The 57,671-nt window shown below is 67.9% G+C and carries 42 protein-coding genes and 7 pseudogenes (1 of these 49 running past the window's edge); 27 read left to right on the plus strand and 22 right to left on the minus strand.

The window, feature by feature from the left end; translation table 11 throughout:
- Positions 1-48 precede the first annotated feature (48 nt).
- On the minus strand, positions 49-555 hold the full coding sequence (locus VT50_RS07150; protein WP_046085599.1) for a hypothetical protein: 507 nt from the start codon (positions 553-555) through the stop codon (positions 49-51).
- A gap of 199 nt (positions 556-754) precedes the next feature.
- Positions 755-1,036: a hypothetical protein gene (locus tag VT50_RS07155; protein WP_046085600.1), complete on the minus strand. Its 282-nt coding sequence runs from the start codon at positions 1,034-1,036 to the stop codon at positions 755-757.
- Positions 1,037-1,234: 198 nt separating this feature from the next.
- Here VT50_RS07155 and VT50_RS07160 point away from each other — a divergent pair, with 198 nt between their 5' ends.
- The 4 genes from VT50_RS07160 (at position 1,235) to VT50_RS41155 (ending at position 12,480) form a co-directional block, all read left to right on the plus strand.
- Positions 1,235-7,516 (plus strand): hypothetical protein, encoded by a 6,282-nt coding sequence (locus tag VT50_RS07160; protein WP_143645187.1) that lies wholly within the window; start codon positions 1,235-1,237, stop codon positions 7,514-7,516.
- Positions 7,488-8,198, plus strand: coding sequence for a hypothetical protein (locus tag VT50_RS07165; RefSeq protein WP_053048514.1), 711 nt, complete (start codon positions 7,488-7,490; stop codon positions 8,196-8,198). The genes VT50_RS07160 and VT50_RS07165 overlap by 29 nt, the downstream gene beginning before the upstream one ends.
- Before the next feature lie 395 nt (positions 8,199-8,593).
- The gene (locus tag VT50_RS07175) at positions 8,594-8,914 is read left to right on the plus strand and encodes a CU044_2847 family protein (RefSeq protein WP_053048518.1); all 321 of its coding nucleotides are present in this window, start codon (positions 8,594-8,596) and stop codon (positions 8,912-8,914) included.
- A gap of 5 nt (positions 8,915-8,919) precedes the next feature.
- Positions 8,920-12,480, plus strand: coding sequence for an nSTAND1 domain-containing NTPase (locus tag VT50_RS41155; protein ID WP_078840657.1), 3,561 nt, complete (start codon positions 8,920-8,922; stop codon positions 12,478-12,480).
- A 36-nt stretch (positions 12,481-12,516) separates the two neighbouring features.
- Here the strand turns inward: VT50_RS41155 and VT50_RS07185 are convergent, their stop codons facing one another.
- Together VT50_RS07185 and VT50_RS07190 are read right to left on the minus strand one after the other, a co-directional pair.
- Positions 12,517-12,774, minus strand: coding sequence for a phage minor capsid protein (locus VT50_RS07185; RefSeq protein WP_046085602.1), 258 nt, complete (start codon positions 12,772-12,774; stop codon positions 12,517-12,519).
- Positions 12,762-13,805 carry a hypothetical protein gene (locus tag VT50_RS07190; RefSeq protein ID WP_053048515.1) on the minus strand — a complete coding sequence of 348 codons (1,044 nt, stop codon included), beginning with the start codon at positions 13,803-13,805 and terminating at the stop codon, positions 12,762-12,764. The genes VT50_RS07185 and VT50_RS07190 overlap by 13 nt, the downstream gene beginning before the upstream one ends.
- A 229-nt stretch (positions 13,806-14,034) precedes the next feature.
- On the opposite strand from VT50_RS07190, the gene VT50_RS07195 reads away from it, so the two are divergent.
- From VT50_RS07195 to VT50_RS07220, 5 genes and pseudogenes are all read left to right on the plus strand, one after another.
- The gene (locus VT50_RS07195; RefSeq protein ID WP_143645189.1) at positions 14,035-14,520 is read left to right on the plus strand and encodes a hypothetical protein; all 486 of its coding nucleotides are present in this window, start codon (positions 14,035-14,037) and stop codon (positions 14,518-14,520) included.
- Positions 14,521-14,963: 443 nt separating this feature from the next.
- The gene (locus VT50_RS41285; protein WP_046085604.1) at positions 14,964-15,257 is read left to right on the plus strand and encodes a transposase; all 294 of its coding nucleotides are present in this window, start codon (positions 14,964-14,966) and stop codon (positions 15,255-15,257) included.
- 260 nt (positions 15,258-15,517) lie between these two features.
- Positions 15,518-15,916, plus strand: a pseudogene (locus VT50_RS41550) (transposase); the annotation flags it as partial.
- Between the two features lie 79 nt (positions 15,917-15,995).
- Positions 15,996-17,345, plus strand: a pseudogene (locus VT50_RS07215) (IS30 family transposase).
- A 4-nt stretch (positions 17,346-17,349) separates the two neighbouring features.
- Positions 17,350-17,643 (plus strand): annotated as a pseudogene (locus VT50_RS07220) (IS3 family transposase); the annotation flags it as partial.
- Between the two features lie 38 nt (positions 17,644-17,681).
- Here VT50_RS07220 and VT50_RS07225 read toward each other — a convergent pair.
- Entirely contained in the window at positions 17,682-18,422 is a 741-nt protein-coding gene (locus VT50_RS07225; RefSeq protein ID WP_338058312.1) for a terminase large subunit domain-containing protein, read from the minus strand.
- 60 nt (positions 18,423-18,482) lie between these two features.
- On the opposite strand from VT50_RS07225, the gene VT50_RS39530 reads away from it, so the two are divergent.
- Positions 18,483-18,911: a hypothetical protein gene (locus VT50_RS39530; protein ID WP_167396585.1), complete on the plus strand. Its 429-nt coding sequence runs from the start codon at positions 18,483-18,485 to the stop codon at positions 18,909-18,911.
- Between the two features lie 2,035 nt (positions 18,912-20,946).
- Here VT50_RS39530 and VT50_RS07235 read toward each other — a convergent pair.
- The 4 genes from VT50_RS07235 to VT50_RS07255 all read right to left on the minus strand — a co-directional run bounded on the left by VT50_RS07235 (position 20,947) and on the right by VT50_RS07255 (position 24,194).
- A complete protein-coding gene (locus VT50_RS07235; RefSeq protein ID WP_107424743.1) occupies positions 20,947-21,900 on the minus strand; it encodes an HNH endonuclease in 954 nt (317 codons plus the stop codon).
- 426 nt (positions 21,901-22,326) lie between these two features.
- Positions 22,327-23,394 carry an integrase core domain-containing protein gene (locus VT50_RS07245; RefSeq protein WP_046085605.1) on the minus strand — a complete coding sequence of 356 codons (1,068 nt, stop codon included), beginning with the start codon at positions 23,392-23,394 and terminating at the stop codon, positions 22,327-22,329.
- Positions 23,395-23,565: 171 nt separating this feature from the next.
- On the minus strand, positions 23,566-23,985 hold the full coding sequence (locus VT50_RS07250) for a PIN domain nuclease (RefSeq protein WP_046085606.1): 420 nt from the start codon (positions 23,983-23,985) through the stop codon (positions 23,566-23,568).
- The gene (locus VT50_RS07255) at positions 23,982-24,194 is read right to left on the minus strand and encodes a type II toxin-antitoxin system VapB family antitoxin (protein ID WP_046085607.1); all 213 of its coding nucleotides are present in this window, start codon (positions 24,192-24,194) and stop codon (positions 23,982-23,984) included. The genes VT50_RS07250 and VT50_RS07255 overlap by 4 nt, the downstream gene beginning before the upstream one ends.
- A 739-nt stretch (positions 24,195-24,933) precedes the next feature.
- Between VT50_RS07255 and VT50_RS39930 the strand changes: the two genes are divergently transcribed.
- Positions 24,934-25,074, plus strand: coding sequence for a hypothetical protein (locus tag VT50_RS39930; protein WP_206269360.1), 141 nt, complete (start codon positions 24,934-24,936; stop codon positions 25,072-25,074).
- A 395-nt stretch (positions 25,075-25,469) separates the two neighbouring features.
- Here VT50_RS39930 and VT50_RS40290 read toward each other — a convergent pair.
- Positions 25,470-25,553, minus strand: a pseudogene (locus tag VT50_RS40290) (hypothetical protein); the annotation flags it as partial.
- A gap of 8 nt (positions 25,554-25,561) precedes the next feature.
- Between VT50_RS40290 and VT50_RS07270 the strand changes: the two are divergent.
- Positions 25,562-25,843: pseudogene (locus VT50_RS07270) on the plus strand (short-chain fatty acyl-CoA regulator family protein); the annotation flags it as partial.
- A gap of 173 nt (positions 25,844-26,016) precedes the next feature.
- Here VT50_RS07270 and VT50_RS07275 read toward each other — a convergent pair.
- Complete coding sequence (locus VT50_RS07275; RefSeq protein WP_046085609.1) at positions 26,017-26,649, minus strand: TetR/AcrR family transcriptional regulator; 633 nt, start codon at positions 26,647-26,649, stop codon at positions 26,017-26,019.
- Between the two features lie 158 nt (positions 26,650-26,807).
- Between VT50_RS07275 and VT50_RS07280 the strand changes: the two genes are divergently transcribed.
- Genes VT50_RS07280 through VT50_RS07290 form a run of 3 tightly spaced genes read left to right on the plus strand, consistent with a single transcriptional unit; the run spans position 26,808 to position 30,371 of the window.
- On the plus strand, positions 26,808-27,602 hold the full coding sequence (locus VT50_RS07280) for an SDR family NAD(P)-dependent oxidoreductase (protein WP_046085610.1): 795 nt from the start codon (positions 26,808-26,810) through the stop codon (positions 27,600-27,602).
- A gap of 31 nt (positions 27,603-27,633) precedes the next feature.
- The gene (locus VT50_RS07285) at positions 27,634-28,764 is read left to right on the plus strand and encodes a DUF5938 domain-containing protein (RefSeq protein WP_046085611.1); all 1,131 of its coding nucleotides are present in this window, start codon (positions 27,634-27,636) and stop codon (positions 28,762-28,764) included.
- Complete coding sequence (locus tag VT50_RS07290; RefSeq protein WP_078840658.1) at positions 28,764-30,371, plus strand: AMP-binding protein; 1,608 nt, start codon at positions 28,764-28,766, stop codon at positions 30,369-30,371. The genes VT50_RS07285 and VT50_RS07290 overlap by 1 nt, the downstream gene beginning before the upstream one ends.
- A 212-nt stretch (positions 30,372-30,583) precedes the next feature.
- On the opposite strand, the gene VT50_RS07295 is transcribed toward VT50_RS07290, so the two are convergent.
- From VT50_RS07295 to VT50_RS07310, 4 genes are all read right to left on the minus strand, one after another.
- The gene (locus VT50_RS07295) at positions 30,584-31,549 is read right to left on the minus strand and encodes an SDR family oxidoreductase (RefSeq protein WP_078840659.1); all 966 of its coding nucleotides are present in this window, start codon (positions 31,547-31,549) and stop codon (positions 30,584-30,586) included.
- A 105-nt stretch (positions 31,550-31,654) separates the two neighbouring features.
- Positions 31,655-33,232 carry an FAD-dependent oxidoreductase gene (locus tag VT50_RS07300; protein WP_206269361.1) on the minus strand — a complete coding sequence of 526 codons (1,578 nt, stop codon included), beginning with the start codon at positions 33,230-33,232 and terminating at the stop codon, positions 31,655-31,657.
- Positions 33,229-33,957 (minus strand): class I SAM-dependent methyltransferase, encoded by a 729-nt coding sequence (locus VT50_RS07305; protein WP_046085612.1) that lies wholly within the window; start codon positions 33,955-33,957, stop codon positions 33,229-33,231. Before VT50_RS07305 ends, VT50_RS07300 begins: the two co-directional genes overlap by 4 nt.
- The gene (locus VT50_RS07310; protein WP_078840660.1) at positions 33,954-35,237 is read right to left on the minus strand and encodes a lycopene cyclase family protein; all 1,284 of its coding nucleotides are present in this window, start codon (positions 35,235-35,237) and stop codon (positions 33,954-33,956) included. Before VT50_RS07310 ends, VT50_RS07305 begins: the two co-directional genes overlap by 4 nt.
- Positions 35,238-35,562: 325 nt before the next feature.
- On the opposite strand from VT50_RS07310, the gene VT50_RS07315 reads away from it, so the two are divergent.
- From VT50_RS07315 to VT50_RS07330, 4 genes are read left to right on the plus strand one after another with little or no spacing between them, the layout of a single operon-like run.
- Entirely contained in the window at positions 35,563-36,900 is a 1,338-nt protein-coding gene (locus VT50_RS07315) for a polyprenyl synthetase family protein (protein ID WP_046085613.1), read from the plus strand.
- A complete protein-coding gene (locus tag VT50_RS07320) occupies positions 36,897-38,660 on the plus strand; it encodes a phytoene desaturase (protein ID WP_046085614.1) in 1,764 nt (587 codons plus the stop codon). The genes VT50_RS07315 and VT50_RS07320 overlap by 4 nt, the downstream gene beginning before the upstream one ends.
- Positions 38,657-39,688 (plus strand): phytoene/squalene synthase family protein, encoded by a 1,032-nt coding sequence (locus VT50_RS07325; protein ID WP_079343781.1) that lies wholly within the window; start codon positions 38,657-38,659, stop codon positions 39,686-39,688. Before VT50_RS07320 ends, VT50_RS07325 begins: the two co-directional genes overlap by 4 nt.
- Complete coding sequence (locus VT50_RS07330; protein ID WP_046090543.1) at positions 39,685-40,692, plus strand: Rieske (2Fe-2S) protein; 1,008 nt, start codon at positions 39,685-39,687, stop codon at positions 40,690-40,692. The genes VT50_RS07325 and VT50_RS07330 overlap by 4 nt, the downstream gene beginning before the upstream one ends.
- A 571-nt stretch (positions 40,693-41,263) precedes the next feature.
- Here the strand turns inward: VT50_RS07330 and VT50_RS07340 are convergent.
- Positions 41,264-41,848 carry a DUF5825 family protein gene (locus VT50_RS07340; RefSeq protein ID WP_240529074.1) on the minus strand — a complete coding sequence of 195 codons (585 nt, stop codon included), beginning with the start codon at positions 41,846-41,848 and terminating at the stop codon, positions 41,264-41,266.
- Between the two features lie 197 nt (positions 41,849-42,045).
- Positions 42,046-44,016: a RiPP maturation radical SAM C-methyltransferase gene (locus tag VT50_RS07345; RefSeq protein ID WP_078841015.1), complete on the minus strand. Its 1,971-nt coding sequence runs from the start codon at positions 44,014-44,016 to the stop codon at positions 42,046-42,048.
- A 725-nt stretch (positions 44,017-44,741) separates the two neighbouring features.
- Between VT50_RS07345 and VT50_RS38975 the strand changes: the two genes are divergently transcribed.
- The gene (locus VT50_RS38975) at positions 44,742-44,966 is read left to right on the plus strand and encodes a hypothetical protein (RefSeq protein WP_143645190.1); all 225 of its coding nucleotides are present in this window, start codon (positions 44,742-44,744) and stop codon (positions 44,964-44,966) included.
- Between the two features lie 25 nt (positions 44,967-44,991).
- Here VT50_RS38975 and VT50_RS07350 read toward each other — a convergent pair whose 3' ends face one another.
- Positions 44,992-45,180 (minus strand): hypothetical protein, encoded by a 189-nt coding sequence (locus VT50_RS07350; RefSeq protein ID WP_046090545.1) that lies wholly within the window; start codon positions 45,178-45,180, stop codon positions 44,992-44,994.
- Positions 45,181-45,620: 440 nt separating this feature from the next.
- Between VT50_RS07350 and VT50_RS07355 the strand changes: the two genes are divergently transcribed.
- Entirely contained in the window at positions 45,621-46,964 is a 1,344-nt protein-coding gene (locus tag VT50_RS07355; RefSeq protein WP_046090546.1) for an endonuclease domain-containing protein, read from the plus strand.
- A 374-nt stretch (positions 46,965-47,338) separates the two neighbouring features.
- Here VT50_RS07355 and VT50_RS07360 read toward each other — a convergent pair whose 3' ends face one another.
- Positions 47,339-47,545: a hypothetical protein gene (locus VT50_RS07360; protein WP_075200576.1), complete on the minus strand. Its 207-nt coding sequence runs from the start codon at positions 47,543-47,545 to the stop codon at positions 47,339-47,341.
- A 100-nt stretch (positions 47,546-47,645) separates the two neighbouring features.
- Positions 47,646-51,062 carry a WD40 repeat domain-containing serine/threonine protein kinase gene (locus VT50_RS07365; protein WP_046090547.1) on the minus strand — a complete coding sequence of 1,139 codons (3,417 nt, stop codon included), beginning with the start codon at positions 51,060-51,062 and terminating at the stop codon, positions 47,646-47,648.
- 109 nt (positions 51,063-51,171) lie between these two features.
- Between VT50_RS07365 and VT50_RS07370 the strand changes: the two are divergent.
- Together VT50_RS07370 and VT50_RS07380 are read left to right on the plus strand one after the other, a co-directional pair.
- Positions 51,172-51,402, plus strand: a pseudogene (locus VT50_RS07370) (helix-turn-helix domain-containing protein); the annotation flags it as partial.
- 318 nt (positions 51,403-51,720) lie between these two features.
- Positions 51,721-52,263, plus strand: coding sequence for a class I SAM-dependent DNA methyltransferase (locus VT50_RS07380; protein WP_046090548.1), 543 nt, complete (start codon positions 51,721-51,723; stop codon positions 52,261-52,263).
- A 698-nt stretch (positions 52,264-52,961) separates the two neighbouring features.
- On the opposite strand, the gene VT50_RS07390 is transcribed toward VT50_RS07380, so the two are convergent.
- Positions 52,962-53,663 carry a TetR/AcrR family transcriptional regulator gene (locus VT50_RS07390; RefSeq protein ID WP_053048848.1) on the minus strand — a complete coding sequence of 234 codons (702 nt, stop codon included), beginning with the start codon at positions 53,661-53,663 and terminating at the stop codon, positions 52,962-52,964.
- Between the two features lie 86 nt (positions 53,664-53,749).
- Between VT50_RS07390 and VT50_RS07395 the strand changes: the two genes are divergently transcribed.
- Both VT50_RS07395 and VT50_RS38325 read left to right on the plus strand, forming a co-directional pair.
- Entirely contained in the window at positions 53,750-54,619 is an 870-nt protein-coding gene (locus tag VT50_RS07395; protein ID WP_046090550.1) for an aldo/keto reductase, read from the plus strand.
- A gap of 112 nt (positions 54,620-54,731) precedes the next feature.
- Positions 54,732-54,832, plus strand: a pseudogene (locus VT50_RS38325) (transposase); the annotation flags it as partial.
- Between the two features lie 331 nt (positions 54,833-55,163).
- Here VT50_RS38325 and VT50_RS07405 read toward each other — a convergent pair.
- Complete coding sequence (locus VT50_RS07405) at positions 55,164-56,471, minus strand: amidohydrolase family protein (protein ID WP_338058311.1); 1,308 nt, start codon at positions 56,469-56,471, stop codon at positions 55,164-55,166.
- Between VT50_RS07405 and VT50_RS07410 the strand changes: the two genes are divergently transcribed.
- Positions 56,444-57,202, plus strand: a complete 759-nt coding sequence (locus VT50_RS07410; protein WP_046090552.1) for an NUDIX hydrolase — start codon at positions 56,444-56,446, stop codon at positions 57,200-57,202. The genes VT50_RS07405 and VT50_RS07410 overlap by 28 nt on opposite strands.
- A 6-nt stretch (positions 57,203-57,208) precedes the next feature.
- On the plus strand, positions 57,209-57,671 hold the beginning of the coding sequence (locus VT50_RS07415; protein ID WP_046090553.1) for a 5'-methylthioadenosine/S-adenosylhomocysteine nucleosidase family protein. It continues 731 nt past the right edge of the window; the window shows 463 of its 1,194 coding nt (coding positions 1-463); it begins with the start codon at positions 57,209-57,211; its stop codon lies off the right edge, out of view.

A 57,671-nucleotide genomic window follows, 5' to 3' on the forward strand; every position in this document is an offset into this window, starting at 1 on the left:
ACCACTGAGGACATCAGACTCACTCATCTAGGGCGAGCGCACCCTTGATCAGGCGCGGAGACTCTTCCGCCGCACTCGCAGGGAATAGGACGTGCCTTCCGGGCCGCTGCTACTGCCCCAGCCGACGCTGGTCGCCACGCTCCAACCTTGCTGCTCCCGCATCTGCTTGGCGAAGGTGTCCAAGTTTCGGATCTCGCACCCGCACTTCATCGTGAGGCGGATGCTGATGTACGGGCTGCGAGGGTTGGTGTTGTAGGCCACCTCCTCGGTCCACTCCACATCGTGGACGTGCTCGCTGAGCCCGGTGCGATCCTGGTCGTGCTTGATCCCATGTGCCTTGGCGTACTCGTCGAGGTCGTCGATCAGGAAGAGGTCGCTCGACCACTGGCCAGGCCATACGGCGAACAGCCGGGACTTGCCCGCAACGGCCCGTTCGTATCCGGCCCGTGAGTCTCCGTGAGTGACTCTGCCGTCCTCATGGACTTCGATGTAGCAGGTCGTCCCCGCCGTATAGGGAAAGTCTCTCCCCGCAGCGGCTGCGCTTCTCGGCTCCACTTGCCCCCCGGTCAATGATCGCCCCCTGCGGCGGGTGCGCCCGTTGGCAACCACGATTCCCGGGCTGTGCACGCGCCGACGTAAGGCACACATTAGCCTTAGGCTGGCTCAATATCTGGACTTCACCGCACGAGGCGCTGGGCCGGCCGCTGTTCGGGCTGGTGGCCGCTGATCAGCGGCGCGGAAGTCCGTCTGCGGGTCAGCTGATCCAGATGCCCTTGGACGAGAGCCGGCGTGCGAGGCGCCGGCCGGGGGAACTAATCGGGGCCGACCAGGACACATCGGCAACGTGGCCTCCGAAGTCGTCCACGATTGCCTGCACGAGCGCGGCGCCGACTCCCCGGTGGCGATAGATGTCCGCCACCCAGATCAGGATGATGCGCGGGCGCAGGGTGTCGCCTTGGTCGCCGGGCGAGGCCACCTCGATCAGATTCCAGCGGCGGTGCCGGCTGGCGTCGCCCGTGCTGAGGGCGATCAGCACGGTCTGGAGGACGGGGGCCGGGGTGTCCGTCCCCGGCTTATACCGCCTGCCGGAGCCGAAGGCAGGAGGCGTCAGTGGATGCGTTGCCCGACTCCGGGAGGTGTGGGTAATGTGTGTGCGCTTATACCGTCTTGGTCTGCTGTGATGTGAGGAAACCCTTGCCTCGTTTCGTCGCTGTGAGGGATGCCGGGAGTGGGCATGCCTGACACCGATCTTTTGCGTGCCAGCCGGGACGGTGATCAGTTCCATTACCACTGGGCGGCTCGTCAGGCGCTGAAACTGCTGCTTCCCGACTCCGATCTGACCGCGATCGCTGTCGAGGGCGTGTCGCCCGACGACACCCACGGCGAGGACGGCGAGGATGTAATCGACATCGCCGAGTACTACGGTGCGACCGGCCTTCACGAGGCCAAGCGTGTGGTGTACCGACAGCTGAAGCACTCGACCGTACGGGCCACGGAGGAGTGGTCTGTGTCGGGTCTCTCGAAGACGGTCAAAGGGTTCGCGGAGAAGTTCAGGCAGATCCGCCAGGAGTCGCCGGGGCTCGAAGAGAAGGTGACCTTCGAGTTCCTTTCCAATCGGCCGGTCCGTGAGTCGGTGCTTCGAGCGATCGGCACCTTGGCAGTCGGCGGAGAGGCCCATGAGTATGCGCACGATGTCAAGTACCTGAGGCAGTACGCGAACTTCCCTGCTGACGCAGCCGGTGAGGCCGCGTTCTTCAGCCGCCTGGAGGTGGATGCCACGGCTCCGGGCCTGTTGCGGCTTGAAGGGCTGTTCCGCCTGGACTTGACGGGCCTTCTTCCCGGTGCTCCCGATGTGCAACCCCTTCTGCTGAAGGAGATGATCACCAGACGCGCGACCTCGCTCGAAGCGAACCACGTCGTCGAACGCTCCACCGTGCTTACTGCTCTCGGAGTCCCACCGGAACACGTGCTGCCTGCTCCCAACCTCATCGACGAGCCTGGGCACGTCATCGTGACTGAGCAGACTCGCGCGATCGTCGACGACATCGTCGGACTCGCCGGGCGGCCCGTCGTTGTTCACGCGGCCGGTGGTGTAGGCAAGTCGGTGCTCACGACACAGATCGAACGGAACCTTCCTTCCGGCTCGGTCACCCTCGTCTACGACTGCTTTGGAAACGGTGGCTACCGGCGATCTAGTTCACCGCGCCACCAACATCGGCAGGGCTTGGTGCAGTTGGCGAACGAACTTGCAGCGCATGCCCTTTGCGACCCGCTGATCCCGGTCGCCACAGCTCAGCCGACCGACTACGCGAAGGCATTCATGGCCAGGGTCCGGGGCGCTGCGGCGGCTGTCACAGCCTCCGCTCCAGGGGCGCTCCTGGTTCTTGTCGTGGACGCGGCCGACAACGCGGCGCTCATCGCGAAAGACGGCAGGGAGCGGACCTTCGTCACGGGTGTGCTGCGGGAGACCCTGCCGGACAATGTGCGGCTCGTGATGTTGTGCCGCACCGAACGCATCGATCTGCTGGAACCGCCACCCAGCGTCCACAGAATCGAGCTTGAGGGGTTCGGCGTCGCCGAGTCCAGGCAGCACCTAGAGTCCGTGTTCGGTCCTGTCGCGGAGGCGCAGGCGGCCGAGTTCCATCGCCGCACCGGCGGCAACCCCCGAATCCAGGCCCTCGTTCTGGGCACGGCCTCGGACCTCGAATCCTGTCTGGTTTCTCTCGGTGAGGCGAGGCATCCCGACAGCTCCCTGTTCGACGAACTCCTCCAGGGCATGGTGGACCAGTGCAAGGACGCCAACCACCTGAGTACGGAGATCGACCGTCTGTGCGAGGCCATGGCCGCACTCCGACCGAGGATGCCCGTCAAAGTTCTGACCGAACTGTGCGGAGTATCGGCCGCCCTCGTGCACAGCTTCGCGGCCGACCTCGGACGCCCGCTCCTCGTCGACGGTGACACCCTGCAATTCCGTGACGAACCAACCGAGACCTGGTTCCGGACGAAGTACCGTCCGACCGGCGACTCCCTGATCGACTTCATCAACCGACTGACCCCGCTCGCCGCCGACGAACCGTACGTGGCTGCGAGCTTGCCCCAACTGCTGTGGGAGGCTGGTCAGGTCGACACCCTTGTCGAACTGGCGATGACCGACGGTGCCCTCCCCGAGGGCAACGACCTGGAACAACGGGAGATCGCCCAGCAACGGGCCCAGTTCGCTCTCAAAGCCACACTGCGCGTGGGAAAGGAATGGGAAGCGACCCGGCTGGCCGTCAAGGCCGGCAGCCTGGCCGCCGGCCACTCTCGCCGACTTCACCTGCTGCGGTCCAACACCGATCTGGCGGGCCAGTTCCTGGACGCCATCACGATCGAGGACGTTGTCGCGAACCGCAGACTTGCTGACGACTGGCCTGGCTCCAATCTTCACTGCGAGGGCGCCCTTCTCTCGTTCGCCGAAGGCCAGACCGACTTCGCCCGCAGTCGGCTGCGCAGTGCGTCGGAATGGCTCAGGGCGTGGGTGCAGCAGCCTGACGACGATTCGAACCGGCACAGCGTCACCGCCACGGATATCGCCGAAGTCGCCTTCGGACTCCTCAATACCGACGGAGTGGAGGCATGCGTCAACCACCTTGCTCGGTGGCGCCCCAATTGGGTGGGCTTCGAGGCCGGAGTGATCATTGCCACCCGGCTTGCCGATTCGGGCCGTACGGAAGAACTGGAGGGTCTCGGCTACGCGGCCGTGTCCCTGAAATACCTCCAGCTCGCGGTCGCTTATGCCGCGTGGCAGGCCAACTTCGTCTGCCAGGCACCCGTTGCGCGGCGTTTGGTGAGAATGCTGAAGCGTCAGCGTAGACCCGTCTCTGTTCGCCAGCATTCGGGATTCTCAGAAGAGAGCAAGGAACTTACGGCGGTCGGTTGGATCATCGCGATGGGCCTGCGCCATGGACTGCTGTCGGACGAGGAGGCCGAACGGATCCTGCGCCTGAATCTCCCTGGCAACTTGGGCAGGGGTGCCGGAAGCCGCTGGGGTCGTGGCACCGATACGATCACGCTGCTCTGCGGCTTCGCGTTGCTGTCGAAGGTCCGGAGGCATCCCTTCGACGTGGACGAGTTCGCTGGCGAAGATGTCAGAGAAGCGCGAAAGAAGCCTCACACGTACTCAAGTACCGTGAAGGACCACGAGCAGAGTGTCGTGCCCCTCGGGGCCTGGGTGAGCCTGTGGATCGACTGCCTTGTCGGAACCTCCAGCGACACGGGCGGCCCTTTCCGAGAACTCGTGCCTCCCACCCCGTCCCGCCGGGGCCATGAGGAGCTGCCCCACTTCCTGCACAGAGGCATTGCCCGGCTCGGTATCCGGATTCTCGCCTTCGGCTCGTCCGAGGCGTCGCGCCAAAACCTGCTCGACTGGTACCGAGGTGCGCAGCGGCACCTTCCGGATGGTGTCCTCATCGACGCTGTCCGAGCAGCCGCTCCTGTCGACGAGCTGCAGCACGTCGCTGTCGAACTCGCTGAATCCGTGGCCGCGTCGCTCGATGTGGTTCAGGAGAGTGCTGAGTACAAGGCGGAGCAGATGGTGAAACTCGCTCGAGCCGTCCAGCGATTCGACAGAAGTGAAGCTCACGCCTACTTCACCCAGGCAATCGACCTGACCGACCGTGTGGGCGACGATGTACACGCGTTGTGGCGAGCCTTCCTCGCCGTCGCCCATCGAGCATCCGACGGCAACCACGATGATGACCGCCGCGCATATCGCGTCGCCCAACTCACCGAAAGCCTGGAACCCTACCTCGGGGACGCAATGAACCACTCCGAGGTACTGGCCACCATGGGCCACTTGAGCGCCACGACCACGATGACCGTCGCCTCCCGCTGGCGCGACCGCCGCTTCTGTTCCGAGGGCCCGTTCATCCAGGCGGTGCTCGACGAAGAGGCTGGCCCGCTCGCTCCGTCCGCTGTCACCGCTTTGGCGTTGGTGCCGTTCGGCGAGCACCACGTCGATGACCTCCGCCTCGCCGAGCGAGCACTGCGTGAGACTCCCGGCGACGGCAAGCGCATCGCTAAGACGTTGGGACAATTCCTGCGGGCACGACGCTTCAGCAGTGCCTCCTTCGAACGTCTCGACCAGACCGCTGGCGAACTGGACATCGACCTCTCCGGAACGCTGCTCGCCGCTGGCACACGCCACATTGCCTTCCCGGTGTCGCGCGATCACAACTCGGGCCGGTGGACCCCGGATGAGAAGCAGGACGACCAGCGACTGGCGCGTGCACGGCAGGTCAAGGACGCCCTTGCGGCGTGTGACCTCTCCACCGCCGAAGGCTGGGAGCAAGCCCGCCAACTGGTTCGCGCGTCGGGGCGCCTGCTGCATATGGAGCAGGTCATAGACCAAGCGGTCACAGCGCCCCTGCGTGAACTCGACGACATGCTCGCCGCGTTCCAGGCCAACCCCAACCTCGACACTTTCGACTACGCGCGACTGGTCAAGAGGCTGGCTGAGCTGTCGCTGCTGCCACGGGCGGCACGTCGGCAACTGAGGCATCTTGCGGACACGGCCGCGGCGCGGTTCAGTCGGGAGCTGACCACCAAGGTTTACGACCCCATCGACCTGTCAGAACTCGCCAGGTTGGCCGACGAACCTGATGCGGATTTGCTCGCGACGGCTCTTCGAGAACTCGGTTCACAGTCGGCCGTGCTTCCCCCCGAGGACTGTCATCACCTGGCAGCCCGACTCGCCCCACGGCTTACCGGAGAGCAGGCGCAGATCGTCCTCGACGATTTCGGCACCATGCTGGCTGACCTCTCGCCCGAGGACTCGGGCGACGGTAGGTTCGCCGACCTTCCCGCTGGACCGACCAGCGCTGCGGAGTGCTTCGCAGGCTATCTGTGGGCCGTCCTCGGCGACTCCGAGCACGACGCCAGGTGGCGGGCCGCACACTGCGTCCGGCTCCTCACCGAACTCGACTGCCAAGAAGAGCTGGACGCCCTCCTACGTTTCGCGCTCGGCACGCTCGATGTGACCCCATTCCACGATGCCCGTCTGCCCTTCTACGATCGGCACGCCCGCCAGTGGCTGCTCCTCGCTCTCGCACGGGCTGCTCAGAACCCCGCGACACATCGGACACTGGCAGAGTTCGAGCCCTTGCTGCGGAAAGTGATTTTCGATGACGGACCGCATGTCGTGATGCAGGAGAGCGCGAAAGCGATCTGTCTGGCACTCGCCTCGTCCGGCCCGGGGATCCTGAGCACGGAGGAACTCGCCATCGTGCGCGGGATCAACATCCCGACGGAAATCCTCACTGAGTCGTGGGAGGAGCGAGGGGCAAGAAGGCGAAACGGTACGGAGGAGGAAACCCACGAATCCGAATCAAGCGGCTTCCGCTTCTCCTGGGACTTCAAGGACGACTGGTGCAAGCCCCTCGGTGAAGCCTTTGGGATTTCCGAGGAGACTGTCCTGCGTCTCGCCGGGCGCACGATCACGCACACCTGGCGGCTTCCCTACCGCGGCACCCACGAGGACGACCCGCGCCACACCCTCAGGCTGTACAGAGAGGGGAGCACCTTCGCCTACCGTACGACCCGGCCGGACGCCGACGACCTGGACTTCTATCTCTCGACTCACGCCTTGTGGAGCGTGGCTGGGGAGTTGCTCAGGGTTCATCCCGTGTACCGGGACAGCGAGGCGGACTTGGACCAGTTCACCGACTGGCTTCGCGATTTCCGGGTCACCCGAGACGACGGCAGATGGCTTGCCGACCGACGGGATCCCTCACCGCAGAGCATCTTGGAGGGAAAGGACGACCTGGACGCCGACTGGGTCTGGCGGTTGAACAGCAGGCACTTCAGCGAGCGTCTCTTCGCGGGTGACGGATGGGTCACGGTGTGGGAAAGCTCCGATGATGCAGGCTATGAAGCTGCGCAGGGAGTGCTGATCCGTAGTGCCCTCGTCACTTCCGCGACGGCTAGGGCACTGGTACGCGCCTTGCAGACGGCCCCTTCCTATATGGGCTACCGCATTCCCGACGCCAATGACAGCGACTACCAGTTCGACGTACAAGGTTTCCAGCTGACGGGTTGGATCGTGGATCCTGACGGACATGAGGGGATGGACAGTAAAGATCCGCTGGCCGCAGGGGTCAAGTACCCGCCCTATATGCCTTCTGGTGAATTCATCGATCTGCTCGGACTGGAACCGGACGCAGATATGCGCGAATGGACTCGAGCCGGTGGCATCGCTCTTCGCAGCACCTACTGGGACGACACGTCCGCGACCAGTTCGGGCCGTCTGACAGGAACTCAGGGACGGCGGCTGGAAATTCAGCGCGACGCGCTTCAGGAACTGCTGGATCTGGCCGGACGCAGCCTGATCGTCGAAGTGATGATCGACCGCACTCACAAAGACCACGAGCAGAGCTACACGATAGGGTCCCGCCAAGACGATGACGAATCCCTCCCCCCGCGTGAACGATCCTACAAGATTTACCTCTTCGATGACTCCGGAGGATGCGGCGAGCTTTGAGCGGACCCTCGAACTTGGCAAGGAGATCGCCGAAAGTCTCTCCCAAAGTGATGTCCTGGGCCGCTGGATGGCCCATCACATCGGTGACTTGATCACCCAGGCGGAGAACGCCACGGGGGCAGAGGCAGACGGCGTACGTCGCGAAGCTACGACCGCCATACTCGCGCTCTGGAACCACCGGATGGCATTGCCATCCCCGGCTCCACCGCTGGGGGCGTTCGAGCCCGTGTTCAGAGCATTGGAGCGACTGAGCGAGCCCCAAGACCCCTGGAGCTTTTACCGGATGTTCCCGCCTGGGCATGAACCCAGCGAGGACGACATGGTCGGAGCACCACTGCTTCGGCTCGCGCTGGGCCTTGAAGAGACCGTCCGCGGCGTAGCAGGTGAGATTGTCGCGCTTGCTGCCCAAGAAGCCGCCGACAAGGAGGCCAAGTGGCTTAAGCTCTCGGACCATCTCGAAGAGGACGAACAACGAGCGGCCCGGGACGCCCTCCTTCGGCTGGCACGCACCCTCGAGACGTACACCGATGGTGCCGATGGGGGCCCGGCCGTAGACGCAGGGCTCCCGAAGCTGATCGCCGCTCTGCAACATGCCGAGTCACAGCTCGCAGAAGCTCGACGGGCCCTCGAAGACCGTCTGCCAGCGATGCCGTCCGAGAGTGAACCCGACGGGGTGGCGTGAAAGAGGAAGACAGCTGCTGCCGCATACCACGCAGGGGCGTGTTGCACACGAGCTGGACATTGCCCTTGCCGGAATCTTCATCCGTGCAGGTCACGCTGTATGTCGGTACTCTTGGAGGATGCCGCCGAGGCGATCGTGTTGGCGATGTCGAGGCGGGTTAACCTGTTGGGACCGTCGATCGGCGGGGGCAAGGGGTGCAGTGGTCTGGCGTTGGCGATGCCCTGGTACACGTGCTGGACGTCCACCGTCCTCCATACGCTGCACAGCGTGAGAGTGGCTCGATACCTTCGGTATCTCTCCTGCATTTCCCTGCGACACCGGTACTGGATGTCACAGGATGAGGGGCATTGTTGCTGGCCCCATGCCTGGGGGCTTGCCGAGCGCAGGGGGGCACTGTGGCGGAACTCGTCATGATGACGGTGGACGGTGATGGCGAAGGCACTGCCGTCTTCGAGGTTGACGGCGGCTTGGTGGGCTCTGACCTGGAACTTGCAGCGGACGACGGCGTGGTAGCCCGAGCCCAAACCTCGCTCCGCCAAGCCCTGGACCGCGTGAGGCCGGCTCTGTCGCAGGTCTCTGAAACAGTCCGAGAGCTTAAGCCGGATGAGATGGAGATTGAGTTCGGGCTAAAGATCGGTGGCGAAAGCGGTGTGATCATCGCTAAGGGGACGGCAGAGGTGAACTTCGCCGTCCGGGTGGTCTGGAAGCGCACTTGACCCATATGCATGCTCGACGAGAAGGGTTCATCGTAAAGATCCGGTCAGCGGTCTCGGGCGCTCCCATCGGCCTCGGGTTCGTCGTCGGAGACCGGCACATCGTCACATGCGCGCATGTCGTCAATGCAGCGCTCGGACGCGACAAGCACCACCTTGACCGCCCCAATGACGACGCACGAGTTCAGGTTGAGTTCGTATTGCTCGGCGACACCGACGGCGCACCGCTTCGTATCTGTCGGGTGGAGGCGTGGGACCCGCCCTCTGGGCCAAGCGGCTCTGGGCGCGATGTAGCCGGCTTGGTCGTTGTGGGTGGAGACACTCTGCCCGTTGGAGCCGGGCCAGCGCGGTTAGTCGATGCGCGTATTGGCCTGACCTCCGATTCGCAAGTATCAATGTTCGGCTATCCAAGTTCCCCCGACCGAAAGGACAAGGGGGCCTGGGCAAGTTGCTCCATACGGGGAGCAGTCGGTGGTGGTTTGATCCAGCTCGATGCTCGCGCCGAGGCCGCCTTGCGAGCTCAGCCCGGATACAGCGGCACGCCAGTTGTGGCGACGGATCGCTGGGGCGATGCAGCCGTGGGAATGCTTGCAATCGCCAGCAAAGGGGGCGCAGCGCAAGATGCATATGCGGTGCCTCTGTCGGAGGTAGCGGCCGCATGGCCCGAGGTCCTGGGGCGGTTGGTACTTCCTCCGTGTCCGTACCGAGGGCTGCAGGCGTTCACAGCCGCAGACGCTCAGGCGGGCATCTTCGTGGGGCGCGAGCGTGAGGTCAAGCGGCTCCGGGAGATGGTGAGGGCGCAGCCGCTCGTTGTCGTCACCGGCCCTTCCGGTGTCGGCAAGTCGTCCCTTGTTGCGGCTGGACTGCAGCCTGCGCTCTCGACCGACGGATGGACCGTGGCGTCCTTCCGACCGGGAGTGACCCCCTATGAATCAGTTGCTCGGGCTCTGCTTGATCTTGAGCATCCCGGAGCGAACCACTCTCTTGAACAGTTGGACCATCGAGCCCGGGCACTGCGCGAGGACGGATTTTGGCCCGTAGCCTCGAAAGTTGCCCTGTTAACCGGTAAACGCCTAGCACTCATTGGGGATCAGTTCGAGGAGGTACTCAGCGGGAGTCCGGACACGGAGAAGGCGCTGGAGTTCCTGCAGCATCTGCTACCGCCCCCAGACACAGTGCAAGACGCAAAGGTACGTCTGGTGTGCACACTGCGCGCCGACTTTCTTCCCGAATTGCTGGAACTACCCAATATCGGTTCCCGGCTACAGGATCGGCAGTTAAACGTCTCCCCGCTGGACGAGGCAGCACTGACACGGGTGATCGTGGAACCGGCACAGCTTGCTGGCGTGGCCTTCAGCCCGGGACTGGCGGAGACGATCGCGGGTGAAGCCAGTAGGGCGGCAGGTAGTCTGCCGCTCCTGGAGTTCACTCTGACCGAACTATGGCCCTTGCAGCGTAAACGCCAGATCAGTTTCGACAGCTATCACGGCCTCGGAGGCGTTGCTGGAGCCCTGAACCAGCATGCAGAAAAGGCCTACTACTGGCTGCACGAACAACTCCGACTGGATGAGCAACGCATCCGTCGCGCCCTGCTTTCCATGATCCGTGCCCGCGGTGGGGCGGCCAGCGCCGTCCGTGTCACCGCTGACCGCTCCCATCTCGGCACTGACTGGTACATTGCCCAGCTACTTGCCGAACCGGACCGCCGCCTTGTCATCCTGGGACCTGACGGACCCGAGACGGCCGAGATCGCACACGAGGCTCTGATTCGGGAATGGGACAGACTCTCTGTCTGGGTGGAGGAAGACGCCGACTTCCAGCAGTGGCTCACCGTCATGGAAGAACGCGCCCGAGATGAAGATCTGCTCTCCGCCACCCGAGTGGCAGAGGCACAGCGCTGGCTGGGTGAACGCCGGCCTGATATCCCGCAGAAAGTCGCCAATCTCATCCAGCTCAGCAGTGCAGCAATCCTGGAACAACAGCAAACCCAACAGTTGTTAAGCCAATCGCAGGAGATTGCGGCACAACTGCGCCATCAGACGGCGGAGCTGGAGGAACGACAGAGGGCCCTCCAGGAGTCCAATGCTCAATTGGAAAAAAGAGCCGATCTGCTGACACAGCGGAACCGTGACGTCGAGGTCAGGAACACCGAGATAGAGGAAGCCCGACAGATCCTGGAGGACCGTGCCGAGCAACTGGCGCTCTCCATGCGCTACAAAACCGAGTTCCTGGCGAACATGTCGCACGAGTTGCGTACACCGCTCAACTCGCTGCTGATCCTGGCCAAGCTACTCGCCGACAACGACGAAAAGAACCTGTCGCAGAGGCAGGTCGAGTTCGCCGAGACCATCCACGGTGCTGGATCCGACCTGCTCCAGCTGATCAATGACATCCTCGACCTGTCGACGGTTGAGGTGGGCAAGATGAAGGTCTCCACCAATCCTGCCACGCTCGTAGAGCTCGCCGACTATCTAAGGGCTCTCTTTAGTCCATTGGCGGCGGAAAAGGACCTCAACTTCTCGGTACATGTGTCTGCCGAACTGCCCCCCGCTCTACTCACCGACGAACACCGGCTGCTGCAAGTGCTGCGCAATCTGGTGTCCAACTCGATCAAGTTCACCGACTCCGGAGGCATCGAGGTGACCATTCACCCGGCAGGCATGGAGGTGCCGCCAGCTATCCGGCAGCAGCTTCTTGAGGCCGGGTCGCTGTCAGGCCCAGACGCCGACGTCGTCGCGTTCGCCGTGATGGACACGGGGATCGGTATCGCGGCCAGCAAGATGGAGGTCATCTTCGACGCGTTCAGGCAAGTGGACAGCCTCACGAGCCGCAAGTACGGAGGTACGGGCCTCGGACTCAGTATTTCGCGAGAGATCGCGAGGCTGCTCGGCGGTGAGATCCATGCGCGGAGCGAACCAGGTCACGGCTCGACGTTCACCTTGTACTTGCCGCTGCATCCGAGCGAGCTATCGCAGGACGACGAAAAGGTAGCAGAGGCACATAACGAATTCGCTGCGCTCATCAGTCGCCGTCACAGGGCTGCAGCAGCCCTCCCTCATCAGCAGACGTCGCTGCCTGACCTGCCTGACGCCCAAGGGCAGTCAGGGGGCTTGAGTCAGCATCAGAATTTTGCGGGGTTAGGACGGGACTTCCACTTTGACGGTGAGAAGGTGTTGATCGTCGACCACGATATACGCAGCGTCTTCGCACTCGCCAGCCTCTTGGAACGCCACGGCCTGGACGTGAGCTATGCCGAGAATGGCGACGTGGCCCTCGATACTCTGGAGCAGCGCGACGACATCAAGGTTCTTGTAATCGACGTCATGCTGCCAGCGGCGGACGGACCGAGGACAATCGCGAAGATTCGCCGGACGCCGGGGCGCAGTGCAATGCCCATCATCGCGCTAGCTTCGGGGGGTCCGCTCGGCGGCCAGGAGCTGGCTGTTGAGGCAGGGGCGTCCGACTGCGTGGCCAAGCCGGTCAACCCTGACGTCCTGCTGCCCCTCTTGCGTCTGTGGATTGAAGAACCCGCATACGTCCCTGAGGCTGCCCCAAGAGAAGGCGCCTGAGGTGATCAAAGGACAGTGCCCGACCCATCAGCGAAATCACTGGCGCACCTTGGCCTCGGCGGCGCGCTTGCCCTCCGGGGTGATGGCCGCGGCGGCGCGGTTCTTGTACCGCCGGATCTCCCGCTCAATGGTGCGCTGCCGTTGGCCTGCTTCGTAGCCGGCCGGGTCGGGCGTTGCGTCCTCGGTGCGGGTGATGCAGGGGGTGTAGCTGCTGACGGAGTGCCGGCAATTGGGGTGCTGCACCCCTGCGCGGCGCGCTTCGTCGAGTGATCCGGCGACGTTCACGCGGACCATGCGGCCGTCCTCGACGGCGTGCTCGACGTGGACCGTGCGGGGTTCTTCCCGCGGGTGACCATCGACCGATGGTCACCCGCGGCAATCTCCGTTGCGGTGACTGCTGCCCCGTCCCCGTCCAACCTGACGGACGCGGGGGAGTAGCCGGCCGCTGTCGTGGCCTGCCGCACGATCGCCTCGGCGGTCGTCCGGTGCTCTTCGACACGGATAGCGAACTGCGACAACGTGATGCCGTTGCCCTGTTCGGTCGGAGGAATGGGAAGGGTCTGCCATTCCTCCCGGTCATCGTCGAACGTGGCGCCCCGGCCGGGGCCGTTGCTGCGCAGGTACCCGTCAGGGACGATCAGCCGGGCCCGGGCGAGGCGGATGTCGCGCAGCCACGACGACCATGCTTCGTCGAGGGCGTCGAGGGTGTCGAGGGTGTCGAGCAGATCGTGCACGCCCTGTAGATCGCTGCGGCCCCATGGGGCGTCGCGGTGGCGGCGGTTGGGGGCGATGTTGGGGACGTAGACGGCCGTGAGCATGTCGACGCCGGTTTCGATGGAGTCGCCCTGCTCGCTGAGGGAGGCGGCGAGGCCGGCTGTGTCCGGGTGTTCGGTGAGCGGCACGCGGCGGCCGAGCTGGTCGTCGGTCCCCTCGTACAGGCCATGCAGGATGCGGCCCCGCTCATGCCGTTCGAGGTGGCGCCATACCGTCGACGACGTCGAGGGCAGGACGCGCCAGAACGTCACGGTCTGCATGATGCTGAACGACCACTCGGGTACGGCCTGGTCGGGGCGAACGGTGGTGAGCAGGGGCCGGTCGGGCGCGGCGGCCTTGTCCCACGTGACGCGCAGGAACACCTCCGACAAGGGGGCGGCGGTCTCGGCCGCGGTGAGCAGCAGCTCGGGCACGCCGCCAGCGTCGAGCAGGACGTCGAGGCGGTCCTGCGCCGCGGTGTCCGCCACTGTGACAACGGGCGTGTCAGCGAACAGCAGGTCGGCGGACGTCTGCGCAATCTCGCCGGCGAGCGGGATGTGCAGCCGCTGCATCGCGCTTGTGCGGCGGCCGGTGCCGACCCCACAGCCGCCGGCGGCCGTCGTGGCGGTGCTGCGGGGCGTGCCGGTAGACGTCGGCGAGCTTCTTGGGGTCGCCGCTGTACCACGCGTCGTCCAGCTTGATGTCGGCGTACAGCGGGGAAACGCTCCGGGGCGGCCAGATGACGCCGTTTTCGGGCAGCGGCACGGTGCGTCACCCCCTCAACGGTACAAAATTGGTGGCATGGATCAAGCAGTCGCAGCTCTGTGCGGTGCGGGCATTGGTGTCGTCGGCACTGTGGGAGCGTCCGTGCTGACGTACATAGGGATTCGTCGTCAGGCTCCTGAGCAGGGACGAATTGAGCATGCACACCAACTCAGAATCCAAAGACGAGAGGTGTACCTCGCGTTCATGGAGTTACTTGAACCGATAGACCACCTGCCGTCTGAACCAGTGTCATTGTCAACGGAGTACGCGGCCCTGGCGGCTCAGGTGCAGCTGATACCACCGCGTGGTGAGTCTCTGCTGGCTCGCATCCAGCTCTGTGGCCCCAGGGAGATCGCTGACTCGGCAGGGAACCTATTGAGCTCGGCGGCGGATATGATCAGGCTCTTTCTAAACAGCTCTCAAGATCAGGACGCGATTGACCGTGCGTTCGAATCTTTCATGGCTGCCCAAGGGGAATTCATCGATAAGGCCCGGCAAGTCATGGTGGAACCTCCAAGCTGACTATTCCGGTGAGTAGGTGGCGCCACTCGTGCGCGGTGGAGTGCACGACGTAGCGCAGGGCGTCGACGGAGTGGTCGGCGGTCTTGATGGGCCGGTCTTCGCCCTTGGCGGTGGCGGCCGGGGTCCCAGGAGTAACCGGGGATTTCGTCGAGCAGGCCGGCGCATGACTCGTGGACGTACAGCAGGTCGGCGCCGAGGGCTGACGACACGCTGCGGATACCGGCCCGCACGTCGTTGTCGGCCCGGGTGACGCCCGGGTGCCCGTCGGCACATAGCTGTGTGATGAACGAAGCGGCCGACGGGTCGATGAACGTCCACTCGGGCGCTACCTGCTGCCGTGTGAGCCACGCGCGGACGGCCTCGCTGTACTGCGCGTGGGACTGCTGCAGTGTGGGGTGACACCTGACCTGGCTTGCTGAGAGGCGGCCTGGAAGGATGTTGCAGTGCCCAAGCCGTATCCGAAGGAGTTCCGCGAGGACGTCATGCGGGTCGCGCGCAACCGCGGGCCCGGCGTCACGCTGGAACAGATCGCCGCCGACTTCGGCGTCCACCCGATCACGCTGTCGAAGTGGCTGCGCCGTGCCGAAACCGACGAGGGCGCCAGGCCCGCACCGGCGTCGGGTGAGTCGGCCGAACTGCGCGAGGCACGCAGACGGATCCGGTTGCTGGAGCAGGAGAACGAGGTGTTGCGAAGGGCTGCGGCGTATCTGTCGCAGGCGAACCTGCCGGCAAAATGATGTACCCGCTCGTCCGCGAGCTGGCCGCCGCCGCTGCCCCTTGCCGGGTGCCGGTGGCGGTGACGTGCCGGGTGCTCGGGCTGGCCCGCCAACCCTACTACTGGTGGCTGGCCCGGCCGGTCACCGATACCGAACTCGCCGAGGCATACCGGGCCAGCGCCCTGTTCGACGCTCACCGTGACGATCCCGAGTTCGGCCACCGCTTCCTCCTCGACGAGGCCCATGCCGCCGGTGAGCCGATGGCCGGGCGGACCGCCTGGCGGATCTGCCGAGACAACGGCTGGTGGAGCGCGTTCGGCAAACGCAGAGGCCGGGGCAAGAACGCCAAGGCCGGCCCGCCGGTCCACGATGACCGGGTCCGGCGCGGCTTCACCGCCGACGGGCCGAACCGGCTGTGGCTGACGGACATCACCGAGCACGTGACCGGCGAGGGCAAGTTGTACCTGTGCGCGGTCAAGGACGTGTACTCCGGCCGCATGGTGGGCTATTCCATCGACGCCCGGATGAAGTCCGGCCTCGCGGTGAGAGCCCTTGAATCCGCGGTAGCCCGTCGCGGCCAGGTCGCCGGATGCATCGTTCATTCCGATCGCGGGTCGCAGGGCGGATTCAATCGGTCGTCGCAACACCTTGATTTCGGAGGTGTTCAAGATCGCTACGGAGGACTGGAGCAGGAAGACCGGCGATGCGCCCGAGGGACTTCGGCGGCAGTGGCGTGCTGATCGGGCGCTGAGGCCGGCGATGCGCTCGCCTGGCCGGCCTGATCCGTCGCGGGTGGTGCAGCGGCAATTTTGGCGGCTGATCGCCACGGGCGTCACGACGGCTGAGGCATCGCTGGCGGTCGGAGTGTCGTGGCCGGTCGGTTCTCGGTGGTTCCGTCACGCTGGCGGCATGCCGCCGATCTCTCTGGCCGAGCCCACCGGCCGCTACCTGAGCTTCGAGGAGCGCGAGGAGATCGCGATTCTGCGCGCCCAGGACAAGGGCGTGCGAGAGATCGCCCACGCGATCGGACGTGACCCGGGGACGATCTCGCGCGAGTTGCGTCGCAACGCCGCCACCCGCAGCGGGAAACAGGAATACCGGGCCGCGGTCGCTCAGTGGAAGGCGCAGCAGGCCGCGAAGCGCCCGAAGGCAGCCAAGCTCGCAGGCAACGACGAGTTGCGTGAATACGTACAGGAACGGCTCGCCGGCAGTGTCCGTCGTCCCGACGGCACGATCGCCACCGGGCCCAAGACGCCCGCGTGGAAGGGGCTGAACAAGCCGCACCGGCAGGACAGAAGATGGGCGACGGCATGGAGCCCGGAGCAGATCTCGCGTCGGCTTCATGTCGACTTCCCCGATGATGAGTCCATGCGCATCAGCCACGAAGCGATCTACCAGGCGCTGTTCATCGAGGGCCGTGGGGCGCTCAAGCGGGAGCTGGTCACGTGTCTGCGTACCGGCCGGGCGCTGCGGACTCCCCGTGCGCGGTCGCAGAACAAGCCGCAAGGGCATGTCACCGCGGACGTCGTCCTCAGCGAACGCCCCGCCGAGGCTGGGGACCGCGCGGTCCCCGGACACTGGGAAGGCGACTTGATCATCGGGACGGGCCGCTCCGCGATCGGCACGCTTGTCGAGCGCAGCAGCCGCTCCACGCTCCTGGTGCACCTGCCTCGGCTCGAAGGCTAGGGTGAGAACCCGCCGGTGAAAAACGGCACCTCGCTCGGGGGCTATGGCGCGATCGCGATGAACGCGGCGCTCACCACATCAATGACGCAGCTGCCCGAGCAGCTACGCAAGACCCTCACCTGGGACCGAGGGAAGGAACTCTCCGGCCATGTCCAGTTCGCTCTCGATACCGGGACGAAGGTGTTCTTCGCCGATCCGCACTCGCCCTGGCAACGACCGACGAATGAGAACACCAACGGGCTGCTGCGTCAGTACTTCCCGAAGGGGACCGACCTGTCCCGATGGCCCGCCGAGGACCTCGAAGCGGTCGCCACGGCGATCAACAACCGGCCCCGCAAGGTCCTCGGTTGGCAGACTCCGGCCGAGGTCTTCGAGGAACAGTTACGCTCGCTACAACAGCCCAGTGTTGCAACGACTGGTTGAACTCGCCCAGTTCCGCTCACGGAAGTTCGTCGCAGTCCTCGCACGTCACAGCATGATCGGGTCGATGGGCAGAGTCGGCGCCGCAGGCGACAACGCAGCCATGGAGAGCTTCTTCGCGCTGCTGCAGAAGAACGTCCTCGACCGCCGCACCTGGGGCACCCGCCAGGAACTGCGGATCGCGATCGTGACCTGGATCGAGCGCACCTGCCACCGCCGTCGGCGCCAGAGACGCCTGGCCCGATTGACCCCTGTCGAGTACGAGACCATCATGACCCCACCAGCAGCTCTGGCTGCGTAAACCCCGCTGTCACCCGATCCTGCAGCAGTCCCCGTCGGTCATCTGCCGGTGCGTGGTGTTGCTGCCGTGGCGCCATTCCGAGACGACGTACAGCCGGTATCGTCGTCGCCGAGGCCAAGCACGAGGGCGGCGAACGGGTTGGTTGTGCCGTAGCCCGCAGCGGCCCAGTGCCAGCGCATCGGGGGCAGGGCGTCGACGACGTGCCGCTGCTCGTCCCAGACGCCATACACGGCGCCCTCGGCGACGAGCCAAGCCCCATCGATCATGCGCCGGCGCCACAATCCGACGTACTCGGTGGACAGGTCGGCGATGTACTCGCGGGTCAAGCTGAGGTTGCCGGCGAGGCGGAAGTGCCACGCGCGCAGGTTCAGCTCGGGCGCGCGGTCCAGATACCCGACCTTCAGCCAATGGCGGGGCGAGTCAGGGTTCGTCGTGGCGAACAGGCGGGCGCCGGGCGCGCTCAGTCGCGCGAGTAGCTGCGTCCAGAACGATTCCGGTACGAGGGTGGCCTCGTCGACGTACGCGAGCTGCGCAGTCAGGCCGCGTAGGCGCTCCTCGGCTCGGACGTCCGATGCGCCGATCAGGTGCACCGTGCGGCCGAGGATGGTTGCCGTTGTGGCGCCGCGGGTGTGGTGGATGTGCCGGGCGAGGGGGCCGAACAGCCGCGGGTCGGTGAGCGGCTCGAACACGTTCCGCTCGATGGTCTGCAAGCTGCGGCCACAGATCAGGATGAGTCCCGACGGTCCGGCTTGGGCGACCGCGATTACGAACGCCAGCAGGCTTGCGACGGTCCTTCCCGAACGGACGCTGCCGTGTCACAGGTTGATACGTGCCGTCGCGTGGCCGACGCTGCGCAACTGCTTGCGGGACAGGGGGGGCGACGCCAGCGGGCAGGGACACGGCACGGCTCACCCCCCGTCGTCGGCGAACGCATCGGCGAGGACTTTCCCGAGGGTGCCCAGCATCGAACGGACCTGGTTCGCGTCCTCTCCGCCTTCGGCCGGGGCGAGTTTCAGGCTCTTGGCGATGGCGATGGACGTAGCGGCGAGGATCTGTCGTTGATCGGCGAACGTCGGCCGGTCGAGGTCCTGCTCGCTCTACACGTTGTCTTTGCCGCCGAACGCCCCGATGGTGCAGGGCGCGAACAATTGCCGGTGCAGCTGCTTGGCCGACTCGTGCAGGGCCTCGGCGAGCTGCTGCCGGCGGTCGGCGAGGTCGACGCGGCGGGCCTCGGTGGCGGCGACCACTTCGGGCCCGCGCTCGAATGACAGGTCGAGTTCTGCGGCAATCTTGGACACCGGTCGAGCCGCTCCGACCGATGATGCGGGCAATCTCGTTTCGGCTCTTGTTCTCGGCGTGCAGCCGGCGGACCTGGTCGCAGTCGGCGTCGGTGATCGGCTTGCGCACGGCTTCACCTCCGGGGGATACCAAGATTGTCTCGTTACCAAATCGAAGCCGTTTGGCTCCGATGGAATCTCGCCGCAGGGGCCTGCGGTGTGGGGAATGTGACCTGGGCTGCATCCGCACTTTCGAAAGCGCAAGGGGGGTAGCGACCAGCCCTGGGGGGTCTGTTCGCTGGTCGCGGGTTTGTGTTTTTCCGGTTGCGCCGTTGAAATGTCTTTCATTCGAAGGGCGCCCAATGACAGGGTTGGGCCCGAAAATCCTGCTTATCTAGAATTGGGGTAGAGCTATGCCCAAGGGTTGGTTTGTACTTCGATGCAACGCATCGACCGTGCGTCCGCTGGTGAAGGAGTGGCCCGCTCTGGGGGTCCTCGTGGTTGTCGTGGTGCTTGCTTGTGTCGCGCCCCGCCTCGGCTCGCCGGTGCTCTCCGTGCTCGTGGCTGGCTTGACGATCCTGGCGCCGTACTGGTTGGCGCACCCCCGTGCGCCCTACGTGAGGGCCTGACGTGACGAAGCCCCACCGCAGGGCGTGCGATGGGGCATTGGGCGCGGCTGGTCAGCCAGCCGGGCCCAAGGTCTTGCGCAACGCATCGTTGAGCTGCTTGCCCTGCTCGTCCGTGAGGGGGTGCGCGTCACTGCCGAACCTCTGCGCTGCCGCATGGCCGACGCCCTGTGCCCCCCCGTTGAGGCTTGAGCACTGGTTACGGCCCGCGTCGACAACGTCGTCGGGGTCGGCAATCAGTATCGGGTCAACTGGCCTTGATCGCGGCGAGGTAGTCGGCAAGAGCGGCCCCCGTCGGCTTCGGCGGGATGCCCGCGGCGGCTTCCGCGGCCGAAGGGGCGGCGGCCTTCGGCGTGCTATTGCCGGCGCTCGGCTTGCTGGTCGCATCGGAGTCGTCTGAACCTGTGGGTGCCGAATATACATCCGCCCTGGTCAGGTGCCGGGTGTTTCTGAGGGGCTGGTAGCGGTCTCATAAGTTTCGAAACCTGGGTAGTTGTGCTATTCGGTGGGTCGCGATGCACCGCGTCGAAGCTCCTCCATGGGCCATTTGACCACTTCCGTGTACGGCGTCGTACAGAGCTTGACGGCGCGGCAGATTCGCGAGATTCTTAAAGTAGAGCATAAAGGGAGAATTGCCGCGCGGCTGGGGGTCAAGGGGTCGCAGGTTCAAATCCTGTCGTCCCGACCAGCATCATCGCAGGTCGGAGGCCGTTTCCGCGGGTAGCGGAGGCGGCCTTAACCATGTCCGGACAGGGAGCGAGTGGGAGCCCTCGTGCTCCCAACTCGCAGACGTGTCAACGGTGCCCGATTCGTCCGTCACTCGATCAGGTACACCTATCGCGCCGTACCGAGCCCCTGTGCGCCGCCGTCAACCGTAGGCCCCCGCGGTCACCCCATCGATTCGGATGCTCTGTGCATCAAGAGGCATAAGGGCCCTTGTCGACTCCCGACCCCCTTTCGGGGTGGGAGCATGGAGTCGCGCTCCCCGTGCGACAGGGGAACGGGGGACTGCCAGTGATCTCTCCGGGGCAGTTTTTGCAGGTCGGCGGGCACGCGGGTGTTCTGGTCGCTGTAGGCGGCCTACGTCAAGGCGAGGTAAAGCCCCTTGGCGTTTGCCGGCAGATGGGGCACTCCCAGGGCGTGAGCGCTGTATCCGGCTCTGGAGTGCCGTAGGGAGACGGTTCGGAGGGATCGAGCCCCACGAAAAAGTGTGCCAAGCAAGCGAAAATGATGTCACCGATGGGTGCGCCTTTGGCATCGCGGTCGGGCGCCGCACGGGCGTGGTGTCGTCGTGTGGAAGACATCTCATGTTGATGCTCGTGGCATCGACGGCCGAGGAGCCGGACAATTTGGGTGCGTATCTGATCTGTGTGGGATGGACCGACCGCCACTGGCGGTGCTTAATCGCAGGCGGTTTGGACCTGGCGCAGGAAGTGCGGCCAGTGTCCTTTGGGGGTGTCGCTGTGTTGCGCGCTGTGGAGGCTGAGTTGGAGGGTTTTCCTGAGCGGGTGGGGGGAGTGCATGATCGCCTCGTTGCGCTGGGCGAGCCCGTGGAGTTCTCCGGCGGTGGGGAGCCGGTCGCTCTTGGCGCTGTTGCAGGCTTGATGTGCGGGAGCGAGGTTCCAGATGGCGTTCAAGTCCGGTCCGTGCCAGCCGGAGACGTCACCGAAGCGCCGCATCAGGGAGTAGGGAAAGACGTGGTCGACGACGGTGCTGTCGCCGGGCGCGATGGGCTGAGCGCAGATGAGGCAGCGGCCGTGCTGGAACCCGATCACGGCGTCAGCGACTCCGGTGACCGAGCGGCGGCGGCGCTTGTCCGTGAGCTGCAGTGTCGCCCAGTCCACCGAGAATCCCTCGTCGATGAGACTGCGGCCGATGCCCGCGGCGAAGGAGCTTTCGACGACGTCCCACCGTGCACCCAGCTCGGCACGCAACCCGGTGGATTGCTCACCCTTGGCGATGGAGCGCAGCTCGGGAGTCAGGCGTACGATCCGCTGGTGAGAGTTGCCGATCAGGTCGTAGAACCGGTGCGCCGTGCGGGTGTTGCCGCGCAGGTTGTGGAACTTCTGCATCACCATCCCCGGCATGGAGCGCACCGCGGCGTGCCGGAGCCGGTCGGTGGGGTGGCCGAGCGCGGCGGACTCCTTGGCCTCACGCTCAGCCACGGCCAGGAAGTCCGACCCCCGGACCTGAAGCCCTGACGGTGCCTGCGGGGCTTCAGCGAGGTGTGCCACCAGTCCCATGGCATATGGAATGGCGAGTTCCTCCAGCGTCACCTCGGTCCTGTCCTGCGCGGCGTACTCCAGCAGCGCGGCTCCGAAGGCGAACTTGTAGGTGCGGGAGTTGGCGCCCATCAAAACGGTCAGCCGCCAGGACGTACGGGTTCGGCTCGCTTCGGTAGAAGTCCACGGTCATCGGCTCACCCCTGCTCTTGTAGGCGGTTCCGCGCGGAAGACCAGCGTGCTCCAGTTCACGTCCTCCCGGCTGAGACGATCAGATCCCTGCCTGCGATGTACCGCGGACAGCCCGAACCGCTCTGCCAACGCCACCGTCTCGGCCCCGGAGACCGCGAACATACGGCGTCCCGTGGGAACCGGACCGTGCCGCAGTGAGAGGGCCACACATCCTCTCGGCGCCACCAGGTCAGCCAGCCGTTGCATGGCTTCGACGCGTTCCTGTTCGTCCAGGTGCATCCACACTGCGGAGAGCAACGTGAAGTCGAAGGGCCGTAGCGCTTCAGAACGGCTTCACCGGTCGTGAGCTGGGGTTTCGTTGGGTGGTCAGCTCGCTCGGTGGTATTCGTTGATGAGGCCTGTGACAGCCTGTCTGCGTGCGATCTGAGTTGTCGGTAGCGGTATGACGTTCGGGTCGTCGAGGGGTGCGAGCTGGTTTCGGCCTTGGTGGGGCCGATGGCTGTTGAAGTGACGGGCGTAGTCGTGAAGGAGTTGCTCCGCGTGGCCTCTGCCAAAGATCAGTACTCGGTTGGTGCACTCCTCGCGGACGGAGCGTACGAACCGCTCGGCCTGCGGATTGCAGTTGGGGCTCCGGGGCGGGATCTTGGCCACGTTTATGTCCTCGCTGGCGAAGACGGCGTCGAAAGCCGCCGTGAACTTCCGGTCCCGGTCGCGGATGAGGTGGGTGAAGTTCGTGATGCGGTCGCCGAGCTGCCAGAGCAGCTGTCGGGCTTGCTGGGTGGTCCAAGCGCCGGTGGGGTGGGCGGTGACACCGAGGATGTGGACGGTGCGAGTGCGCACCTCCATGGCGAACAGGGCGTACAGCCGCTGCAGTCCGATGGTGTCGATGTGAAAGAAGTCCGTGGCCAGGAGGCCGTTTGCCTGTGCCCTGAGGAATTCCGTCCACTCTCTGCGCGCCTTCTGCCGGCGTTGCCCTGAGTTGAGGCTGGCGGCGCGCAGGATACGGCGGACGGTGGCTGTGCTGATGATGTGGCCGAGGCGGCGTAGCTCGCCGTGTACGCGGCGGAAGCCCCACCGTGGGTTCTCGATGCCAAGCCGGATGACCAGGTCGCGGACTTCTTCGGATATCGGTGGGCGGCCTGGGGGAGGTGGCCGGGTCCACTTCTTCTTCAGCAGGCGCTGATGCCAGGCGAGCAGAGTGCGTGGCGAGACGAGCCGGTTGCCGCGGAGGGCGCGGGGCAGGAGCCGGGCGAGTGCGGCAAGCAGCGCCCGGTCCGGCCAGTTGGGCTTTGGGGTGGGCACCTGTCGGCGCAGCACGGTGACCTCGTGACGCAGGATGAGTATTTCGGCGTTCTTGGCCGCGGTAGATCGGCAGAGCAGAGCGAGCCACGCGAAGATTCGTGTGGCGAGTAGGTAGGTCAGCTGTACGAGCACAATGACTGATCATGCCCGACCGCGGGGTAAATGCCCAGGTAAGCAGCGGTGAAGCTGTTTTGAAGCGCTACGGGCCTGGTGAAACCACGCCCCGCATCGGACGTGAGCGACGCCTCGGCAATGGGGTGCACGTTCCTCATGATGGCACCCGCAGCGTCCTGGGCAGTGAAGTCAGTGGTCCGCTGTGCCTGCCTCCGTGACCCACTTTATGGGCTGGCCTGTTATGGCGGCGATCATGTCGTAGTCCTGGTCGTAGTGCAGCACGGTCACCGCATGTCGTTCGGCTGCTGCGGCGATCAGCAGGTCGGGCATGGACAGTGCGCGGTGGTTGCCTTTGGTGATGGCCTGTCGCTGGATGTCTTTGGCCCGGTCCCACACTTCGTCGGGCATCGGCAGGTAGTCGAAGCCGGACAGGAACCAGTGCAGGCGCTTCGCGTCGTTGTCGTTGCGTGCGGAGTACATCACCTCCATCTCGACCGGTCCGCACACAGCCAGTACGCCATCCTCGTGGAGTGGGTCGAGGACCTCGGCCACCTTCGGCTTGCGCCATCGTTGGAGGGCGGAGTTGTCGATCAGGAAGCGCTCACTCACGCCACGTTCCTGCTGTCGGTCTCCGTCCGGCTGTCGTAGGTCAGGTCCAGGTCACCGGACTTGATCGCGTCGATGCCCTCCTGTCGCAGCCGACGCTTGACAGCTTCCTCCATGGCCATGCGCACAGCCTTGGCCTTCGTCTTCACGCCGTACAGGCGCATGGCGTGTTCCACCATCTCATCGTCGAGATCGATCATGGTGCGCGACATCGAAAACTCCTTTCGTCGGGGACGGCGACCTTCAAAATGATAGCAGCATGAGGCGTTGAAGTGGTGTCGTTTGAGGGTCGATGGTCGTGCCGGTGTCGCTGCGGCCTTGCGTGGACGCAAAGCCGCATAGCGGGCTTCGTTCGATGATCAAGCCTGTGGCCTGGTCGTATGAATGGCCGGCACTCACGGTGTTCGTTGGATGCGCCGCACCCCCGTGCATCGTCCAGGGGTTCGGTTTCCTCGACTCCTGCTCCGGGAGCGCGTGGGACGACTCCCGCGAGGCGCTGAGGATGTTGGGCGGGTGTGATTCCAGGCTGGTGATGTCGGAAGAGGGGCGATCGGATTCGGGGCGACTGTAAGTTCCCCGGGGGCGTTGTGTGGAGTGAAGGTGTGCGGTTCATGACGGCATCCGGGTCGGCGGATGGTCATGGTGTTGGAGTGAAGCGTTGCGGCGGCAGGAGGGACGTGTTCAGGGGTCGGGCGTTGGAGCGGTGTTCTCTTGCTCTGTACGGCGGTGTACGGCTTCCAGGCGGTCTGCTACAGACCGATACCGATCGTTGCGGAGAGTTGCCGCGCGGCTGGGGGTCAAGGGGTCGCAGGTTCAAATCCTGTCGTCCCGACGGTGCAGAGGGTCTTTGCAGGTCAACACCTGTGAGGGCCCTCTTTTCGCGCTCCCGTTTCCGGCGTCGAGGTCGAGCGCGCCGCTCACCGACACCTTGACTCGGAGGGTTTCCTCTCCATGCCGCTTCTGGACCTGGACAAGATCACCGCAGGATTCCCCAAGACGTGGGAGGGCTTTCTGCGGGACTGGGACCGCTCCCTGCGGGCGGGCAACTACCCGGAGACCACCCGCTACAACTACCTCCTCGCCGCCGCCTAGCTCGCCCGCTACCTGAACGACAACGCCACACCCGACCTTGAGACGGGGGACGCGGCCGAGGACCCCACCGAGGTCACCCGCGCCCACGTCGAGGCGTTCCAGGGCTGGATGATCGAGACCCGGTCGGCGTCGACCGCGCTGAACAAGTACAAGGGACTGCAGCAGTTCTTCAAGTGGCTGATGCTGGACGAGGAAGAGATCGACCGCTCCCCGATGGAACGCGTCCGCCAGCCCAAGACGGTGAAGAAGCTGATCCCGGTCATCCGGGACGACGACACCAAGAAGGTGCTGGCCACCTGCAAGGGGGCCGGGGGCGGGAAGCGCCAGTACGGCGCCATCCCGCCCCCGGCCTGTGCGCGGCCGTCGGACCCTCGACCGGCGGCGGACCGGGCCCCTCAGCTCCGGTCGTACCCGTGGAACCCCCGGCCGGTCTTGCCGCCCAGCAGTCCCGCCTCCACCATCCGCTGGAGCAGCGGGGAGAGGCGTACCCGGACTCCGCCATGCGATCGCCGAAATGCCCGACGGCCAGCGGTACTTGTGGACCGCCCGTGCCGTCACCCGCCACCGCGGCGGCTGGGGCGAACCCGGCAAGACCTATGCCATCGGCCTCGGCTGCGAGATCCGCCACGCCCACCGGCTGGTCTACTCAGGCGACCTGGATCTCGCCAGCGCCTCGGCCGCCACCCCGATCGGCATGGGTTGCCGTGTGTGCGAACGTCTCGACTGCTCCCAAAGGGCCGCGCCACCACTGGGGCATCCGCTCAAGTGACCGCGGCCAGATTTCGGGAAGCGCGACGCACCGGCTCCCGCCAGGACGGATGAGGTGTCCGGCAAGCACAACGCCGCGCGCCACCAGGGCACCCTACGGGAGAGGTACAGACCGGCCCGGTCGTCTTCGTGGCCACCGCGCAGCAGGTGGGGGCAGTGCGCCGCCCGGAGCGGCTACGCCACACCCGGCGCGTCGGTCGGGGTCGAACGGAGAGTGAGCGGCATGAGCTCAGACACCTGCTTTCGAAGCATTGCCAGCGCCTCCTGCTCCTGCCCCGACAGATACCCCAGCAGAGCTTGTTGAAAGACCCCGTCGAGCATCCCGTAGACCGTGAGTGGGGGCAGAGCCGTCTCGGCGCCAGCCAGGTCGGCGTAACGGGTGACGACCCGCCAGGTCATCTCCTCGAGGGAGCGGTCGATCTGGTGGGCCGCTTCCCGCAGGTACTCCTCGAACATGCTCTGGGCCCGCAGGTCGTACCAGAGCCGGTGCATCGGGGCCTCGTCGACGATCGTCTCGCACAACTTGTTGGCGAACGCGACCACCAGGCCAGCGGCCGTCGTCGAGTCGGCGACCACGCCGTCGTAGCGGGTCACGCAGACCGCCTTGTACTGCTTGACGCAGTAGACGATGAGCTCGACCTTGTTTTGGAAGTAGTAGTGGACGACCCCGTGGCTGAACGGGGAGTTGTTGGCGATCTCCCGCAGCGACGACTTGGCATAGCCGAGTTCGCCGAGGGTGCGCAGCGCGGAGTCCACGAGTGCGCGACGGCGTGCGTCGTGCTTGTCGATCGGGTTGGCTCGCGCCACACAACCTCCCTCCTCGGCCAACGTTCAGGTGGTAACCCTACCCGATCGCCCTGACAGCCGGTCACAAAAATCTTGACAAGTGGATGACGAGTTCTTGACAGTCGTCCAAAGAATCGCTCACGGTGTTGCCCTCACCACCTCCGATCAAGGAGCCGCAAGTGACCCAGATCGACCTGACCGGACGCACCGCGCTCGTCACCGGAGGCGCGCAGGGACTCGGCGAGGGAATAGCCCGCGCGCTGGCCGACGCAGGGGCGCAGGTCATCGTCGCGGACATCCAGGACGACCTCGGCGCCAAGCTCGCCGAGACGCTCGGCGAGCCTCACCGTTTCGTTCACCTCGACGTCACCAGTGACGAGTCGTGGTCAGCTGCGGTCGCCTCCAGCATCGAGCAGTTCGGCGGCCTGGACGTGGTCGTCAACAACGCCGGGCTCGAGGTCACGCAGCTCCTGGTGGATACCGAGCCCGACGACGTACGTCGCATGCTCGAGGTCAACCTGCTGGGCACCATGCTCGGGATCAAGCACGCCTTCCGGGCGATGCGACCGGATGGCGCGGCTGGCCAGGGCGGAACGGTCATCAACTTGGCCTCGGTCGCCGCGACTATCGCCTTCCCCGCTATCGCTGGCTACTCGGCCACCAAGTCGGGCATCGATCGACTCACCCGCGTCGCGGCAATGGAGTCGGGCAAGCTGGGCTACGGCGTCCGGGTCAACTGCGTCTACCCCGGCCTCATTGCCACGGCGATGGGCCAGAAGCTCGCCGCCGAGACCGCCCAGCTCGGCCTGTTCGAGAGCCCGGAGGCAGCCGTCAGCGCCGTGGTGGATCTGACACCGTCGGGCCGCCTCGGCGAGATCGCCGACATCGCGGACGCCGTGGCTTTCCTGGCCTCCGACGCCTCCCGCTTCGTCAACGGCGCCGGCCTGCCGATCGACGGCGGCATGGGCATGTGAGCCCGACTCCCCTGGCCAAAGAGAGGAAGACATGACCACCAAGCCCGTCGTCGTCTACGGCGCCTCCGGCTACACCGGCCGGCTGATCTGCGAGTACCTGCGCGAGTACGCGATCCCCTTCGTCGCCGCCGGCCGCAACAGCGACAGGCTGAAGACGTCCATGGAAGCCAACGTGCCCGGCATCGAGACCGCCGACTACGAGATCGCCGAAGTCACCCATGACGTGGAGTCGCTAGTCGAGCTCTTCCAGGGTGCATCGGTCGTGTGCAACACCGTCGGACCGTTCAGCACCTACGGACCCGAGGTCGTCGAGGCGTGCCTCGCCGCCGGCGCCCACTACGTCGACACCACCGGTGAGCAGGACTGGCTGATCACCTGCGAAGAGACGTACGGCGCAGACTTCGCTTCGGCGGGTCTGCTGCTCTCCCCGGGCATCGCGCACATGTACACCAACGGTGAAATCGCTGCGGAGCTGTGCCTGGAGAAGCCCGGACTGGACAGCCTGGACATCGCGGTCTTCTGGGGTGGCTCGCCAACGATCGCCTCGACCTTGACCATCCTCGTCAACGCGGCGACCTCGAAGGCGCACCACCTGCAGCAGAACGCCTACGTCGAGTTCGACCCGACCGAGGGCCTGGTGCCGCTGGTCGTCCCCGGGCAGCACGAGCTGGCCCAAGCTCTCCCGTGGGGCGGGACGTCACACCCGGTCTGGTACAAGAACGACCCGCGGGTGGCGAACTGCAAGGCCCAGGGCGGCGTCTTCAACGCGGCACTGATGCACGGCGTGCCCCACATCGTCGCACGGGCCCTCGACGCGACGAAGGATCTGGACCACGAAGCTCGCCACGAGGCGCTCATCACTGCCGCGGCACAGGTGATGAGCCAAATGCCGCCCCGTGAGAACCCGCGCCTGAACAAGTCACTGGACTCGGTCCATGCCTCCGGGCCCCTAGGGCGGGCGCACTGCGTCATCCACGGCAACCAGAACTACAAGCAGACCGGCCTGCTTCAAGCCTTCGCCGCCCACTCGCTGCTGCAGCAACCGCCCAGGAAGGTCGGCTTCGCCTCCGCCTGCAAGGCGTTCGGCCACCGTGAGCTGCTCGGCCAACTGCGGGCGTTCGGCCTGGTGGCGGAGCCGGTCCTGACGTATCAAGGCGCCTGATGCGACTGATCGACTACCTGGACAAGGGGGCTTCGCTCGACGCCGAAGCCCCCTGCCTGATCTGTGACGGCGAGGTGAAGACCTACGCCGACGTGCAGGAACTCAGCGGTCGAGTCGCCGCGGCACTGGTCGCAGACGGCGTCCAACCGGGGGACAAAGTCGCGATCCTGTCAACGAATGACCCAACGTCGTTCACCTGCGTCTTCGGAATCAGCCGTGCCGGAGCCGTCTGGTGCCCGATCAATCCGCGCAACGAGGCGAGGGAGAACCGCGAACTCCTCGAACTCTTCGAGTGCTCGGTCCTGATCTTCCAGGCCTCGTTCGCCTCCCTGGTGGAGGCGATCCGCAGCGCCCTGCCCCGGCTGCGGACCCTGGTCTGCCTCGACGATGACCTGGAGTGGGCCGCCCGTTGGGAGGACTTCCTCGCCAGGGGAACCGAGCCGGTCGACCGCCGCTGCCCGGACGACCTCACCATGATCGTCGGTACCGGGGGCACGACCGGACGTCCCAAGGGCGTGATGCTCCCCGGACCGAGCATCGAGACGATGACGGCGATCACGCTGATGAGCTACCCGTGGCCGCGCGACGGCGCGCGGCCGACCTACCTGGCGCTGGCCCCGCTCACCCATGCCGCCGGAGTGCTGTGCTTTCCGGTGCTGTGCCACGGCGGCTCGATCGTCATCATGCGCACCCCCGACATCGCTGGCTTCCTCGACCATGTCGAGCACAACCGGATCACTCACACGTTCCTGCCGCCGACGCTCATCTACATGCTCCTCGACCACCCAACGCTGGACGAGCGGAACCTGTCGTCCTTGCAATGCTTTTGGTACGGCGCCGCGCCTATGTCGGCCTCCCGATTGGAGGAGGCGCTCAACCGGATCGGGCCAGTGATGGCCCAACTCTTCGGGCAGACCGAGGCGCCGATGATGATCTCCACGATGGCCCCGCGCGACCACTACGACTCGGACGGGGCCATCGCCCGCGCACGGCTCGCCTCAGCGGGAAGACCCTCACCGCTGGTGACGGTCGCCATCATGGCCGACGACGGTCGACTGCTCGAGCGCGGCGAACGCGGGGAGATCGTCCTCCGCAGCTCGCTGGTCATGCGCGGCTACTTCAACGACGGGGCGGCCACAGCGGAGGCGTCGGCGCACGGCTGGCACCACACCGGTGACATCGGCTACCTCGACGACGACGGCTTCTTGTTCATCGTCGACCGGGCGAAAGACATGGTCATCACCGGCGGATTCAACGTCTACTCCGCCGAGGTGGAGCAGGCGCTGATGGCCCACCCCGCTGTGGCGGACTGCGCCGTGATCGGCCTGCCCGACGACAAGTGGGGTGAACGCCTCACCGCCGTCCTCCAGATACGTCACGGCAGCACGCTGGACCCGGAGGAGCTGAAGTCGTTCGTCAAAGCGCGCATCGGTAGCGTGAAGACACCAAAACAGATCGAGATCTGGGAAGACCTACCGCGCTCGAAGATCGGCAAGGTGCTCAAGACCGAGATCAAAAAGGAGTTCCTGGACCTCGACGCACTGACTGGACATCATGGCCCCGCTCGAGCCCACCCTGGACCGGGGCCGCGCTTCATCGGGCCGTAAGGGGGAGCTCGCGGCCGCAGATGCAGGACGCGGTGACGGACCAGCGCATCGGTGGGAGGACTATGGGATCAGCGTCGCCATGGTCGACACTGTCCTGGTGTCCTTAGGGGCCATCTCATTTGGTAAGAAATGCAACGGCATCGCAATGAGGTGCTGCTGCGCGTCACCGTACGCGACCGGCGGCGCCGGTTCGATCCGAGCGTCCTTGCCCGTCAGTCTGTCTGCCTGTCCTGCGGCGGACTCGTCGCGGACCGGTGCGCGTTCCAGTCGGCGAGGCCGCCCTCGCCCAGGACTCCGGGGCCGGCCGTGAAAGACCCGCTCCGGCGCTGCAGCTCGCGCCGGGAGATGTGGGCGACGAGGGCGGGGAAGACCGGGCGCAGCGGCTGGCACCAGCGCAGCCAGGGCGGCGCGTAAACGCGGGGAGCGCGGTGGACGATGCCAGTGGTGAGCAGGTCGGCCACCCGCGCCGGAGTCTGGACCCGGCGGGCGAACCGGGGCTGGTGAGCGCGCAGGGCCCGCAGTACCGGGTTGTCGTCGAAGCCGCGGATCATGTCGGTGCCGGTCCAGTGCAGGTAGGCGACGCCGACGGCGATGCCATCGGGTATGAGCTCGCAGCGCAGTGCCTGGGCGAAGGACTCCGCGCCCGACTTGGAGGCGCAGTACGCGCTCATCATGGGCGCGGAGCCGAACGAGGCGGTGGAGGCGACCTGGAGGAAGTAGCCACGGGTGCTGGCGAGCTGGGGCAGGAAGGCTCTGACGGTGTTGGCCGCGCCGGTCAGGTTCACGTCGATGACCCGCTGCCACAGGTCGGCCTCGATCTCGCGGAAGGGCCCGCTGACCGCGATGCCCGCGTTGGCCACGACCACGTCGGCGGGGCCGAGCCGCGCCTCGACCTCGCGTGCGGCGGCGTCCAGGGTGGCCGGGTCGGTGACGTCCGCCTCGAAGCACAGAGTGGGCGTCAGCAGCCCGGCCGCCGCCTCCCGCAGCCTTTCCTCCTCCCGGCCGAGCAGCGCCACCCGCGCGCCGGCCGCGGACAGCGCGGCGGCGAGGGCCGCGCCGACGCCGCGAGCGGCTCCGGTGACGACGGCCACGCGTCCGCGCAGCGGTGAGACCCTGGTGCGCGGGCTCGAGGGGTGGGAGATGCCGTGGTGGCCGAGTCCTCGTCCGCTTGCCTTCATGGTCCTCTCTCCTGCCGGCTGGTCTCCCCCTGCGGTTCTTCCGGCCCCCTCGTCTGCGAAGGAGCGGGTACGGCCCCGCGGGACAGTTCGGTCCCGCGGGGCCGTTCAGTCCGACCGTCCGCGGACGGCGGACGTCCGCCCCGATGCGGCCAGGGCTCGCAGGAGCGCGCCACGCCCGCGGTGCGGCACCGTCCACACTGTCTGCCCCCGCACCCCCCACCGCTCCAGCAGGGCGTTGGCCGCGAGGAAGCCGCTCGTGGCCGCCCGTTCCATGAGTGCCACGGGTAAGCCGGTACGGACCACGTCGCCGGCCACGACCAGTCGGGGGTGCGGGGTGCGGACGGTGGGGCGGTCGCCGTAGCCGCCCACCGGGAATAGGGGGCAGTCGTCGTGCCACTCGTGGCGGGCGTCAACGACCGTGGCCGTGCTGGTCTCCGGGTAGACGCGGTGCAGTTGGTCGAGGAGACGCTTGCGTTCGACGTCCCGGATGGCGTCGGGCGGTACGGCGTAGGCGTGCAGTTCGACGACGGAGCCACCGGTGCGTGCGTTCCAGCGAGCCGCCTCGTCCTCGTAGCGTTCCAGCACGCTGATGTTGTCGAGGGTGCCGAAGCCGCTGGTGCCGAGGAAGGCGGGCCGGTCGGGTGCGACGGGCCGGTCCAGCCACAGGCGGCTGACCAGGAAGGGCGGGGCAGTGCGGAGCCGTCCGATCCGCTCGCGCCAGGGCGCGTCGCCCAGTTGTCCGCAGCGTGCGACCACCGAGCGCAGCCCAGCGGTGTCCAGAGCGAGGACGACCCCGTCGTGGTGGCGCTCGTCCCGGTCGGACGTGACCACGAGACCGCCGTCAGGGGCGGGCGCGATGTGCTCGACGGCCGTGCCGGTGCACACGTCGGCGTGGTGCCGGGTCAGATAGTCGGCGAGCGGCTCCCACAGGGCGGTTGGGAAGGGGGCGCGGGGCACGTCGAACAGCAGCCCCTCGGCGGAGCCGAGGAAGTAGATGTGGAACATCAGCGCCATCTCGGCCGCCGACAGCTCCCGCGGGTCGGCGAAAAAGCTGCGGGAGAACACCTCGAAGGCCAGGTGACGGGCGCTTTCGGGGAAGCGCACGGCGTCCAGGAAGTCGTGGGCGCTGGTGCCGTCCAAACGTTCGTACACCTTCGGCACGCGCACGTCGAGCAGTGGCAGGGCCGCCCTGGGGTTCATGGCCCGCAGGTCCGCGAGCCGGAAGGAGGGACTGAGTGCCACGAAGCCGAGCGCGCTGAACGGCGGGGTGCGCGGGACGTGCCGGAAACTGTCGCGCACACCGCCGGCGTTGAGCAGCGGGTAGTCCGGGACGCCGGTGAGCCGCTCCAGGCTGGGGTCGGTCCTACGCAGCAGCCCGCGCAGGTTGTAGTACTGGCGGAAGAACGCGTGGAAGCCGCGGCCCATGGTCACCCTGGTGCCGTCCCGCAGTTCCGTGGGCCATCCGCCGACCCGCCCGCCGAGGTAGGCGCGCTTCTCGTACAGGGTGACGGCCACCGCGCGCTCGGCGAGCGCGGTGGCGGCGGCCAGGCCGGCGATGCCCGCGCCGACCACCGCCACCGACGGCGGGGTCCCCGGTACCCGGGGGGTGCCGGGCCGGGCCGGCAGAGTCCGGGCCCGCCGGTCGCGTCCGCGGCGCGCGGCGCCCTGGCGTGGGGTCCTCATGTGTCCCCTCTCCGGTCGTGGGCCCGGCGGGCGACGAAGGTGTGGGCGATGCCCGTCTGCCAGCCCGGCAGCGGCAGGGCGCGGACCCGGTCGAAGCCTGCCGTGCCGAGGCGCCGCGCGAACCGCGCGGCAGTGTCGAACTCCAGCACACTGCGCCACAGGTGCCGGTACAGCGGGCCGTCCCCCAGCATGGTCGCGACGGGCTGTACGACGCCCCGGCACACCAGCGTCCACACCGCGCGGTCCGCGCACCGTCCGCGGAGGGCGTACTCGTGTACGCCGAGTCGGCCGCCCGGCCGCAGCAGCCCGCGCACGTCGGCGAGGACGGCGTCGGGGTCGGTGACGTTGCGGAAGAGGTAGGCCGCGAATACCGCGTCGAAGGGGCCGTGCACCCCGGCCTCGGCCAGCCGCTCGGCGGGGGCGTGCACGAAGGTCACCCCGTCCGCCCACGGCTTGGCCGCGGCCCGCCGGAGCATGCCGACCGAGGCGTCCACGGCCGTGATGTCGGCGGCGGGCAGGACGCGCCGCAGTGCGGCGGTGGAGGCGCCGGTGCCGCAGCCGAGGTCGAGCAGGCGCAGCCCCTGCCCATGTCCGGGCTGGCCCAGCCGGCGCACCGAGCGGCGCAGGTGGGCGTGGTAGCCGGGGTTGGCGGCCACGAGCGTGTCGTAGCTGCGAGAGGCGTGGTCGAAGGCGGTGGCGAGACGCTCGTCGCGCAGTAGTGTCATGCGGTCTCCGTCGGGGGGAGGAACGGGGCGGGCGGGTCCGGCGTGGGAGGCGGCGGAGCGGCGGGGCGGGCAAGCTGATGCGGCGACGCGGGCAGGTCGAAGGGGCGGCGTGGCAGGCGTGGCAGTTCCATGGCGGAGCGCAGCATCGGCCCGGCGGGCGTGCGCAGGCCGATGGACACGTCCTCGTGCAGACAGGTGCCTCCGTCGAGGAAGCGCAGCAACCGTGCCATGGGCACTCGGGCGAACAGGCGGCTGAACAGTTCCGGGCCGTCGGCCCGGCCGGTGTCCAGGGCGCGCAGCAGGACGGCGTCCATGGCACGGGAGCGCATCGAGTGGGCGGCGGGCGGCACCGGGCGGTGTCCGCGGCGCAGGGCGTCGGCGACGGCCCGGGTCTGGCGCTGTAGTCCGGCGAAGGTGTAGCCGGTGGCGGGGCGGGTCGCTCCGCCGGCGGCGCCGATGTGGAAGACCGAGCCGCCGGTCTGCCGGGGGAGCGGCGCGTCCGTCATCGGGATGACGCCGGTCTCGGTGGCCAGGACCTGTCGTTCGCCGAGCCGCAGCACTTCGTCGGCGTAGTGCCGTACGGCGGCCTCGTAACGGTCCGGTGTGAGGGTGTGCGCGGAGAACTCGGTGTACTCCACGAGCGCCTCATACGGCCCCAGCGGCAGGACGTACCCGAAGGACAGGCCGTGGGCGGGCTGGGGGGTACGGAAGTCCATCAACTCCACGGCGGCCGGGGCGAAGGCGGGTCGGGCGGTGCGCACGAACCAGCCGTGGAAGTGCTGCAACAGGGTGGTGCGAGCGGCCGGCAGGCTGCCCAGGGGGCGGGAGTCCAACACCCAGCGGGCGCTCAGCACGCGCGCCTGGCTGTCGGTGTCCCGCAGGTGGACGCGAGCGCCACCGGGAACGTCCTCCACCGTTTCGACGGTCGCTTCCAGGCGCCGGACGTTGGGGCTGCGGGCCAGGTCCCGGTAGACCAGGCGCTCGAAGTCGGCGGAGCGGATCATCCGGTAGCGCAGCGGGGCGATGTCCCCCTCGACCGGGGCGCCGGTGCGCGGGCGTACCCTCAGTCGCCGCCACTCGGCCCGCACCGCCGCGTCGAACCGACCGGGCCCCGCCGCCCAGTAGCACCAGGTCCGCGGCGGCGGCCGTAGCGGACCTGGCGGCGCGTCCACCAGCACCACGGACGGTGTCCGCAGGCCGGGGACGCGTCCGGCGAGCCGATGGGCCAACGACAGCCCGGCGGCGCCCGCCCCCACAACGACCACGTCCGTCTCCGGCACGGCACTTCCCTCCCTCGGTCTGCTTCCGACGCGCGGCGGCGGGCCCCACTGCGGTGATGGGCTCGTGGGTGATGTCCGTGTGCCACCCGCAGGACGTGTGCCAATCGCAGAGGTGGCACACGGTGCGCGTTACCTGATGATCCGGCATGGTTTTACCCATTGTGTACCCCGGTGGGTGCAGAGCACCGCCTGACGGCGAGCGCCCGAGCGCCGGAGGCGGCACCGTGAAGGGGCGGTGGTCGCCGTGATCGCGTGGGGTTCGCGCATCCGTCCGCGCCGCCCGCGCCGAAGCAGACGTGTGACGGACCCGACGGAGGGAACCAGGATGCGTCCCACCCACGCGAAGGACCACCCCCCGACCGCGCCGCCGAGCCCGGCCGCGGTGGCGGAGACGTCCGTGGCGTCACTTCCGCGCGGGCCGGTGGTCGACGCGGGACACGGCACGACGCAGTCGCCGCCCGCGGCGAGCGGGCCGCTTCCCGCCGGGTCCGCCGAGGTGCGTCAGGTCGACGCCGACGTGCCCGGCGCCGTCGGCCGGATGCTCGACCACGTACTGGCGGAGCGCCTGCACCGCGCTCGGCGGGCGGATCCGCTGTTCGCCGGGGAACTGGCCGAACGGATGACACGCTTCACCCTGGAGGGTGGCAAGCGCACGCGCGCGCAGCTGGTGTGGTGGGCCTCGCGGGCCTGTGCCGGCCGGGATCCGGCGTCCGCGGCAGCAGCCCTGCGGATCGGAGGCGCCCTGGAACTGCTCCAGACCTGCGCGCTCGTCCACGACGACGTGATGGACCGGGCGGTGCTGCGGCGCGGCCGTCCCGCGCTGCACACGGACGTGGCCGATCGGTACGCCGACCGGGTGGGGCTCGAGCGGGCCGAGCGGTTCGGGCATTCGGCGGCAGTCCTCGCCGGGGATCTGGCGCTGGCCTGGGCTGACGACCTGGTGGCCGAAACGCCGCTGTCGCCCTGGACCGGGGTGGTGGTGCGGCGGCTGTGGGGCGACATGCGCACGGAGATGGTGGCGGGCCAGTACCTGGATGTACAGGGGCAGATCACCGCCGCGCGGTCCCCGTCCCGCGCGCTGCGCGCCGCCTGCCTGAAAAGCGCCCTGTACTCGGTGGAGCGGCCCCTCACCCTGGGGGCCGCCGTGGCGGGCGCGGACGACGCGACGCTGCGGCGGCTGCGCGACGTCGGCCGCTGTGTCGGCTTGGCGTTCCAGCTGCGCGACGACCTGGACGACGTCTTCGGCGGCCCACGGGAGACCGGCAAGGCGTGCGGCGGCGATATCCGGGAGGGCAAGCCGACCTATCTGGCCGCGGTCGCCCGTGCGCGGGCCGAAGCCGCGGGCGACGGCGCCGCGCTCGCCGTGCTCAATCGGTGGTTCGGTGACGCGGCGCTCACCGAGCGCGGTCTGGACGAGGTGCGGGACATGCTGGTCGCGACGGGGACGCGCGACACCGTGGAGACCAAGATCGACCGGCTTGCCGCGCGAGGGCTGGGGCACTTCGACGGCGCCCTGCTCGACCCGGAGGGCACCGGCCCACTGCGCAGTCTGCTGCTCGCGGCGGCTGGGGCGCGGCCGGGCGGGGATGCCGCGGTGCCCCCGCGGCACGCGCACGATCGCCGCGGACATCAGGCCAGCGACACCGAGGGGACCGGCCGATGACCCGCGCCCTGTCCGGCCCCACGGACCACGTGGTGGTCGTCGGCGCCGGACTCGCCGGGTTGTCGGCGGCGCTGCACCTGCTGGGCGCCGGACGCCGCGTCACCGTCGTCGAACGCGAGGACTTGCCCGGCGGCCGGGCCGGACGCCTCGACCTGGCCGGCTACCGGATCGACACCGGGCCGACCGTGCTGACCATGCCGGAGCTGGCCGACGAGGCATTCGCCGCCGTCGGCGACAGCTTGTACGAGCGGGTCCAGCTGGTCCCCCTGCACCCGGCCTATCGGGCCTGCTTCGCGGACGGCAGCAGCCTTGACGTGCACACCGGAGCGGACGCGATGGCCGCGGAGGTGGAGCGGTTCGCCGGACCGGCCGAGGCGGCAGGCTACCGGCGGCTGCGCGACTGGCTGGAGCGGCTGTACCGGACTCAGCTGCGCCGGTTCATCGACGTCAACTTCGACTCGCCGCTCGGCCTGCTCAACGCCGACCTCGCCCGGCTGGCCGCGCTGGGCGGCTTCGGCCGCCTCGACGCCCGGATCGGCCGTTTCCTGAGCGACGAGCGGCTGCGCCGGGTGTTCTCCTTCCAGGCCCTGTACGCGGGTGTGCCCCCGGCGCGGGCGCTGGCCGCCTACGCGGTCATCGCCTACATGGACACCGTCGCCGGCGTGTACTTCCCCCGGGGCGGTATGCACGCCCTTCCGCGGGCGATGGCGGAGGCAGCCGCCGACGCGGGCGCCGAGCTGAAGTTCGGGCAACGGGTGAACCGTCTGGAGCGGTCGGGCAGGCGCGTCACGGCCGTCGTCACCGACACCTGCCGCATCCCGTGCGACGCGGTCGTCCTCACCCCGGACCTGCACGTTGCCTACCGGCTGCTCGGCCGCCGACCACGCCGACCCCTGAAGTTGCGCCACTCACCCTCCGCGGTCGTGCTGCACGCCGGTACGGACCGCACCTGGCCCCACCTCGCCCACCACACGATTTCGTTCGGCGCGGCATGGCACACCACGTTCGACGAACTCACCCGCGCCGGGCGGCTGATGAGCGACCCGTCGCTGCTCATCACCCGCCCCACCGCCACCGACCCCGGCCTCGCGCCGCCGGGCCGCCACCTCCACTACATCCTCGTCCCCTGTCCCAACACGGACATCGGCCCGCACGCGGCGGCCTGGTCCGACCTCGGCCCGCGCTACCGGGACACGCTGCTGCGGGAGCTGGAGCGACGCGGACTGGACGGCGTCGAAGCCGCCATGGAGGAGGAGTGCCTGATCACCCCCGCCGACTGGCACACCCAGGGGCACGCTGCCGGGACACCCTTCTCTGCCGCCCACACCTTCGCCCAGACCGGTCCGTTCCGGCCGCGCAACCTGGTGCGCGACGTGGAGAACGCGGTTCTGGCCGGCTGCGGCACCACGCCCGGCGTGGGCGTGCCGACCGTGCTGCTGTCGGGCAAGTTGGCCGCGGCCCGCGTGACCGGTGCACACACCCGCTCGCGCCCCTCTGCGACCGCCGCCCTGCCGGGGAGTGCCTGCGCCCCGGCTCGCCCGGCTTCCTCTGCCCCGGGTGTGTTCCGGGCCGTCACCCGGGAGACGGCGTCCACCGCGCGAGCGCTTGAGGCCCCCGGCGGCTGCCCGGCCGACGCACAGGAGCCGCTGGCCTCCACACCGAAGTCCCCGGCCGCCACACTTCGGTCCCCGGCGCCGGGGAGCCCCCCAGCCGACCTCACCGACCCCATGGCCCCCGCGACCGAAGGCAGGACCCGATGACCGATCGAGAGCTCGACGCGGCCGGGATCACCGATCCGTCGCTGCGTGCCGCCTACCACCACTGCCGTGCCCTCAACGCCCGGCACGGCAAGACCTACTTCCTCGCTACCCGGCTGCTGCCCGTTGAGCGCCGACCCGCCGTGCACGCCCTGTACGGCTTCGCCCGCTGGGCCGATGACATCGTCGACTCCCTCGACCCCGGTGCCGGAGCGGAGGTGCGGGCGCGGGCGCTGAGCCGGTTCCAGGGCGAGCTGGAGGAGGGGTTGCGGCGGGGCAGCAGCGGCGAGCCGGTGGTGCACGCGCTCGCCGACACCGCCCGCCGCTACGCCATCGACCACGCCCACTTCCGGGACTTCATGACCGCTATGCGCTCCGACCTGGTCGTGACGGCCTACCCCACCTACGCCGACCTGCGCGCATATATGCAGGGCTCGGCCGCGGTGATCGGGCTCGAAATGCTGCCGGTGCTGGGCACGGTGGTGCCGCGGGAAGAGGCCGCGCCGTACGCCGCGGCGCTCGGCGTCGCCTTCCAGCTGAGCAACTTCCTGCGAGATGTCGGCGAAGACCTGGACCGTGGGCGCGTCTACCTGCCCGCCGACCTGCTCGCCGGTCACGGCGTGGACCGGGAGCTGCTGGTCCAAAGCCGCGCGACCGGCCTCCCGGACCGCCGCATCACCGCCGCGCTCAAGGAGTTCGAGGCGCTGACCCGCGGCGTCTACCGGGCGGCGGTGCCCGGCATCGAGCTGCTCGAACCGGTGGCGCGGCCCTGCATCCGCGCTGCGACCGTCCTGTACGGCGGCATTCTGGACACCGTCGCCCGAGACGGCTACTCCGTGTTGCACCGGCGGTCGGTGGTGCCGCGACGACGCAGGGCGGTGGTCGCCGTCGACGGGCTGGCCAGGGTGGCGGCGGCCGGGCTGTGTGCGCGGGCCGGTCTCGGGCACCGGCCGCCCGTTTTCGCCCACCCCCTGACCGCAGCCGAGCCCTCGTCGCCGATGGCCGTCCGCCCCGCCGTGGAGGCCGCGTGAACCGCCGTGCTCTGCCGCTGTCGCTGCGCCGCCACGCCACGCCCTGGGAGCGCCAGCTGCCCACCTGGCGCGAGGCGCGGCCCGCGCTGATCGCCGGGGCGTTGAAGCGGGCGCGGGCCCGTCCGTCCGGCAACTGGTACGTCGTTGGCGCCTCCGGTGCCCTGCGGGGGGACGGCAAGCTGGCGCGGACGGTGGCGGGTCAGGAGGTCGTGGTGTGGCGCGGGCCCGACGGGCGTCTCGTCGGCGGACCGGGGATCTGCCCGCACCTGGGTGCGCCGCTGCGGGACAGTCCGGTGCGCCGCGGCACGCTGGTGTGCCATTGGCACGGGCTCGCCCTGGACGGCAGCCCGTTCGCGGGCTGGTCGCCGCTGCCGGTGCACAACGACGGGGTGCTGGTGTGGGTGCGGCTGGACACGGTGGGCGGGGAGGAGCCGCTGGACGCCCCGGTCGTACCGCGGCGGCCCGAGCTCCCGCGCGCCCTGAGAGCCGTCTACGCCGGGGTGGGTGTCTGTGAGCCGGAGGACGTGGTGGCCAACCGGCTCGATCCATGGCACGGGGCGTGGTTCCACCCTTACTCGTTCGTCGACCTGACGGTCGTGGACACGCCCGGCGTCCCGGCCTGTGCGGCGGACGACGGCGCGGTCGCCCTTACCGTCGTCGTGTCCTTCAAGGTGGCGGGTCGGCTGGTCGTGCCGGTCCGCGCCGTCTTCTCCGCGCCCGAGCCCCGTACTGTCGCCATGCACATCACCGAGGGCGAGGGCGCGGGCTCCGTCGTGGAGACCCACGCCACCCCGCTCGGTGTGGACGAGTCCGGTCACCCTCGCACCGCCGTCATCGAAGCGGTGGTCGCCGCCTCGGACCGTCGGGGCTTCGCCGCCGCCCGCCGGGCCGCGCCGCTGCTGCGCCCCCTGATGCGCGCCGCGGCCCGGCGGCTGTGGCGGGACGACCTGGCCTACGCCGAGCGGCGCTGGCAGCTGCGGTCGACGGGCCGCTTCCCGGGCTGAGCGGCGTGCGCGGCGTTCCCCCTCCGCGTGCTCGGATGCCCTGATCAGGTTATTCGCGGTTCGTATGCTGGCGTGCTCGATGACCGCCAACACGTACAGTCGGCCTCCGGACGAGGTGGCCGTTAGAAGGCCGCAAGCCAGCAGGGCATCGGCCCGGGGACGCAGGAAGTCGGCCCACGTGCCGCAGGCCCGCTCGGTGCCGGGGCGATCCGGAGCGGACCGCCCCCTCTCCCTGCCGAGTTGCTGCTCCAGCACGAGCTGGTGAGCGCGTCTCAACCGATCACCGGCGAAGCCCGAATACCCCCGCTCACTGGCTCCCACGGGGCGGACGGATCTTTCGGCAAGCGCAGAGATGGCTATCCAGGTACGAAGCCATCGGCGGTCCAAAATGGAGGAGCCGACCCGGTGTTGGTGGGGCCGACTCCTCTACCGGATGGTGTGGTCACTTGTAGACCAGGACCATTCTGTAAGGCTTGTTGGCCTTGCCCTTCGGGTCGTCGTGCACGACATCCTTCTTCATGGTGTCACCTCCCCTCCTCTGCACCGATACGGCCGCTCTCGCCCGCGGCCGTCAGATCATGATGGATTCCTCCATCCAGCGTCGGACCCGGTACGGCTGCCACCAGGCCAGTTCTCCGATCTCGCCGATCAGTTTCTCCTCCCGGAAGTCGGCCAGGGCCGACGCGGTTATGGACGAGACCGGTGCGCCGGTGGTGAGCAGTGCGATGGCCCTCTGATAGTCGGCCTCGTCAACAGTGAAGCGGCGCAGTTCGCCCCAGCGCCGGTCCCGGATCTGTACGAACCCGGGGCCCTGCCGCCAGAGGCACTTGCAGATGTAGTGCTCCTCCCGCCAGCGGTGCAGGATCTCCTCGCCGTGGGGCACCCCGAGCACGGCCCGCGGTGGGTGCAGGTGGCTGAACGGAAGCCAGCCGTCATCCGTGCCGGTCTCCGTGGTCAGGCGCACCTGCCAGTCGGTGTGGACGGCCAGTGATGTGAGGTCCCTGACCAGGCAGATCGCGTGAACGGTCCGGGCGGCCTCCGCTGAATCCGTGAAGTCGATCACGTTCGGCAACCGCACTCGCCGGGCACCGAGACCCCACAGCTGCTCTGCCGCTTCGGTCCCGGTGCCCGTCACCTCGATCTCGCCGAGAGACATGCCGGTCATTGTGCAAGCGGTTGGGTCGTGGTCCAGCCAGGCCTTGACGGTCAGTGGAAACGCCGGAGAGGCGACGTCTGTTTTCCGGGCTGGATCCTCTGGTGCCCGCACAAGGTCCTCCAGATAGGGGCAGTGGGCGGCGTTGAGCGGTGGACAGTGGACTCGTGGGCGGTGGAGGCGTGGCCTCGGCGGACACTTCAGGGCCCGTCGTACGCCAGGGCCGCGGCAAGGCGGGGGCCGGTCCCCTCCTCGGCCTCGGCGTCGTCACTGACCTCCCAGTGGTCGGGACGCCGCTCGACGTTGAGGCGCAGCAGTTCCCCGTTGACCGCGCGGGGAGCGATGTGAATGTACTGACCACCGTCGGTGAAGACCAAGCCCAGGCGCAGCCAGTGCTTCAGCAGGTCGGAGACGGTGTTCTCCAGGGTCTTCTCGGCGGCTGGCCGCTCCGGAAAGTTCCGTGCCAGGTCACGGATGAGGGCAGCCGGTGTACGGGGCCGGTCGAGCAGGCGGAAGGCCGCGATTTCCAGTGGCTCGGTCAGTTCCAGCGTGTTCCAGTCGAAGGCGCGGCGTTGGTTGACCAGGACGATCCGGTCGTCCAGGTCGAGGTGGGTGAGCCGACTGGCCGGGTGTACGTCTCGCCAGGTCTGAAGCGCGTCGTCGAGGCGCTGTGCGGTCTCTTCACCGATGCCCTGGGGCTGTGATTCGAAGATGTAGGCGAGGTCGTACAGCTCTTCTTCGGGCAGGTCGTAGGTGAATCGGTAGTGCTTCTTTGCCCGGAGCTGGGAGAATCCGAGTTCTGGACGGTTGAAGTACGGGCTGAAGCGCTCGATGGTGATCGGCGAGGATGCCTCGGCCGATGGCGTCAGATGTTCCACGGCAGGTATCTGCTCAATGATCGGATCATAGTCCTGATCGCGCTCGCCCGGGAAACCCCGTAGATAGTTCCAGGCGACGGAGAGTCCGACCTCGGCGGCGTCCCGCAGCATGCGCACGTTCTGGCACCCACTCACGCCCTTGTCCATCAGGCCGAGCACCCGGCTGTTGAGGCTTTCGATACCGGGCTGCACATGGATGATTCCGGCCTCGGCCAGGGCCCGCAACTGGCTTCTGCGCATGTTCGCCTTGATCTCGACCCGCAGCCGCAGGTCGTATCCGCTCTCGGTGAGGCGCGGAACCAGCGACGTAAGATAGCCCATGTCGAGAATGTTGTCCACGACATACATGTCCAGTACCTGGTGTTCCCGGGCGAGCGAGATGATCTCGTCGTAGAAAGTGTCCGGGCTCTTGCTGCGGAATTCCATGAACGAGCCGTTGAGGCCGCAGAACGTGCAGTGGTGCTTCTCGCCCCACCAGCAGCCGCGGGCGCCTTCTACCACGAGCAGCGGCTCGGTCCAGTTCCGGGCGGCGGAGGCGGCGAACCGTTCGAAGTAACCGCCGTGGTCGGGCATCAGAATGGCGCCGGGCGGCAGTGGCACGGTACTCATCGGGGTGGCGACGGAGGTCCCGTCGGCCTTACGCCAGCACAGCCCGGGAATCGCGGTCGGTGTGGCGCCGTCCCGCAGCGCGGTGAGAAGCCGAACAAAGGCCACATCGCCTTCGCCCCGTACGACATAGTCGACGAACGGGAAATTGCGGTGGGCAGCCGCCCCCTGCTCGGCGTCGCAGTTGGCGCCCCCCATGACCACCACCGTCTCCGGCGCCAGCCGCTTGATGTGTTTGGCGGCGGCCAGTGCGGCGACGTTCTGCTGGTAGGACGAGGTGAACCCGACCACGTCGGGGGCCTCGGCGACCACCCGTTCCGCCAGTTCCTCGATGAACTCCGGAGCGCTGGCGTGTAGCTCATGGGTCAGGGCCATCCGGGATTCGCTCAGTTCCTCCCGCATGGCCTCGGTGAACTCCTCGTTTTTCCACTCCGGGTCATCGTAGAGCGCGGAGGAGAAAACCCAGTCTCCGCAACCGAGGAAGTATGAGGAGAGAGCGTAGTAGTCGTATTCTTCCCGGGTGAACTCGGTCCGGCTGGTGATCCAGTCGATGTATTCGAGATTGGCATGCAGGACTTCGGCCTGAGTGCCGGGTACCTTCTCCGCCGCAGCGCGCTTGAGTATGCCCAGCGCGAGGGAGGGGGTTTCGAGTGGTGCCCATGGCATATTGATCAGAAGTACGCGCATGACGCCTCCCTGTGTGGTCGTCATACAGATCGGGGCGAGCGTCTTGTCGGTAGGTGCGCCGATGTCTCGGGGGGCTGACGTGTATCCAGATGTCTCATGATCTGCTGAGCGCAACTGCTCATTTTCAGCGGGACTATGCCACCAGTACTTTGGGCTGTCAATGATTAACGCGCATTGCGGGAAGCGGCGGTGTCGCCCGTCAGCAGGGGGGCGATCAGGTGATATACCAGACGAACCCCAAACTTCCCCCCGCCTGACCGGCACCACATTGATGACCAGCCGCCGCTGCGGCCATGAAGCCGAAGGCGGAGGTAAGCGCCGCTACCGCTGGACTTTTATGCCAAACCTGTCATGGAACACCCCGTTGGGCATGTATTTGCCGGTAGGTGCTCGCCTGGGGGATGAGGAGTGTGTTCTGAGGAGCTGCGGTCTTATGTCTGGACAGGATGGTGAGACTCAGTGGACAAGGGTGGGCGAGCTGCTTCCAGTCCCGCCTTGAGCAGTTGTCCCAGTGCCAGGGGCGGCAGTCTGCGCAGGCCCGCCCCGTTCGGGGCTGCAGTTCATGGCTATTGACAGCGCCAAGTGTCAATGGGATCCTCCCGGTCGAACAAATAAACAGATGAGATCAGGGCTCTGGCATTTGCGGGTGCCTGGAACTGAAAGCCTGTCAGGCATAGCGACCGACGGCCCGTTTGGGTGGAGTTCGTTATTTTTCCGCTGGCGTCGTGACCTCTGCTGCAACGGCCTCGCGCGTCAAGTGGAGTCAGACCCCCTACCCCTCTCCTTTCCTGCGCGAGGTGGTAAGGGGTGGCCGATTTGAGGTCATTTTCGATCACGGAGGCAAAGTGGAGGTGATGTTCATGAAGAAGACCATCGTTCATGGCGATCCGAAGAAGCAGGGAAGCGAGTCGTCCAAGGTCGTTTACCCCTACCGGCCGCACCAGGACTGAGTGAGCGTGAGGGTCGGCCCGGCGGTCAGCGCCGGGCCGACCCTCCTGTCCCAGTCCGGAACAGGAACCGCTCCCGGCAGCCCCAGTCCTCAAGGTCCATGACCACGTTCTTGGTGGCCTGCGTCACCCATGAGGCGGTCGGGTGCGTGGTCGCCCCCAGGATCTGGATGCGCCGGCTGGCGTGCTCGATCACCGCCAGCACCTGCGGTTGCACCCCGGACAAGCCTGCGCAACGAGTTGACGTCTCCATAGACCGTGTTGGATGAGTCCTGTGACCGCCCCAAGGTCCGTCCGGCGGCCGCGGTGCTGGCCGTTGGCCTGGGTCGCCGCGGACACGCTTGGTTCTCCTCGGCGCCGCTGAGGACTTCTTGGCGACCGTCTTCCGGGCTGTCCTGGAGCGGGCCTTCCCTGGTGGCGTCTCAGCGACGCCGTCGGGGCCGAGGATCCCGCGCAAGAAGGTGCCGGTGCGGCTGGTTGGTACAGCGGCGACCTCTTCGGGCGTGCCCTCGGCGACCACGAGGCCAGGTCGGAGGCACCCTCGTCGGCGCCGTCACGGACTAGCCGTCCTGCGCCCAGGGCCCGGGGTTTGCGGTCCTCCGGCTGTCCGGGGAGGTGGGAGCCCGTTGCCGCGTTGCGGGCCGTTAGCCTGTCGGTATGTCAGAGCGTGCCATGCCCGGTCGTACGGACGGCCTGATCAGCCTGGGTGCCGCGGACGCTCTGTGGGTCGATTTGACGGCCGACAGTGCTGTGCCGACGGCTCCCGGGGCGTTCACCTGCTCCCCTGCCCAGGCCCGGGTGGGGTACGCCCTGCTCGGCGGCCATGTGGTGGCGACGGTGAGGACAAGCAGCGGTCAGTGGAGTGTTCCGGAGGCTGAGGTGCGCCGGGCGGCAGCGGAACTGAACGCGGTGGGGATGGATCGGCGGGACCTCGTCCGCATCGGTCCGTTTCGTGAGGTGCCGAGGCAGGGGCGTGACGAGGAAACGCAGCTGCGTTGGCGCCGGCGCATCGCGGGGGAACTGCGGGAGCCGAGCGGCCTCGAGCGTGCAGCACGAGGTGAAGTCGGCCGGCCGTACCATCTGGCCGGGATCGACTGGCGACAGATGCTCGTGGAGCGGATCCGCGACGGGACGCGGCGGACGTGGTGGCTGCCGCGCGCTGTGGTCAGGCTGCTCGATGCGGCCGAGCACAACGAAACACGGTGGGTGGAAGCCGCGCGGGCCCACCAGGCAGGCGCAGCCGCCACCGAGCCGCCCTCCCGCCCCCGGCAGGCCGGAGACGCCGACGGTCGGCAGACGACGAGCATCGAGGGCCCCACCGCCTCACCGCGTCTGTACAACGGAGAGCTGGAAGGCCAGTTGTATTCGGTGCTCAGCAGGAAACCCGGTACCCCCCGCAGGGTGGCCGGATGGGGGTGTGCCGTCTGCCGCACCGCGCCCGCCGCCGTCCTCGACCACTGCCACGAACACGGCTACGTCCGCGCCCCCGTCTGCCAGTCCTGCAACACACAGGAGCGCCCCGACCACCTGTACAGCAACGACATCCGCGTGGCGAACCGCTACACACGCCTCTTCCACACCGATGCCGACGACTGGCTTCGCCACTGGCACCGTTGCCCCGGCTGCCGCGCACGCACCACACTGCCGCTGCCGCACCTCGCCGCATGGACCGCCCACATAGCCTGCCGATCGCTGCGCCCGACCCACCGCGCCCCCGGCGGACGCGAACCCTGCGGTGTTCTGCGCGTGTCCTGGACGGGCAGCCAGAACGCGCCCCGTTCCTGCCTGCTCACCGTCGCGGTCGATTTCTGTCCCTCCGGCGAGCACCGTGTCCTGGCGCGAATCCCCTACCGCGAAGCCGCCGAGCGGTTTGGTGTCTGGTTGGCCGAGACGGCTCCTGCTGTGGCCGCCGCGGCCGGTCCCGACCGTCTGGACGGACTCCCTGCCCAGCCCCGGCCCGTCATTGCGGACGTCAGCGGCGAGGGTCTGGCACTGTTCTGAGCGGGCACCGGGAGACCTGACACCCCAACGTCCCCTCGCAACTGCTGGCCCCCGACAGGGTCATCCCGCACGCCCCCGCGAATGTGCAGCGGAGGGGGGTAACGGCAGGCGATGTGCCCCAGGAGATGGCCTGTTCGATGTGCCAGAACGCACTCGTAGCGGTCGGGCCCGCGCAGTCCGCGTAGTCGGGATCTCCCCGCATCTGACGTCAGGCGATGACCTTCACGTTCATGGTCCTGCCCTTGCCGTTAGCGATGTACGCCCCGTGCTGCGGCTTACGGCTACCGTGTGACCTCCTTGACCGTGCACGCGGCTGCTTGGCCGCGCACGAGACAGATCTGCATCTTGACCACGGTGTCTCGAGACCCCAGCCGTCAGCCGCACCGTCGTAGATGATGGCTGAGTCCCCGTAGTCCTCCTTGTGGTCGCCGTTGATGTCGCTGGTCGGGGTCGTCGGGCAGTCGTGGCGAACAGTCGGTGGAGCGGCCGAGGACGCGGGTGGTGCGCTCCTCGAAGACGTACGCGCCGGGCTTCATCCGGCCCTCGACGAGGGTGAGCGTGATGGTGGCCGAGGGCGTCACAGAGGATCGTCTCCTTGTGGGTGAGGGAGGGTTTCGGGGGGCGAGACGGTGAACGTGAGCGTGCCGTCCGCGGCGTGGGACAGTACACATCGCGCTCCGCTCAGTCGGCCTCCAGCTCCCAGTCGAGGTCCCACAGCCGCAGGCCGTCGTCTCCCGCCGACACCAAGTTGCGCAGGTCGGGGGTGAGTTCGAGGTGCCGGATGCGCTGTTGGTGCCCTTCGAGCACGTGCAGGCATCGGCCGGTGGCCACCTCCCACATCCGTACGGATCTGTCGTGGCCGGCCGAGAAGGCGAACCGGGCGTCGGGTGTGAACCGCACGGCGGAGACCCAGCCCTCGTGCCCCGCGAACTCGCGTACGGATCGCCCGGTACCGGCGTCCCACAGCCGGATCGGTTCGTCCTTGGCGCCGCCCGACGACATGACCTGGTGTGTGGACATGGCGAGCCGGCCGTCGGCGCTCAGGCACGCCGACAGGATCGGTTCCCCGGGGCCGGTCCAGGTCCGCAGGCAGGCTCCGGTGTCGAGATCCCGCAGCCGGACCACGCCATTGCTGTCGCCGACCGCCGCGAGCCGCCCGTCCGCGGACGTGGAGATCACGTTGACCGGGCCGTTCCGGGTGATCGTCGTGACGCAGCGGTCGTCGTCCAGGTCCCATCGACGCAGGACACCGTCGCCGCCGCCGAGCCAGACGTACCGTCCGTCGCCGGTGAACATGATGGTCCGCCTCATGTCCCAGTCCGGAGTCAGCCGGCGGCACTCGCCGTCTGCCAGTCGCCGCCGAATGATCGCGAGTGGCTTGGTGCCCTCGCACAGGACGTGCCGGCCGTCGTCGCTCAACGCCACCCCGCCCACCCTGCCCGGGTGATCGTCGAGGACACGCGTGCACGCGCCGCTGTCCAGATCCCAGATCCGTACCGTGCCGTCACTCTGCCCGCTGACGGCGAGCCGCACATCCGCGGCGACACCGATCGCGGTGATGGCTCCGTAGGAGAGGTGGCCGGCGTCCAGCGGCCGCGACCAGGCGGAGCGCAGCCGTACGTGGCGCGCCGAGCGGCCCAGTTCGTGCCAGGCGGCCAGGACCTGGGGCGCGCGCTCGTATCCCGGTATCTCCCGTGCGTGGGTCAGCAGGGCCAGGGCCGACCGGTGTCGGCCGTTCGACATGGCCTGGCGTGCGTCGGCGAGCAGTTCCCCGGCCATTCCGCTCAGCCGGCTGACCTCCGCGTACTCGCGCGGCTTGAACACGTGTGGCTCGGCGGCGTAGTCGGTATCGGGCAACCGCCAGCGATGCATGGGCAGTTCGGGATGCCCGCCGACGGAACAGCCGAACCGGTCGTCGCTGTCCGGGAATCCGACGTGGTGCATTCCGTACGCGTCGGTGGTGAAGGTCCGCAGACACCGGCCACGCTCAAGCTCCCAGAGCTGAACGGTGTGGTCGCCCGTCGTTCCGGACAGCAGCAGCCGCCCACTGTCGCCGAAGGCCAGGTGACTGGCCGCGGCGGTCAGTCCCGTCAACGCACGCATCGCATGGACCTGTTGGCCGTCCCCCACATCCCACGACCGGATCACCCGGTCCTCGCCGGCCACCGCGACCATCCGTCCGTCGGGGCTGAAGCACAGCGCGTGCGTCGCGGAGCCCGCGGCCAGCACCCGGCACCGGCCGTCGGCCACACTCCACAGCCGCGCCCCGTCCTCCTCGGCCGTGAGCACATGGCGCCCGTCGGCGCTCACCTCGTACTGCGAGCCGTCCAGGTAGTTGCCCTTGAACGCTTCCCCGAGCGACCACCGGCAGGTCCCGGTCCGCGGTTCCCAGACCTGGACACGCCCGTCCGCACCCTGCCACACACCGATGCGACCGTCGGCGCTCAACCTGACCGGGCACCCCGTGGCGCGTGCGGCGGAGCGGATGGCGCGGGTACACCTGCCCGCCCTGAGGTCCCAGAACTGCACCGTGCCGTCGCGGCTCGTGGACAGTGCGTACGAGCCGTCGGGGGTGAGGTCGACGCCGAGCACCTGTGTGCGGTGGCCCTTGACCGCCAACCGCTGTGCGCCGGTCGCCGTGTCCCACAGCCGGAGCACGCCGTCCCAGTGGCCACTCAGCGCGAGTCGTCCGTCGGGAGCGAACCGGATCGGAAGGTAGCCCATCACCTCGTGCCGGGCGAGCAGTTTCACCGGCGCGAACGGCAGCGCGAACGGCTCGCGGAATTCGCGGGTGCCGGTGTGGCGGGCATCGGCCACGCCTCCGGAGGCCGCCACCCGCAGCGCCGCCCGTACGTCGGTGTCGTCGGGCCGTTCGCGGGCGAGGGCGTCGAGCAGGTCGCGGGCCGCCGCGAGGTCGCCGCGTTCGAGGTGGACCCGGGCCAGAAGCAGTCGCAGCTGCCAGGAGGACGCGCCGGAGCCGGGCGGGATCGCCTCCAACCGGGCGACGAGTTCCCCATCGGTGATCGCCCCCGTACGCCACCGGAACAGGCCACCGTTGTACACGGCCCCGACGTGGTGCGGGTCGACCGCGAGCGCCTGGTCGAAGGCCTGCCCGGCGTCGGCGGCCCGGTCCAGGTCGAGCAGCGAGAGGCCACGGTTGTTGAGCTCGTCGGCGCGCAGATCGGCGGCCTGCGACGTGGGACGCGGATACGCCGAGCCGGTGGTGTGCTCGTAGATCCCGGCCAGTACATCCGCGATGTCCGCCATCGAGGCCGGCCGGTGGGCCGCGTTCTGCCGCAGGCAGCGCCGGAGCAGGTGGGCGACCTCCGGCGGCGCCGCGACCGGATTGGAGGGGTCGGCCAGGTATTGCTCCAGCGCGAGACCCGCGACCGAACCAGCCGCCCAATGCACACCGCCGGTGAACATCTCCAGGACCGAGACCGCGAAACTGTAGACATCGCTGCGCCGCCCGACGGGCTCGCCCGCGAGCTGCTCCGGGGACGCGTAGCCGACCGTCATGCCGCCGGTCGGTACCAACACGCTGACGCCCGGCGCCACTTGGAGATCGGCCGGGGTCGTGGTGGCCTTGGACCGGGCGAGACCGAAGTCGGTGATCTTCGCGGTGCCCGTGCCGTCGAGCAGAATGTTGGCTGGCTTCACGTCCTGGTGCACCAGGTCTCTGCCGTGGGCGTGCTCGAGCCCACGGGCCGCTTGGACCGCCGTGTCGAGAACACGGGCGAGGGCCTGCCGCGCGTCCCCGGCGTGGAGCCGCCCGTCGCCGATCCACTCGGCCAGGCTGCCGCCGTCGACGTACTCGGCGAACACGCGGGGGACACCGTCGATCACCCGCACGTAATGGCAGGCGCAGACGTTCGGATGGAGCCCGAGGGACACCCATGTCTCGGCCTCCCTGACGAACAGCTCCTGATCGCCGGGGCTCCGGAACAACTCGGGCCGCGAACTCTTCACCGCCATGTCGATGCCCCAGGCGAGATGCCGTACCCGGTGCACGACGCCCATCCCGCCCCGGCCGAGCTCGCCGATCACCCGGTACCGGCCGTCGACGGTCTCGCCGGTCTCCCAAACGGTCGGTGACATAGGTGCGTTCACTGCGATTCCTCATCGTGATTGCGGCAGAAGTCGCCGTCCTGGAAGCCCCGGACGCAGAAGGCCCCGTTGTCAGATTTCGATGAGGGTCAGTATGTGACGTCGCCGATCCTGGTGTCGATGTTTCAGGCTCACCGCGGGGGCGCGGGAGCGCGCCGTGAAACTGGTCCGCTTCGACCATGCCGTCCACCGCCTGGTCGCGGATGAGGGCGGGGCCCGCGTCGCGGCCGACGCCGGCAACGCCGACAAGTCCCACCTGCATCGGGACGTCATGGCGTTCACCGGGGCAACCCCCGCGACCGTGGTCGGCGAGCCGTTTCTCGCCGTTGACGTTCAGGGGGTCGGTGTGGTGGCAGTGGCGCAGGAACCGGGCGGCTTCTTCTGGTGTCCAGATGGTGCGCTCAGCGGCCGGTGGGCGGGGAGGACGGATGGCTTTGCGGGGGTGTGGGCGAGACGGGGCTGGCGGACGGCGTCGCCGAGCGCGCTGGAGGGTGTGGCGAGGCAGCGGTGGACGGTGACGCGGCCGCGGCCGGTGGCGAGCTGAGCGCGGGCGAAACCGGCGAAGGTGCCGATACATCCGGTTTGGATCTGGTGAGCTCATAGCTGCCCGTATGGTCGCGCGCATCCGCGCATGTGACAGTCTGGCCGCATGGTGTGGAACGGTGATGAGTACCAGTCGCGGTTCGACCGCATCGCCGCCGAGGGAGGGGATGTCCACGGTGAGGCCGCGCTGGTCCGGTCCTTCCGGCCCACCACGGTCCTGGATGCGGGTTGCGGCACTGGCCGGGTGGCCATCGAGTTGGCCCGTCACGGGATCGATGTGGCGGGTGTGGACACCGACGAGTCGATGCTCGCCACTGCCCGGCGGCTGGCCCCGGGGATCCGTTGGTACTTGCGGGATCTGATCAACCTCGACTTGGGGTTGTCCTTCGATGTCGTGGTGCTGGCGGGCAATGTCCCTCTGTTCACCCCGCCGGGAACGGAACCGGCTCTGGTGGCTGGGGCGGCGGCTCATGTGCGTCCGGCTGGGCGTCTCGTCGCGGGTTTCGCCCTGGACCGTGGTTACGCCCTGGAGGACTACGACGCGCACTGCCGTGCGGCGGGACTCACCATTGAAGCGAGGTACGCGACGTGGGCTCGCGACCCTTACAGCGATGGGAAGTACGCCGTTTCCGTGCATGGCAAGCCCTGATGACCTGTGCCGTTCGGAAGCCCGTCGTTCCTGGTCAGGCGGCGTATCTGTACTGGTTGATCACGCGGCCGGGTATTCGGGTGCGCAGAACCCGGTGAGCGGACGGGGTGACCATGGACGTCGGGTGCTCCTGGCGGAGGGGAGGGAGCCCGCCGTGGAAAGGATCTTCGAGATCGTCGTAGGGCCGACCGGGTGTCCGAGCCGGACCAGGCCGCCCTGAATTCGTCGACAGGCCAGACAGGGTGCCAGCAGACTGTAACGGCGCGTCAGCCCCCGAGCAGGAGCGATGAGTTTCCGAACGGCACAGTGACGCGGGCGAATGAGCCCGCCCCTGTGGCGCAGCGGGCCGCGGCGTTGTGACCCCTCGCAGGGATGAAGAGGACTCGGTGAGATCGGTGAGCGGCTGCTGCTCCTCGCGTTGCGACCTCTCTCGGGTGGATGAGGACCCGACGGTGCAGTCGCAGGTTGGTGAGGTGGTGATGCTCAGCTTCGGGGGCCGTTTTGCAGCGGTCCAACGGTAGTGCATCTGCGCAGGCCAAAGCGGTACTCACGACAACCGGCGGCCGGGCTGGACTCGCCTCACCAACCCACGAGTGGTGATGACGACAAGGCGACCTGCGGGGCCTTGTTCCAGCGAGATGCAGTCGCGAACCCGCTGGGTCGTGTCTGATAAATGGCCTGCGAGGGTCCGGCTCGTCCTAGTGGGCGAGATGCTGGAGCCAGTCCTGAAGGAGTGCGGTCTCGACGGGGCGGAGTGGGACGGTAGCTGGATCCGCCCTGCTGAGGGTGGCATCCAGCGCGAGGGCGCGAGCGGCGAGGGTGGAGTCTGGGGCCGGACTCGTGTCGGTGGTCAGGGCGTCGATGAGTGCTTCCCGCATGCGCGGTGAGACCTCCGGGTCGCGTTCGCCCTCGGGGATGCCGATCAAGGTGAGCGTGACGCCGGTCACCGCTGCCAGTGTGAGGTGGGCGGCAAGGACGGGCGGTACTCGCAGGCGGCCGTCGGTGGCGGCGCGGCCGAGGAACGTCATGAGGAGTTCCTGAGCCTTCTGCGCGGCAGGTGGGCGCCGGCCGGGGCGGTCGGTGCCGTACATCAGCAGGTAGAGGGCGGGGTGTTCCAGGCCGAAGTCGACATGCATGTCCCATCCGCGGCGCATGTCGTCGACCGGGTCGCCGCTCGACGACAAGGTGTGCTTCTGCGTCAGGTAAAGGTCGAAGGCGTGGATGGCCAGCGCCGAAAGCAGCCCGTCCTTGTCACCGAAGAGCTGGTACAAGGAGGCGGCCCGGATACCTGCCGCCGCGGCGACGGCGCGGGTGGACAGCGCCTGGGCGCCCCTCCGTTCCAAGAGCTCGGCTGCGACTTCCAGGATCTGCCGGCGACTGCGGGTCTTCGCATCATCCACGGTTGCAATGCTACGGCACAGGGCGTATCACTGATGCGTTCAGTGATACTGATATTTGCGTTGCAGTGATACGGCAGGAGAACTCGATGAATCGTGTGGGATACGGAGCCATGCAGCTCGCGGGCCCCAGGGTCTGGGGGTTCCCGGACGACCCGGAGGCCGCGCGGCGGGTGTTGCGCCTGGCCGTCGAGCTGGGCGTGACCTTCTTGGACACCGCGAACGCCTACGGGCCACGAACGGTGAACCAGCTGATCGGGCAGGCGCTGGGGCCGATCCCCGCGGGGGTGATCGTGGGCAACAAGGTCGGTGCGGAGCGCGGCCCGGACAAGTCCTGGGTCGTCGACGGCCGCCCCGAGACGGTCCGGCGGCAGGTCCATGAGGCCCTTACTGACATGGGAACGGAAGCGAGCGAGCTCACGTACCTCCGACTCGTCGGCGACTCACCCGGCGCGCACCAGGACGTACCGCTGGAGGAGTCGCTCGGTGCACTCGTCCAGCTACGAGACCAGGGGCTGATCCGCCGCATCGGCCTGTCCGGCGCGTCCCCGCAGATGCTGGCCCGCGCCCAGCAGACGACCAGCATCGCGGCAGTGCAGAACCGCTTCAACCTGCTTGACCGCAGCGGTGTCCAGGTCCTCGCCGACTGCGAGACCCAGGGCATCCTCTTCATCCCCTACTTCCCGCTGGCCGCCGGACGGCTCGGCGGCCACCAAGAGCTGACCGGCCCGGCAGAGCGCCTGGGTGCCACACCGGCCCAGATCGCACTGGCCTGGCTGCTGCGCCGTTCGCCCTCCATCGTCGTCATCCCCGGCACGAGCAATCCCGACCACCTGCGGTCCAACATCGCAGCTTCCGAAGTTGCCGAACAATTGACCGACGCCGAGGTCGCGCGCCTGACCGCACTCGTCGACGAGTCGCAAGCGGTCCTCGACCGGCCCACACCGACCCACTCATAGCCACCGCTGAACAAGGGCCCCGGGGATGTCGTCATCGGCGTCGGCCGCACCCGACGAATGATCTTCGGGTTCTGTGACGACGCCCATGTCGCCGTTCGGGGCGACGCATGTCGTGACGGGTCGTGGTGAGTTGACGGATGTGGCGTGGGAGCGGATAGAGCCGCTGCTTCCCCGGGCTGACGGTGTGGGCGGCCGTGGCGGGATCATCGGCAGAGGGGCCGTCGGCAGGGACGAACTGGCGGATTCGGAACGCTCGGCGGCCTGGCGGGCACTCGGCCGGTCCCGGGGCGGGCTGCCGGGTCAGCAACGGGCCTGGGGTGACCAGCCGATGGCGGCGTAACGCGGAGGGCAAACGCGGAGGACAGGTGCCGGGCGAGAGCAGGGAGCACGGCAGGATCAGCCCATGAGCCTCGGCCGCTCGATCTGCCGGTGAAGCACAGCGACCTCATGACGAAGCACGAGGATCTCGGCGTTGTTCGCGACGGTTGATCCAGATCACCCAGTACAAGTAGTGCGCCAGTACCCCCTAGCGAAGCCGTGGGTGTCAGAGCGACGGGCCGTGGGTCCAGCCACCGGCGAGCATGGTGGCGAGCACCGGCATCTCGCGCAGTGTCCGGGCGTCCGCGGTGAGCGGGTCGCCGTCGGTCACCACCAGGTCCGCCCGGTCGCCGACCCGGATCAGCCGCCGCCCCTGGGATGAACCGGCGGGCGCGTCCGCCACCGGTATCCGTTGTTCCGGATGCCATGACGGGCGCTCGTCGTCGGTTCGGGTCACGGCGGATGCCACGGTCAGCCAGGGGTCGAGCGGCGCCACGGGGGCGTCGGAGCCCAGTTCCAGGACGGCCCCGGCGGCGAGCAGGTCGGCGAAGGCGTAGGCCCGGTGGGTCCGGCCCGCCCAGTGTCGGTCGGCGACGTCCCGGTCGTCCACCGCATGGGTGGGCTGGATGCCCACGGTGACGCGCACCGTCTCGAAGGCGTTGAGGGCCATCTCGTTGGCGCGGTCCCCGATCGCGTGTACGGCGGGTTCGATCCCGTGGGAGGAGGCGCGGCGCAGCAGGGACACCTGCTCCCGCGGGGACAGCATCTCCAGTCCGTGGGAGCCGGGCTCGCCGGGGTCCGAGCCCGGGTACGCCTCGTGGCACAGCGCGGTGCGGGTGTTGAGCGAACCGTCGGTGAACAGCTTGAACGGCCCGACCTCCAGCAGTCCGCCCGGCTGTTCAGCGGCTGGCCGGTACGGAGTCCGCGGCTGATCGCCGCCTCCAGGTGCGGCGGCCAGATGGAGGCCGCTACTCGGAGCGGCACTGCGGCGCCGTTCATTCGGCGGATCCAGTCCGCGATGTTGCCGGCGTACTCGAAGTCGACGATGCCGGTGATCCCCCGCGCGGCGGCGGCGACGCAGGCTTCCTGCGCCCACTGGTCCGTCAACGTTGGCTCGATGCCATGACCAAGGCGCCCGGCGACGCCGCGGACCTCGCGTGGTGCTCAACCGTCGTCGAGACGGCCGCACGCCGTCAGCCCGGCAGCGGAGGCTGATCGGTAAGCGGTGCGATGTGCGGCTGTTGTCGAGTTGGCGTTCCAGCGCGGTGCCTTGGTGGGGCCGGTGGTTGGTGAAGTGGCTCCAATGCCGCTCACGGTCCGGTTCGGTGAAGGTTGACGAGTCGGGCGTAGATGGTGATGACGGCGGAGGGCGGGCCTGCCAGTCGGTCGGTGGCGGGGGCCACTCGCCCGGTTCTCGCTCGTCCGCGTCGTGGAGGTGGTCTGCCGCAGAGGGCAGATCGAGGAAAAATATTGTCAATGTGACAGCAATCCGATACGGTCGGCACCATGCGTGATGATTCTTGGGCACCGCCATCCGTTCTGCTCACAGTTGACCTTGTAATCCTGACGTTGCGTGAGGGGCGGCTGTGTGTCCTGCTCGTGGAGCGAGGCAAGGAACCCTTCGCGGGCATGCAGGCGCTGCCCGGTGGTTTCCTCAACCACGCCGGTGAGGCGATCCCGGAGGCCGCTCGCCGCGAGCTGGAAGAGGAGACCGCTGTTGATGCCCGGCAGTTTCATCTGGAGCAGTTGGCCACCTATGGGGATCCAGGGCGTGATCCGCGTGGGCGGGTCGTCTCGGTTGCGCATCTGGCGATCGCACCGCGCCTTCCTGAGCCGGTCGCGGGGACGGATGCCGCGAATGCCTCATGGATTCCGACGGACACGGTCCTTTCCGGGGAGGTGAAGCTTGCTTTCGATCACGATCGGATCGTGAGGGACGGAATTGAACGCGCCCGTACGAAACTCGAGTTCTCCGCACTGGCCACGGCCTTCTGCGGAGACCTTTTCACCATCGCCGAGTTGCGACAGGTGTACGAGGCGGTGTGGGGCGTCACGCTCGACACCCGGAATTTCTACCGGAAGATCCAGGCCGTGGACGGGTTCATCGTCCCTGCCGGGATGGGGCGCAGGACCACGGTGGGGCGCCCCGCACGCCTGTTCCGCGCGGGACCGACCACCGTGCTCTCGCCTCCGCTGGTCCGGCCCGTGCCGACACCGGCGGAACGGCAGGTGGAAGAACAAACAGAGGAAAACGGGAAGGAATGAGAATGCATGTCAAATGACCTGGTGGTGATTCTTACCGCCCTCAATCTCGAATACGAGGCCGTGCACCGGAAACTGGCCGATCCGCAGGTGACCGTACACAAGAGCGGGACGCGGTTCGAGGTCGGGACCGTGCCGGGCACGTCGTGCCGTGTGGCACTCGGCCTGACGAGCAAGGGGAACCATTCGGCCGCAGTACTGGCGGAGCGCGCGATCGAGCACTTCTCTCCGGCAGCCGTGCTGTTCGTCGGTGTCGCCGGGCGCATGCGGAGCTCGATCGCGCTGGGCGACGTGGTGATGGCCACCTTCGTGTACGCCTACCACGGCGCGACCAGCGAGGACGACGGGCTCAAGGCGCGGCCCCGGGTGTGGGAGGCGCCGCACCCCATCATCCAGCTCGGCCAGCATCTGGCCCGGATGACGGACCGGGCCGGCCACGCACCGGAGAACGGGAAAGTGCCGCAGGTGCACT

This window comes from Streptomyces antioxidans (assembly GCF_000968685.2).
Classification (GTDB): Bacteria; Actinomycetota; Actinomycetes; order Streptomycetales; family Streptomycetaceae; genus Streptomyces; species Streptomyces antioxidans.

What these genes read in the sequence shown, in the direction of transcription:
- VT50_RS07235 (WP_107424743.1), bottom strand. Translation starts at nt 21,900, where the DNA reads ATGGGCGCCAACTCCCGCACCTACAAGTTCGCCTTCGGAGCCGCGCTG.
- VT50_RS07185 (WP_046085602.1), bottom strand. Translation starts at nt 12,774, where the DNA reads ATGGTCCGCGTGAACGTCGCCGGATCACTCGACGAAGCGCGCCGCGCA.
- VT50_RS07195 (WP_143645189.1), top strand. Translation starts at nt 14,035, where the DNA reads ATGGATCAAGCAGTCGCAGCTCTGTGCGGTGCGGGCATTGGTGTCGTC.
- VT50_RS41155 (WP_078840657.1), top strand. Translation starts at nt 8,920, where the DNA reads ATGCATGCTCGACGAGAAGGGTTCATCGTAAAGATCCGGTCAGCGGTC.
- VT50_RS07365 (WP_046090547.1), bottom strand. Translation starts at nt 51,062, where the DNA reads ATGTCACCGACCGTTTGGGAGACCGGCGAGACCGTCGACGGCCGGTAC.
- VT50_RS07290 (WP_078840658.1), top strand. Translation starts at nt 28,764, where the DNA reads ATGCGACTGATCGACTACCTGGACAAGGGGGCTTCGCTCGACGCCGAA.
- VT50_RS07380 (WP_046090548.1), top strand. Translation starts at nt 51,721, where the DNA reads ATGGTGTGGAACGGTGATGAGTACCAGTCGCGGTTCGACCGCATCGCC.
- VT50_RS07320 (WP_046085614.1), top strand. Translation starts at nt 36,897, where the DNA reads ATGACCCGCGCCCTGTCCGGCCCCACGGACCACGTGGTGGTCGTCGGC.
- VT50_RS07255 (WP_046085607.1), bottom strand. Translation starts at nt 24,194, where the DNA reads ATGTCGCGCACCATGATCGATCTCGACGATGAGATGGTGGAACACGCC.
- VT50_RS07410 (WP_046090552.1), top strand. Translation starts at nt 56,444, where the DNA reads ATGCGTGATGATTCTTGGGCACCGCCATCCGTTCTGCTCACAGTTGAC.
- VT50_RS07395 (WP_046090550.1), top strand. Translation starts at nt 53,750, where the DNA reads ATGAATCGTGTGGGATACGGAGCCATGCAGCTCGCGGGCCCCAGGGTC.
- VT50_RS07325 (WP_079343781.1), top strand. Translation starts at nt 38,657, where the DNA reads ATGACCGATCGAGAGCTCGACGCGGCCGGGATCACCGATCCGTCGCTG.
- VT50_RS07165 (WP_053048514.1), top strand. Translation starts at nt 7,488, where the DNA reads ATGACTCCGGAGGATGCGGCGAGCTTTGAGCGGACCCTCGAACTTGGC.
- VT50_RS07300 (WP_206269361.1), bottom strand. Translation starts at nt 33,232, where the DNA reads ATGAGGACCCCACGCCAGGGCGCCGCGCGCCGCGGACGCGACCGGCGG.
- VT50_RS07285 (WP_046085611.1), top strand. Translation starts at nt 27,634, where the DNA reads ATGACCACCAAGCCCGTCGTCGTCTACGGCGCCTCCGGCTACACCGGC.
- VT50_RS07355 (WP_046090546.1), top strand. Translation starts at nt 45,621, where the DNA reads ATGTCAGAGCGTGCCATGCCCGGTCGTACGGACGGCCTGATCAGCCTG.
- VT50_RS07315 (WP_046085613.1), top strand. Translation starts at nt 35,563, where the DNA reads ATGCGTCCCACCCACGCGAAGGACCACCCCCCGACCGCGCCGCCGAGC.
- VT50_RS39930 (WP_206269360.1), top strand. Translation starts at nt 24,934, where the DNA reads ATGCCGCTTCTGGACCTGGACAAGATCACCGCAGGATTCCCCAAGACG.
- VT50_RS07340 (WP_240529074.1), bottom strand. Translation starts at nt 41,848, where the DNA reads ATGTCTCTCGGCGAGATCGAGGTGACGGGCACCGGGACCGAAGCGGCA.
- VT50_RS07295 (WP_078840659.1), bottom strand. Translation starts at nt 31,549, where the DNA reads ATGAAGGCAAGCGGACGAGGACTCGGCCACCACGGCATCTCCCACCCC.
- VT50_RS07345 (WP_078841015.1), bottom strand. Translation starts at nt 44,016, where the DNA reads ATGCGCGTACTTCTGATCAATATGCCATGGGCACCACTCGAAACCCCC.
- VT50_RS07160 (WP_143645187.1), top strand. Translation starts at nt 1,235, where the DNA reads ATGCCTGACACCGATCTTTTGCGTGCCAGCCGGGACGGTGATCAGTTC.
- VT50_RS07305 (WP_046085612.1), bottom strand. Translation starts at nt 33,957, where the DNA reads ATGACACTACTGCGCGACGAGCGTCTCGCCACCGCCTTCGACCACGCC.
- VT50_RS07405 (WP_338058311.1), bottom strand. Translation starts at nt 56,471, where the DNA reads ATGGCGGTGCCCAAGAATCATCACGCATGGTGCCGACCGTATCGGATT.
- VT50_RS07190 (WP_053048515.1), bottom strand. Translation starts at nt 13,805, where the DNA reads ATGCAGCGGCTGCACATCCCGCTCGCCGGCGAGATTGCGCAGACGTCC.